This window comes from Rhodococcus sp. SJ-3, from assembly GCF_051918125.1.
Lineage (GTDB): Bacteria > Actinomycetota > Actinomycetes > Mycobacteriales > Mycobacteriaceae > Rhodococcus.
Window position 1 is genome coordinate 57,672 of sequence record NZ_JBQBGR010000002.1, and the last position, 54,719, is coordinate 112,390.

Here is a 54,719-nt window from a genome sequence, read left to right on the forward strand (position 1 = left end):
GACACCTCCGGGAGCACCGTCTCGGACACCACCGCAATGCCGAACTTCGGCTCTCACGAAGAACGCCGAGAATGGGCACTCGCCCGCCGCAAAGCCGGAGTCGACGTGCCGGTCATCGCTCAGGAAGTCGACCGTTCCATCGCCACCGTCTACCGCTGGCTCTCAGAAGCCCCGGAAGTCGAACACACCGCAGCATGACCTGAAAACCCAGCACAGCAGGCCATTCACCAAAAAAACACCTCAAAATCTCTTTTAAAGCACCACAACACCACCACAACAGGTGCAAATAAAGTGAGTATCAGGTGATTGGCAACCGCATCGTCACTCCCCCTCGGCGCATCGAACCCGGAATCGCCCCCGGTTCGGTGCGCCGAGTCATGTCTGCAAGGAGGTAACCGGGGGCGATCCGCCCCCGGACCCCCCTCCGGTCGGCACCGGCATCAACGCAGACCCCGGTCCAGGATCTTTTCGCATTCGGATGTGGGCCTCCCTGGCCTCGGGGCCGGTAAACGTATGCTCCCGCGGCCGACGGACGGTGCCCCCTCACCCTGGCCAGGAGCGTGCCCCGGCCCGTCTGCCGACAGCGGCGGTCTACCGATCCCAGGGGCTCCGCCCCCGGACCCCCGACCTCACTCCCAAGGTCCCCGCTTCCCGCGTGCCCCTCGCCCGGACGCCGTACACGGCCCTACCGGACCCGCCGACCACCACGCAAGGGACAACCCACCCTTGCCCGGCGGCCCCCGCGCCCGGTTCACCAGGCCACGCCGACCGACCGAGGAACCCGCTCCCACCTCAACCCCACACCACCCCCCGACGCACCACAAAACCCCCGGTCAAAGCCTTAATGCACTGTGACCACCATCACCAAAAAGAACCAAAAAAGCACCTAATTAACATCGAAAAAGCACCAAAACAGATGTAAAATTGAGTCATGAGCAACGCAGAGATCACCGCCAAACTCCGCAACGTCGCCCGCGACGTCGACGACCTGCTCGCCAACATCTCGACCGGAAAAGACATCGCGGTCGTCCTCGCCGAATCCCACGAGGCCAAGAATGCCGCCCGCGCCGCAGGCATGACCGAAGACGAAATCAGCGCCGCATTCCAGTCCGGCCTGAGCTGACACCCCCCCACCAAGGAGCCACACGCGATGAACAACACCACCCGTCAGACGATCGGCCTCACCCAGCCGTACTGCGACTACAACGGCTGCATCGCCGAGCCGACCCACACCGACGGCGAATTCGTCATGTGCCCCCGCCATGAAGAAACCGCCTACTCGACAAGCACCTACTGGCGACCCATCACCCGCATGGCCGCGCAAACCGGCGACCTCTGGCCGTACTACATCGCCGAGTACTGACCACACCCCAAGCCCAGGTGGGGAGCCTCACCACAGGCTCCCCACCCCCCCACCACCGACCGATAGGAAACACCCGAATGCTCGCCATCACCCATGCCCCCGCCGACGGAACCACCATCGACGGCACCAGCAAAGGCGACGGCACCGCCGCCATCCTCAAAGCAGCAGGCTGGAAATGGGGCCGCAGCATCACCGCGTGGTACCTACCGTTCAGCCGCGACCGCGCACCCCAGCTTGCCCGCATCGACCGCACCGTCGACGCGCTGCGCGCCGCCGGATACGACGTCGAAACCGACATCGACACCACATTCCGCGACGCCGCCGACGCACACCGCGACCGAGACGCCCGACTCACCGACCGCGCCGACGCCCTCGCCACCAAAGCCGACCGCAAAGCCGGTGCCGCCAACGCCGCCTACGCCCGCCACGACCGCGCCTGTGACTCCCTGCCCCCCGGAGGCGAACCCGTGAAAATCGGACATCACAGCGAAACCAGACATCGCCGAGCACTCGACCGCGCCCACATCACAGCCCGCGCAGCCCGCGACGCCGACGCCCTCGCTGCCGAAACCACTCGCCGCGCCGCAGCCGCTGCCCGCAGCACCGAGCACCGCTACAACCCCGCAGTAATCCACCGCCGCCTCGAACGACAATCCGCCGAACTGCGCAGCATCGACCGCCAACTCACCACATACGAACAGACCCACCACAGCGACACCGACAACCCCGCTCGAGCCCGCCACATCGAACAACTCCAACTCAACAAAGCCGAGCTCGAATCCGACATCGAATACTGGACCGCAGTCCGCGCCGAACAAGACGCCCAAGACGGCCCCAAGCTCTACAGCCGCACCGACCTACGCCCCGGCTACTACATCTGCTGCCACAACTCCTGGTACCGAGTCCGCCGAGTCAACGCAAAAACCGTCACCGTCGACACCGACCCCGGCTGGAACGACAAAATCCCCTACGACAAGATCACCGACGCCCGCGCCGAAGACGCCAAAACCACCATCCGACCAGGCCAATAACCCCACCCCCTCGGCGGCCGCGACCCGATCGCGGCCGCCGAGGGCTTCGCCGCGAGGACCCCATGACCACCGAATCCCTGTTCGCCGTATGCATCCTGCCCGGCTGCACACAACCAGTCGCCGACGAGCTCACCCCCTGCCAGACCTGCCGAACCCTCTTCGGCCCCATGCTGCAGGAAACCGACCGCCCCCGAACCCTCACCCACGCCGACATCGAAGCCCGAGACAACCACGTCCGCGCCATCTACCGCGCCCGCCGCCTGCACACCCCCGCCACCCAGACCACCGACACCGAACCCACCACCACCCGCCGCGCCAACCAATGGTGTTGGATATGTGAACAGCGCCGCATCTGCACCCAGACCCCGCAAAGGTGGGAATGGCGCGACTGCCTCCAGATCACCTAACCCCCACCCAGCCTCACGCCGGCGGTGGCCAACGGCCAGGGCATCGAGCCTCACGCCGGCGGTGGCCAACGGCCAGGGCATCGAGCCCTGGCCGTCGGCATTCCATCTGGTCACCAACACCTAAACCGCACCGAAACAACATGAAATAAGCACCAAATCCGCTAAACGCACGAAAACAGCACCTGATACGAACCAGAAGTGATGTATTCTTGCACCAAGAAAGGACAGCTATGAGCTCACAGATCATCCTGCTCACCAACGAAAAAGGCGGCGTAGGCAAAACCACCACCGTGCTGAACCTCGGTGAAGCCCTCGCCCGAGCCGGAAAAACCGTGCTCCTGGTCGACCTGGACCCCTCCGGCAACCTCACCCTCACCGTCACCAAGACGCAACCCGGTCGCCGGGACGACGCGACGGTGACCGTCGACCACATCATCGAGCTGCACGCCGATCGACGCCAGTCTGCCTCCGACGCCGTCATCAAGGACATCCGCGGCGGAATGGACTTGATCGCCGCACCCAAGAACCCCGCCGACCTGATCAGCGCGGAAAAGAACATCTCGAACGATCCCCTCGAAGGCCCGCACATCCTGCGCGAAGCGCTCGAATCGATCCGTGAGCGTTACGACTACATTCTCGTCGACTGCTCCCCCACCCGAAACGCCCTCGAACTGTGCGCGCTCGTAGCAGCCGATCAGCTCGTTGTGATCAACGAACCCACACAGTTCAGCGTCGACGCGATGCAGAGAGTCACCGCATACGCGCAGCGCATCAAAAAACGCAGCAACTCCGGTCTGTGGGTGCGCGGAGCGATCTTCAACATGTACAAGACCAATACCAAGCTTGCCCAGAAGTGGACCACCGACCTCGCCGAGGCCGGCATCCCCATCCTGGCCACCATCGGCTACCGAGAAGCAATCAAAGCAGCCATCGAAGCGGGAATTGCCCTGGCCGAGACCAAAGACGGCTGGCGTCACGCACTGGTCTACGACGAGCTCGCCGCCACCATCACGCAAAGGAAGAAGTCATGAGCGAGATCCGCAGCATGTTCGACGCCGACGAACCCGACGAGGACACCACCGCTGCCGCCCGGACGCCCAAGAAGCTCGTACAGCAGCCCAGCCTGGTTCGACGCACCTTCACTCTCGCCGAATCCGTCATCGATGCAGCGACCAATGCCCAGAAAACCCTGCGAGGCGCCTACCCCGGATCGCACCGCAGCATCAACAGCTACATCGAAGAAGCCATCGCCGAATACACCGCCAACCTCGAACGCGAGTACAACGACGGCCAACCCTTCCCCGATGTCGAGAAGATCCGCCGCCGCAAGGCCCAGGACTCCGACGACTGACCGGTCAACGCCACCACCGTTGAAGGCCCCGACTTGTTCGGGGCCTTCGGTCTATGCAGGCCCGCCCGACCTCAGACGCCGGACCACTGATCCCCAGGGGCTCCACCCCAGGACCCCCGACCTCACTCCCAAGGTTCCGGCTTCCCGCGTGCCCCTCACCCGGACGCCGCACACGGCCCTACCGGACCCGCCGACCACCACGCAAGGGACAACCCACCCTTGCCCGGCGGCCGCCGCGCCCGGTTCACCAGGCCACGCCGACCGACCGAGGAACCCGCTCCCGCCACACCCCCACACCACCGCCGAGAAACAACAAAACCCCAGTTCAAAGCCCTAAAGCGCTGTAACCACCATCGCTAAAAACACCAAAAAAATATCTATTTAACATCGAAAAAACATCAAAATAGATGTGAACTTGAGGCATGCACAGTGATGCGCATCAACCATCGGGCCTTACACTCGACGTCTACCGCACCTCCAAGTACGGCGACTGCACCAATGGGGGAGTCAGCGCCACGCACGGCGACCTACTTCTGGTCGGCATCCTCGACGAACGCCGCACCTTCACCGCCACGGCGGACGTCCTGCCCGCCGAATACACCCCCGCACGGCACCCGTCGCCACTTCCTCGACGGAGAAGGCCCGACCCGCCCCCACGGTCGCGCTACAGATCCGCGCCCGCAGCTTCTTCGCGAACGAGAACTACGCCGCACTGGTCCCGGTCGAATGGGACGACGAGACCAACTGCTACCGCCGCACACACTCGTGGGTGATGTTCGGCGGCAACTACGTCGACACCTCCAACACTCGACTCCCCGAGCTCGCCGCCCACTTTCTCCACTATCGGGCCAGCGTCCTTCCCATCCACGACCGCGTAGAACGCTGAACCCCCCGGCCCCGCCCCTAGGCGGGGCCGGAGTTCATTCAGGCGAAAGTCCCCACGTCAACTGCCGAACGGGGTGAAGCAAGTCACCAAAAAATATCCAATAAGGCATCAAAAAAACATCGAAAAAGCACCAAAACAGATGTAAACTTGGTGACATGAACAAGAACGGAACGGTCCCGCAGTTCGGCACCGTCAACCCCGCCGCCCTGCTCACCGACGCCAACATCCGCCACAACCTGCACCTGACCGACGACTTCCGCGAATCCATCGCCGAACAAGGGGTCCTGACTCCCATCACCGTCTGCCGCACCGCCACCGGAGCGCTGCGCGTACTTACCGGGCACCGCCGCACCGCCGCCGCCCTCGACGCCGGACTGACCCAGATCCCCGCCATGATCGTCGGCGGCGAACAGGACGGCACCGAGGCCACCGTTGACCGCCTGGTGACCCAATGGAGCGAGAACGAACACCGCGCCGCCATCACCACCGGCGAGCGCCTGGCACTGTTCGAGACCCTGGCCGACCACGGACTCGACTCCGCAAAGATCACCCGCCGCACCAAGGCCCGCCGCGCAGAGGTCGACGCCGCCCTGACCCTGCGAGGCACCGAGCAGCGCGACGCCGTACAGCGTGGAGAGCTGACCATCGAGCAGGCCGCAGCCATCGCCGAGTTCAGCGACGACCCCGCCGCTGTCGGCCGCATCGAATGGGCCATCCGAAGCAGGCGACTCGACCACGCACTCGCTGCCGAACGCCTGCGCCGGACCGAACGCACCGAAGCCCTCGCCCGCGCCGCCACAGCCCTCGCCGAGACCGGCATCGACGCCGTCGCAATGGGATCGATGCACGAATGGATCGACGAGGCCAACAGCGCCACGATCGAGCGCGTCACCGACGTCGACGGCAACACCCCCACAATCGAAGAAGTCGCCGCCGCAGGACACCTCGGCCTCTACGTCGACAGTCGGAGCGCCTGCTACCACCGGGAGACCGGCGAGGAAGTCGACGAGGACGATCTCGTGGACGAGCTCCCCGCCGAGGATCAACGCGAAGAATGGATGATCCCCCGCGAACAGGTCATCGAGACCGAGGAAACCATCCACTACTGGCATGTCATCCGCTGCGCAGACTCCCCGTGGCACACCTACTGGGGTAACCGCACCGCTATCCCCGCCGCCGGTGAAGTCGACGCCGAGACCCGCGCCACCCAGCGCCGCGAGGTGATCGAGAACAACCGAGCATGGCGCGCTGCGACCGAAGTCCGCCGGACCTGGCTCGCCCAGCAGAGCACCCGTAAGACCGCCCCCAAGGGCACCGCCGCGTTCGTGGCCACGGCACTGGTGAAATGGCCGCAGATCCCCTCCGCATATCACGCCCGCGCACTGACCGAACAGATGATTCCCGCTGCGGACGCCCTCGCCAAACTCGCCACCGCGCCCGACGCCCGCGCCCTGGTCCTGCTCCGCGCCCGACTCCTGATCGCCCTCGAATCCCAGGTCAACGCCGACCACTGGCGCACGCCCACCGACTTCGCGCAGTTCTACCTGCGCGCCGTCGCAGACCAGGGCTACACACTCTCCGACATCGAACGCCGCGCCGCTGGACTCAAGCCGTTGGCCGACGAGCAGTAGACCACCGTCCCGGCGGGCCGCTCCGTGCCGCCCGCCGGGACCCCCGGCCCGGGCAGTAGCCGCCGACCGGGGCATCGAGCCCAGGCCAGCGGCCCCTCCCGCACCACCGCACGAATCCTACAAGCATCAAAAACAGATCAAAAAAACACCTGAAAAGATGATAAATACGCACCTGAAAGACTTCACAAAAGATGATAATTAGACGACAATGGATCGAGACCTGGCCAAAACCCATCCCGCAGAAGGAGAACCGACATGATCGTCTGGACCGCCGCACTGACCGCGCCCGCCTTCACACATTCCGACTCCGGCTGCGCGTTCTCACATGCCGCCGCTGCCTCCGCCGCCGCAGAAGCAGCGCGCACGCTCGCGCTCGCCTACGCTGCGCCCGCCGGTAGCGAAGTCACCATCACCATCGACGGCCGCCCCGCAGCCCACGCCACCCTCGCCGCTGCGCCCACCGGTCACCCCGACCCCACACCCGTCCTCGACGCCGCCGACGCACTCGACAAGCGGATCAGCGCATGACCGCCACCCATCTCGACGAACCCAGCACTTACAGCAGCGCCGACGAATTCGCCCCCGAGAACGGCGACACCGAAACCCTGCTGCTGTGCGCGGTGCTGTTCGCCGGCCACAACACCGCCGCCGACGTCGTGGACCTGCTCGAAACCACCGACTTCCACCAGTCGCTCCACGCCGACCTGTTCGACGCGATCGCAGCTCTCGTCACGGCAGACCAGCCTCACAACCCCGCCATGGTCCTGACCCACCTCGAGCGCCACGGAAAACTCGCCGGACACCATGGACGTCGCCTCGCCTACGCACTGACCACCGCCACCACAGCAGGAGCCGACCCCACCGCAGCCCTCTACTACGCCCACGCCATCGTCAGCGCCGCCTACCGCCGCAGCTTCCGCACCGCCGGAGCCATCATCACCTCCGCCGCCGAAACCCTGCCCGAGCACGAGTTGTTCGAGCACCTGCTCACCATCGGCTACGCGCAACGCGCCGCAACCCGCCGACTCGACCGCGTTCGAGCCCGCATCGGCGCCGCACCGACCGTCGGAACCGCCGAGTAGACATAGGGGAGGGGGAGGGGACTCCGGAGCCGAGCCTGCCTCACGACCCGACCGTCCGACCACCACAGGAGGCCACCATGACCGGCAGCACCGACGACACCCACCCTCGACCTTCACTCCGAGAACGGCTCGAGCCATTCGGTGAGGACGCAGCGCGAGAGATCGTCGCACAACATGTCCGCGCCGCCTGCGCAATGGCAGGGGACTTCGGAGGCGAAGATCCCCGCACGATCATCGACCGACTCGAGGCCGGCCAGACCCGCGAGGACATCCTCAACGCCTACCGCCGCACAGACCGAGGCGAGGAGTGACCACAGCATCACCCTCGGTCGAGGGCTACATCCACGGAACGGACACGCGAGTCAACCTGCTCGGCATCACCGACGCGCAAGAACTCGCCGAAGTCGAGAAGCAACTGTTCACCCAGGCGATATGGCAGTTCGCCACCGTCCCGTCCCCGGAAGAGTTCACCGGAGACTTCCTGCGGGAGATACACCGTCGAGGATTCGACGGACTGTACTCGTGGGCTGGTCAATACAAGACCGTGCCCACCAGCCAGGGAAACCTGCCGATCACCCACTCAAGCCCCGAAGACACCGCCGCCGACGTCAACGACCTATTCGCCGACCTCGCCGCCGAGAACAACCTTGCCGGACTCGACCACGGCCCGTTCGTCACCCGACTGGCCGACTACTGGGCGCGGATGACAGAGATCCACCCCTTCGCCGACGGAAATTCACGATCGCAGTACGAGCTGTTCCGGCGTATCGCAGAAAACGCCGGATGGGAAATCGACACTGCGCGTATCGACTTGGCCGCCCTGGCCGCATCCCGTTACGTCACCGCCGAAAGCGGAGACCCCCGACTGCTCGCCGATGTACTTGCCCCGGCCGTCGTGCCTGCGGACGGGTACACACCGACCCCACTCAAGCCCGGCCGCCCTGTTCTGTCCCTGACCAGCCATCTGGCGATCATGCGGGACTACGACCGCGACCGCAGTGGCCCCTACACCGCACCAGAGACTTTCAGAGAGGTACCCCGGATGAGAGAACGACCACTACGCGGAGTCCAGCTCGACAACGCGCACGCCCTGGTGCGCCTCGGATTGACCCTCGCAGAACGAACCAACTACGGCGACGCCCACGACGCCGCCGTGCACCGCATCCTCGAGGGCACCTCCACCTTCGCCGCAGAACGCGCCGCCGCCGGCCTACCCGAGCCGAACGACCGCTACAAGGACCTGTTCGACCCACTCGCAGGCAAGACCACCATGCGTTACGACACCGGAGCCGTGGTCAACGCATTCGACGAACGCGACCCCGCCCGCCTGCACGAGCTCGTCACCTGGGAGCTGGCGCTGCGAACCGCCGACTACCTCGCCCACCGCGAGATCCTCGGCGACGGAAGCGAACTGCACGCCAGCGTCGTGCACCGTGAACTGCACACCGACTTCATGCCGATCATCAGCGACACCGCCGCCTACACCGAACCGAAGATCCCGGCGGCCGACGCACAGACGATCGCCGACCCGCGCCAGCTCGGCCGCCACATCGCCGCCATCCAGGAAGAAACCGAAGGCATCCAATCCGTCGCCGTACTACTCGTCGCAGACCAGCTCGCCCACCGCATCCCCGACCGCACGATCGACTGGCGCGTGATCGACCCCGAAGCACTCCGCGCCGCCACCCACGCCGCGAACTTCCACGACAACCCACCCGATGACGCCGACCCGGACCTCGCACTCGAAGACGCCATGCGGACCGTCGGCCGCGAAGCGTTCGCCGCCGAACTCGAGCGCGCCGTCACCACCGAACTCCCGACCGTCGTCCCCGGCCCCGGAGATCTCGACCCGAACCTCCGGTATGAGCGGCACTGGGAGGAGTTGGCCGAATACCGCAGCCCCAAACTCCAGGAGGGCACTCTCGACCAGGACGACCTACTCGCGCCGGTCACCGCCCCCAACCTTGCTCCAGACGGGCCGGAGCGATGGACCCCTGCAGACTTCAGCCCCGAACCCGAGCACGACCAGATCACCACCCACAACAACTGGTCAGGTCAGGACGAACTCGAACAACACCAGGAAACACTGCACCGCGACACCGGCATTCGGAACGAACGCGCGGCCTCGGTCGAGTCCCAATCACCCTCGGCCGCACCGACGCAACTGCACCGACCCGCCCAACCAGACGGGCGACCGCCGTCAACCCACGACCACCACGGTCCGGCCCAAGAACGACACTTCGGCCACGAACTCTGACCCGACCGAAAGGATCGACGATGCTCGAACGCTTCCGACCGCGCCGCCGCCTCAACCGGAACAAGTCGGATCCCGCAGCCGCCGGGGCGGCCTGGTCCGAGGCTGACGCCCGCTATTCCGAGGAAGTCACCGCCGCCTGGCAGGCTCTCGACGACGAGGCCAAGAAAGACCTCCTCGCCGCAGCCAAAGAACTCAAACACGCTTACGAGCAATACGGAATCACCACCGTGTTCCATTGCTACCGCAGCGGACCGCCCAGGAGCGGACCTCTGCGGACGGCTGCTGACATCCGCGCCGAAGCCGAAAGTATCCGCGCCTCTGTGACCAGTGCAAGTCCCGACATCTGAATCCCACCCAGGACGATCGAACTCCTGCTGGCCAGCCGACGTGGAAGGCCTCATTACCAGGAACCTCAACGAGGCTGGGTCGCCGAGTCCGTCACCCTCGAAGAGGGCGGAACCTTGGTGTGGGACGCCGGAGTCGAGCGCCTGACCTTCGTCGCCCGGGCGGCATCGACGGGATGTACGTCCAGGTGCTCACCGGCCCCGCCCTGACCGCAGAAGGGGACTGGCCGATCAGCCTCGAATGTCCCCGCGAGACCGCCCGAACCATCTGGCAACTGGTCGGCCTGTTCACCATCTGAGAAAGGTTCGGACCGGGGCGCAGCAACCGCCCAGTTCGAACCCCCAGCCTATTGCCAGACGACGCACCAGCTCACACCGGAGTTGCTGGGAGGACACAACCCAGAAGCAGCGGCTCCGCAGCACGGACCTCCACACCACGAACATGGTTGCATCGCCCCCACCGTGACACCGCGATCGCCCAGAACATGTCGGGCCGCTGTGGTTAGCTACGAATCAGAGCCGCGTTGCACGGCTTGACTCCGACGCCACCCGACAGGTGCCCACATCATCACGGCGGTGGCGATCGAGGACAAGGTCCCCCGGATCTGCAACACCAACTCACCCGTCACGACCAGCGGCGATGGATGTGGGACGTCGCCCTGCTACGTGAACGGAGCACACGCGCATGACCAAAAACTCCGCCCGGAAGAAAGCCGCCCGCGCATACCAACAGCAGCATCCCGGAGCCTCGCTAACGGAAGCGCTGCGCGCCGTCACCACCGGCAAAAAGAAGGAATCCCGGATGAACACGACCCCCACCAGCACGCAGCCGGTGCCCCGCCCGTCCACCAACGGTATCGACCCACAGACCAGGTCCGCGGCGATCACCGCCCTGACTGCGATCGCACGCAGTACCCACCCCGGCGGTTCCCAAGTGGACTTCGCCGATGCGATGGCCGACATCGTCACCACCGTCGCCGCCAACGTCGGCTCACTCGAGCAGCTGCTTCTTGGCCGGCCCACATCCTGGGAAGCGGACCTCGTCGCCCGGCTCGTCGAAGGAACCGCACCGGAGGACGAACTCCCGTTCCGGCGCACCGATCCTATCGAACTGTTGCTCAATATCGACGACTACTGGCTCGCCTCCGGCCTCGACGACGTGTACACCGAGGACCGCGACGAAATCGACCGGGACCGTGCCGGCCATGCGGAAGGCAGCAGCGAGGACGAGGCGCTCGACGACGAAGTCGTAGCCATCGACGATCTGGAAGAAGAAGATCGCGCCGCGTACATCGCTGCCTGGACTGAACAGGCACGCATCGCAGCCGTAGAACTCGGCGTCACCACGCCGGTGACCGTGACTGTCCTGACCTGGGCGACGGAGAAGGGGTACCCCGTCGACAGACCCGGCCTCGAAGAGAGCATCGAGCGACTCGCTGCACAGCGGACGCTGCATCCGACCAACCCTGAACTCACGGACCTGGTCGGAACCATGAGTGCCCCGTCTGAAGATCTCGCTGCACGTATCCGAGCAGCCGGACGCAGCTACCGCGCCCGCGTGGCGGCCGCCGAGTCGTAGCCTCCCCACAGTTGGCGCACCCAGTCGGAGCAGTGGTCGACCGACCAGATCAAGGACACCTGATCGTCTATGACGCTCGACGCGCAGATCCCGCATGAGGCCGGCTTCCAACACATCCCTACGGGGGTTCTTCGGTGAATGTGTACAGCCCACCCGTCGCGCCGCCGAACAGTATGCGATCGACAAGCTGGTAGGGCTGGGAGAGGACCGTTCGAGACCGAGCAGGGCGGTGCGGTTCGTGGGCTACACCGCGGCCTGTGCCCGCGGTGCGGATCTATCCGGTCGGCACGGCCTCGTTCACTTCCTGAGGTGCACAGGACGGATGAGTCCAACGTGATCGGATACCGAACTGAACGGAAAAATAAGGAATCCAGAACTTTTGGTGTTCATCGGGTCACTGTTGGCGCTCGTTGTGAATGGCCAGCAGAACAAACTTGTCTCGCATGACGCGGAATGCGCCCTCGACGTCGTCGGCGATGAGCAGTTCTCGTTCGTGAGCGTGCAGGACCGCGATGGCTGCAACAAGATCGTCGTCGCTCATGGCTTCCGCTGCGGCTGCGACGATGCTGTCTTCGAGGTTCACGCGCCGACAGTAACCACAGGACCGAGCCGCACGGAGTGGGCGACGGCCGCCGGCGAGCTGGGAGCGTCCGCCACAAGGATCGGTTTCTAGGCCTCGACCTGGCCGTGGTCGTCATCTCGTGGCCACTGGACTCCCTGCCATGCCGGGCCGACATGTGGTGGCCGGTAGATGGTGGCCGAGCACCGTCTGCACTGGAAGGTCCGGTGTCCGTGACTTCCCGCCGAGGTCGTCGAGGTCGCGCACGTACAGGGGGCCCATCCGACCAAGATCAAGTTTGGTCCGAGTCTATGCCCGTTCGGGCAGGCATCAGGGGCCGGTTCCCGGTGGAGCGCCATCGTTTCATTTTCGCACACACATTCGATATCGTGATCCTGCGGTAGCTGCGGCGGAGCCCCGGACACGGGTGCTCGGGAAGCGTCGCAGCTGCCGCGATTTCCTGGGTGGGTGGCCCGCCGAAACGAAGGGAGAGTCCACTCATGCTCAGGGATTCAACTTCGGTCGCCCAACGTGGGGAAACATCCCTTACCGAGAGTGCGTGAGGTTGCAGTGAGGCGTGGGGATCGTGTTCGCATCCGTCCGGCCGGTGCGTCGGTGTTCTCGATTGTCGACGTGGACGATGAGGGCCGGTGTGTCCTCGAGTCGGTCGATGGAATCCCGGCCGGGTATCGGTTTCCGATGCGGGAAGAAGACCTGATTCCGGAATAGCACGTCGCAGAGTGCACTCCTTCGCGTGCGTTCCGCTCCGCCGTCGGCGAACCAGCAATTCAGAGCGCGCCGGCTCTCGATAGGTAACGATCGGATATTGTCAGGCCGACAACCCGGCTGAGAGCGTGGTTCTTGCCGCAGCAATCTCGCTGTAGTGGGGGCCCGAATTCCCCAGTCGAGGTGCCCTGCCGACCCCCCCGCGGCAGGGCGCTTTCATACCTTTCCGCTCGTCGAGGGCGGCGGTTGATCTATCTACTATCTCAGTGGATACTAGAGAGTGCCCACGGCACAGCGTTCGTGGGAAGTGGACCCGGGAGCTCACTGGACGGTGAGTCGCCCGGGTTTTGCGCATTCAGAAGCCGGATCACAACACCCGGATCACGACACGGTGTGGACCTCGAGTGTGTCGGCGACAGCTTTACGGTGGTGTCCACCTTTGCCCCATGCCCAGGCGAGCACGTCGGGCACCCACAGCATCGGTTCGCTGGTAGGGGAGGTATGCCGATACGCGAAGCCGGATCCCGGTGAGGTGGCCAACGCTGTTCGGATCACTTCGCGATCGCGACGGTCCTGATCGCAGGATTCGAGCCAGAGCTGGCGGACGTGGAGGGTGTCGAGGTCGGTGGCCATCGCCGCCAAGGCCCGGTCGCGGGCGTGGCGTTCGGACCGGCCGCCGAGGTCGACAACATACAGATGTGCCTGCAGGTCCAGCGCCACCACTCCACGAATGATCTGGGACGCGCGACGACTGTCATGGGACATGTGGATCCGCGCCGATCGCGGAGCGCGCAGCGACTTGAGCGTCTTGCGGGCCGAGTCCAGGTCCGACGGCGCGATGGTGACCGCACAGACCAGATAGTCGCCGCGGCGCGACTCGTCGGCGAACGCGTGCATCAGCTCGTCCAGCTCCCTCGGTGTTCGATGATCAGGAAGCTAAACGATGCCACGACCCGGTCTTCTCGCCGAAGCCGGTCTGCAGTCGAGCCGAGGCGCACACGAGCGGATGGGCGGGTCGCGGCGCCGCGAGCGCCGGACGGTTGGCGTAGCGGCAGCATCTCGAGAAGTGCTTGAACAAACTCAGAGATCGAACAGCGAGAACTGGTCCTTCTGTGCTCGAGACTCGGTGTCGGCGAGATACCGGTCGGCCATCGCTCGGGCGACGATTTCGTCGCAGCCGAGTTCGGCGGCGACCTCACTCCAGTCATGTCCGTTGCGCTGGAGTTGCCACGCCAGCTGGTGCAATTGTTCGTCCATGTCCATCAGCGCCGCTCCCGCGGTCGTGTCGGACGGGCCTCGTCCGACGATGCAGGTTCGCCTGAACGATAACCGGGGCGATACCACCATGTGGGAGACACGCCGCCCCCCGCACCGCACCGGCCACGAAACGCGAGAGAAGAGGTAAACCCGCCCCCAGAGGGACGGGCAGTGTGCCTTTCATGATGCCACCCTCGCACAGCAGGCAGGGATCAGAGCCTCTCGCTGCCCCTCGGGCACCGGCCGGTCGGACCGGTCCCCGAGGGGCAGCGCCGGTCAGGGACCGGTGGGCAGTGTGCGGCGGGATCGGGCGGCAGCGACCACACGGCCGGCGACCCGATCGGCGTCGCGGCCGACACCCCGCAGCGACGCCGACGACAGGCTGCGTTGCCATTCGAGGCCGACATACCCGAGACCGGCGTGGGTGGTCGAGATGCCCTGCCGGTGGAGAGGCCGGTCAGTGCCGTCGAGGCCGGTCAGATACGGCAGGTGCGGGCGGTAACCGGTGGCCAACAGCACCGTGTCAGCGGTGGTGGTGGTGCCGTCGGGCCAGGTGACACGGTCGCCGTCGAGACCGGTGAACAACGGTCGCGGCTGCGGGTTGCCGCTCGCCAGGGCGCGGCGGTAACGGCCGGTGTCGAGAACCTGCTGGGTCGGCGGGGTGCGCAGCAGTGGCCCGAGAGGAGCGCGATCGAACCCGGTGACCGTCAACCAATAATGCACATCACGTCCGAAAGGTCGCTGCGGCATGAACTTCGGAGGTCGGCGGCTGGCGAGGGTGACGGAGGCGACCTCGGTGAGTTCGGTGGCGATCTGCACAGCGGAGTTACCGGCACCGACCACGATGATGTTCTGACCGGCCAGCGCAGCAGGCTCGCGGTAGTCGCTGGTGTGCAGCACCGTGCCGCCGAACGTCTCCAGGCCCGGCAGCGGCGGGATATTCGGGGACCCGAAGTAGCCGGTGGCCGCGATCAGGACCGGCGCGGTGACACTGCTCCCGGCGGCGGTCTGGGCGGTGTAGACGCCCGTGTCGTAGGTGACGGTCTCGACGCGGGAGCCGGTCACGATGTCGACGTCGAGTCCGGCGGCGTAGCGACGCAGATAGTCGACCACCTCGTCGCGCCGCGGATAGCGCTGCGGGTCGCCTGGAAACGCCAGGCCCGGTAGTGCGCTGTATTTCGCCGGGGAAAACAGGGTGAGGCTGTCGTAGTAGTGCGGCCAGGCCCCGACGGGCTCGTCGCCGGCTTCGAGCAGTCCGGTGCGCAGGCCTCGGGTGGATAGGGCGTGGGCGGCGGCGAGGCCGGACTGGCCACCACCGATGACGAGGGCGTCGTAGTCGGTCATGAGGTTCCTTCAGTGGACGGAGGGGCGGTCAGGCGCGGCACGGACGCGACCGCGAGGAGCGCGGCGATCACGGCGACGACTGCGAGGACGAGGTAAGCGGTGGCGTAGCTGCCGGTCGCCGACGCCAGGGCGGTTCCCGCCCACGGCGCCAACGCCATCACCACCACGATCGGGGCGGACATCAGCCCCCCGAGCCGGCCGTAGTGGGTCGAGCCCCACCGGTCGGTGATGGCGGTGGCCTGGATCAAGGTGAACAATCCGCGCACCAGTCCCGCGCCGATCGCCGCGCCGATCAACGCCGCGGCTGTGGTCACCGCCCCGAGCAGTGCGGTGGTTGCCGCGGTCCCGGCGAGGATCACCACGATGCGGCTGCGGACGCTGGTGCGGGCGACCAGGGTCAGGTAGCCGAGACGGCCGAGGACCTGTCCGGCGCCGCCGAGCCCGAGCGTCCACGCCGCCACCGACGGGGAGAAGCCCTGTTCGAGCAGCAACGGCACCAGGTTGAAGACCCCGGCGAAGGCAGTGAACGCGCCCAGAGCCAACGCGGCCACCAGTGCGAGGAACGCGGGGCTGCGGGCGATCTCCCGGTGCCCCAGGGCTGCGCCGTTCGCCGGCGGCGTCGCGGCGGGCCAGGATCCGCGCAGTCCCCACCAGTGCCCGGGGATGGTGATCGCGGCGAGGATCGCCGCGAGAATCAGGTAGGTGGTGCGCCAGTCCGACTGCTGATCCACGACCGAGGTCAACGGGGCGAAGATGGTGCTGGCCAACCCCGCGGCGAGGGTCAGGATCATCAGGGCGTGGACGGAGCGTTCGCCGTACCAGCGGGTCAGCGCTGCGAACGCCGGTGGGTAGAGCACCGCGCCCATCGCGGTGCCGGCCAGCAGCCATCCGGCGTAGAACACCGGCAGCGTGGGGGCGAGCGCGATCAGGACCAGCGCGGGGACGGCGAGGACCGAGCCGGCGGTCATGATCGTGCGCGGTCCGACCCGGTCGAGGATGCGCCCGACCGGGATACCCGCGAGCGCGGTGGCGAGCTGCCCGAGCGAGAACGCCGCGGTGATCGACGTGGGCGACCAGCCGGTCTCGGCGGAGATCGAGACCGACAGGACCGGGAACGCGTAGTACAGGATGCCCCAGCTGGTGATCTCGGTCAGGCACAGCACCGCCAGCACCCGCCGCAGCCCGGCCCCGGTGAGGGCGCCGGGCTGCGGGCGGGTCGAGGTGTCGGTCACCGGTGTTATCCGCCGGTGCGGGCGTTCAGGGTGACCAACTGCGGCTCTGCGGGGCCGCAGCACCCACCCGCCGCGGCCTCGGTGGCGGTGTCGGCGGCGGGGTCGTCGAACACTCCGGCGCCGCCGCACACCCCGGTCTCGGGCAGGGTCAGCTCGACGCGGGTGGCGGCATCGTGGTCACCGGCCAGGGCGGCGGCGATGCTGCGGACCTGCTCGTAGCCGGTCATCGCCAGGAACGTCGGGGCCCGGCCGTAGCTCTTCATCCCGGCCACATAGAAGCCCGGTTCGGGGTGGGTGAGCTCGGCGGCCCCGTGCGGGTAGACGGTCCCGCACGAGTGCACGTTCGGGTCGATCAACGGGGCGAGCGCGGTCGGGGCCTGCAGCACCGGGTCGAGGTCGAGACGGATTTCCGAGAGCCACGACAGGTCCGGCCGGAAGCCGGTGGAGGCGATGATCTCGTCGACTGCCTCGATGCGGGCGCCGGTATCGGACACCAGGGCGATCTGACCGTCGGTGGTGGGTTCGACGGCGGCGGTGCGGAATCCGGTGACCACGGTGAGCAGCCCGTCGTCGACGGCCTTTTTGGCGCGCAGTCCCAGGGCGCCGCGGGCGGGCAGTTGGTCGTCCTGGCCGCCGCCGAACGCGGCGCCGATCTCGCCGCGGCGGACCGCCCAGGTCAGGCGGGTGCCGGGGGCGGTGCGGGCGAGCTCGGCCAGCGCCACGATGGCGTTGAGTGCCGAGTGGCCGCTACCGGCGATGACGGTGTGGCGGCCGGCGTAGCGGGTGCGCACCGCATCGTCACCCAGGTCGGGGACGCGGTAGGTGATCGTCTCGGCTGCGGCGCGTTCCCCGAGGGCGGGCAGTCCTTCGCCGCCGAGCGGGTTGGGGGTACTCCAGGTGCCGGAGGCATCGAGGACGGCGCGGGCGAGCAGGCGGGTTTCGGTGCCGTCGCGGTGGCGGATGTGCACCGACAGGGGTTCGGTGTCGCGGCCGGCGTCGACGATGCGGTCGCGGCCGCGGCGGGCGATGCCGACGACCTCGTGATCGAGGCGGACTGCGTCACCGAGAGCATCCGCCAGCGGGCTCAGGTACTGCCCGGTCCAGTCTTGGCCGGTGGGGTAGGCGTCGTCGTCGGGGGCGGTCCAGCCGGTGGTGTCGAGGAGGCGGCGGGCGGCGGGGTCGATCAGTTCGGCCCAGCGGGAGAAGGTGCGGACGCTGTGCCATTGCGTGATGGCGGCTCCGGCGGCGTCGCCGCGTTCGAGCACCAGCGGTTCGAGGCCGCGTTCGCGCAGGTGGGCGGCGGCGGCCAGGCCGATCGGTCCGGCTCCGACGACGACGACGGGCAACTCGCTGACGGGCAACTCGCTCATGACAGGTCCTTTCATCGATGGGTATCGATCTAAGCTGCTGTCAGAGTATCGATGGTCGTCGATGTATGCAACCATCGATGTCGATCGATATAGTGAGGGTATGACAGCACTCGGCCTACCGCTCACGGCGCCCCCCGGCGCGGAGGTGGACCTCGACGCCCTGAGCCCGCAGGACGCGGCCACCTACGCCGGATGGTTCGCCTGCCTGGCCGAACCCACCCGGGTGCGGCTGCTGCACCACGTCGCCGCCCATCCGTCCGGCATCACCGTCGGCGAGCTCGCCGACAAGCTCGGGATCGGCCAGCCCACCATCTCCCATCACGTCCGCAAACTCGCCGACGTCGGCTTCGTCACCACCGGCAAACACGGCACCAGCACCGTGGTGCGGGTCAACCCGAGTTGCTGCAGCGATCTGCCCAGTGCCGCCGATGCGGTCATGGGGGTGCTCACCGCCCGCCCGTGCTGCCCCGAGGACGTCCCGGCCGACGTGGCCGTGCGCCCACTTGCAGGCGGTGACTGGGAGGCGGTGCGCCGCATCTACGCCGAGGGCATCGCCACCGGTGCCGCGACGTTCACCACCGAGGTCCCCAGCCGCGACCATCTCGAGAGCCAGTGGTTGCCCGAGCATCGCTGGGTCGCCGAGATCGACGGTCAGGTCGTCGGCTGGGCGGCGTTGAGCCCGGTGTCGCACCGCGAGTGCTATCGCGGGGTGGCCGAGAATTCGGTGTATGTCGGCGACGGGATGCGCGGGCGCGGCGTCGGCAAGGCCCTGCTGCGCGCCCAGGTCATCGCCGCCGATCAGGCCGGATTGTGGACGCTGCAGACCTCGATTTTCCCGGAGAACCGGGCCAGCCTGGCGCTGCACCATTCGGCGGGTTTCCGCACCGTGGGGGTGCGCGAACGCATCGGCCGGCTCGACGGCATCTGGCGCGACACGGTGCTGCTCGAACGCCGCTCCGAGACCGTTCCCGCCACCGAAAATCAATGAGAGCGACTCGGGTGGAGATGGACATCGAACTGCTGTACTTCGACGGCTGCCCGAACTGGGAGGAGGCCCGAGACCGCCTCGCCGAGGCCCTGGCCGCGACCGGCAACGCCGGTACCCCGATCCGGCTGCGCCGTATCGAGACCCCGGAGGCCGCCGAGCGCGTCGCCTTCCCCGGATCCCCGACGATCCGCATCGACGGGATCGACCCGTTCGCTCCCACCGAGGGCGTCGGGTTGACCTGCCGCGTCTACCGCACCGCCGACGGGCTCGAGGATGTCCCGAGCACCGCCGATCTGATCCTCGCGTTGCGGCAGGCCGAACACCGGTAGGGATCCGGCATCGGCTTGACCTTCGAGTCGACTCGAGGGTTCACCGTCGCGGAGTGAGCATGCTCCTCCGGGGTCAGTTCAGCGGATAGAGCATCTGGGCGGTCGCGGCGTAGGCGGTGTCGAAGTCGACGGCGAGCACTGCCTCGACCGGCCCGACCACCGCGCGTGGCTCCCAGCTCTGGCCGGTGCGGCTACGCCACGCGGTGCCAGCGGTGTCGATGCCCCACAACGAGCCATCCGGCGCCGCGGACAGCAACGCCAGCGGTGGGGCGTCCGGCACCACGGCGAAGGTGAGCCCGCCGTCGATACTGTGCTGCAACCCGGCGGTAGTCGTCGCCCACACCCCGGCCTCGGTGACGGCGAGCGCGGCCGCAGCCACCGGAGCGCCCGCGGTCCAGCTGCTGCCACCGTCGGTGGAGATCAGCAATCCGGTCACGCCGTCGAAGCCGACCAGCAACTCACCGTCGGTGGCCAAGGCGTGAAAATCCACCTCGCCGCTCAAGGATTTGGGTATCCAGGTGTGGCCGCCATCAGTGCTGTCGATCAGCCCCAACGGATTCGGCGCCGAACTCGACGCCCCCGGATGCCCGGAGGCGAACAGACGGTCGGTGCCCGGCGCCCCGGTCAGTCCCATGAAGTCGTCGTCGGAGACGCCGACGCGGGTGGTGCGCCCGCTGTCGGCGATCTCGACGAGGCCGGTGTGGGTGCCGGCCAGCACCACCCCGTTCGCATCGAGGTGCAGACCGTGCAGATGGTCGAGTGCCGGTTCCAATGCTGTGCCGGGCACCTCCGATGCCACGGCGGACGAAGTCGAACCCGCTGATACTGCGGGTTGCTCGCCGCTCGCACAACCGGCAAGCACAATCACAGCAGCAACAGGCACCAGGACACGCGCCCACCGGCGCAGGGGAAAACTCCACATGAGAAGCAGAAACTCGTTTCGGATCGATCGGGTGCCGGCTCAGGTGCGAGCCAGGTGGGTGGGGTCGAGGTCGAGGCGACGCAACAGCTGGGCGTTGAGCGCCACGACGATGGTCGAGACGGACATGAGGATCGCGGCGACCGCGGGCGAGATCGCGACCCCGGCGAAGGCGAGCACGCCGGCCGCCAGGGGCACGGCGATGATGTTGTAGCCGGTGGCCCACACCAGGTTCTGCCACATCTTCCGGTAGCTGGCATGCGACAGTTCGATGATCGACAGCACCGCCCGCGGATCGTTGGCTGCGAGCACGACCCCGGCGGACTCGATGGCCACGTCGGTGCCGGCACCGATCGCCACACCGACATCGGCGCGAGCCAACGCCGGCGCGTCGTTGACCCCGTCGCCGACCATCGCCACCGTGTGACCGCGGTTCTGCAGTTCGGTGACCTTGGCGTCCTTGTGTTCGGGCAGGACTTCGGCGAACACTTCGTCGATCCCGAGGTCGGCGGCCACGGCGTCGGCGACCTGCCGCGCGTCCCCGGTGATCATCGCAACCTTCACCTTGCGGGCGTGCAGCGCATCGATGGCCTGACGGGATTCTTCGCGCACGGCATCTTCGAGCGCGACGGCACCGAGCACCCGGTCCCCGTGGGCCAGATGCAGTACCGAGGCCCCGCGCCGGACCCATCCGGCAGTGACCGCGGTGATGTCCTCGGGCACCGACAGGTGCCGGTCGGCCAGCATGGCCGGTCCGCCGACCGTCACCTCGGTGTCGTCGACGAGCGCGCGGACCCCGCGGCCGGGCAAGGACCGAAAGTCGGTGGCGGTGACCTGCGCGGCGGCCGGGACCCGAGTTTCCGCAGCGGCGACGATGGCTCGGGCAACGGGGTGCTCGCTGTCGGCCTCGACCGCCGCAGCGAGCGCCAACAGGTCTTCTTCGGAGGTGCCGGCCGTGGCGACCACACCGGTGACCTGATGCCGACCCTGGGTCAAGGTGCCGGTCTTGTCGAACAGCACCACATCGACGGTGCGCATGCGTTCGAGCGAGAGCCGGTCCTTGACCAGCACCCCCGATTTGGCGGCGCGTTCGGTGGAAATCGCGATCACCAAAGGGATCGCCAATCCGAGAGCGTGGGGGCAGGCGATGACGAGCACGGTGACGGTGCGCACCACCGCTTCGTCGACGTTACCGACGAGCAGCGTCCAGACCGCGAAGGTGAGGACGCCGGCGATGGTGGCGAAGTAGAACAGGAACGCCGCGGCCTTGTCCGCCAGCGCCTGGGCACGGGACGAGGAGGCCTGCGCGTCGGCGACCATCCGCTGGATGCCGGCCAGGGCGGTGTTCTCGCCGACCGCGGTGATGCGCACCCGCAGGGCGCTGTCGGTCGCGACGGTGCCGGCGACCACCGTGTCACCCACTTCGCGGGTGACCGCCTTGGATTCGCCGGTGATCATCGATTCGTCGACCTCGGCGCGGCCGTCGGTGACGGTGCCGTCGGCGGGCACCCGGGCTCCGGCGCGCACGAGCACCAGATCCCCGAGCGCCAGTTCCGACAAGGGCACGTCGGTGGTGCCGGTCTCGGTGATTTTCTCGGCGGTGTCCGGCAGCATCGCGGCGAGCGCGTCGAGGGCGCCGGAGGCCGAGCCGAGGGCACGCATCTCGAGCCAATGCCCGAGCAGCATGATCACGATCAGCAGGGCCAGTTCCCACCAGAAGTCCAGGTTGAACCCGCCGAGACCCAAAGTGGTGACCCACGAGGCGAGGAACGCGACGCTGATCGCCATGGCGATCAGCAGCATCATCCCGGGCCGGCGTGAGCGGAGTTCGGCCCAGCCGCCGGTGAGGAACGGCATGCCGCCGTAAACGAAGATCACCGTGCCCAGCACCGGGGGAATCCATATGGCCCCAGGGAAATTCGGCATGGTGTAGCCGAGCAGGTCGGCGACCATGTGACTGAAGAACACCACCGGTATCGACAGCACCAGCGACACCCAGAACCGGCGGCGGAACATTTCTCCGTGTGCCCCGTGCCCGGCATGCCGATCGTGACCATCGTGCCCGGTGTGCTCACCCGGCCCGGCGTGAGCATCATGCTCGTCGGGGGGCGGGCTCTGGACCTCGGCGCCGTGAACGTGTCCGGCGGGCGCCGGGTCCGGGTGGGGGTGTCCGTGCTGCGGGTGCGACATCGCAAAGCCTCCTGGGGTGGCGGGCCGAGTGGAAACCGGGTGGTACCGGTTACAGGGTGGTCAGCAACTGGCGCATGGTCTCGATCTCCCGCTGCTGGGTCTCGACGATGGTGCGGGCCATCTCGACGGCGTCGGGGTACTGCCCGTCTCGGATCACGGCTTCGGCCATGTCGATCGCCCCTTCGTGGTGGGTGATCATGTGGGTCAGGAACAGACGGGTGGCCTCGGTGCCCTGCGCGTCGGACAGAGCCTGCATATCCTGCGCGCTCATCATGCCGCCCATGCCGCCCATGCCACCCATACCGGGCATGTCGTCCGAATCGGGCATGCCGCGGCCCATACCGGGCATAGAGGTCATGGGCATGGAGGTCATTCCGGGCATGTTGTGCCCCGGCCCGGGCATGCCACCCGGCATCTGCGGTTCGCCCCACTGTTCGAGCCAGGAGTTCATCTCATCGATCTCCGGGCCTTGGGCGGCCTTGATCTGTTCGGCCAGGGCGGTCACCTCCTCGGGGATACCTTCTTTGGCGAGGAGCATGTCGCTCATCTCGATCGCCTGGGCATGGTGCGGGATCATCATGCGCGCGAACATCACATCGGATTGATTGTGCGGTGCCGTGTCGTCGGCGGCGGAGGTGGTGGCCGAGGTGGTGGCGCTCGATGTGGCGGCGGTGGTGCCGGTGTCGGAGTCGCTGCACGCGGCTGCGGTGAACACCACCGCGAGCGCCATGGCGCCGACGGCGAGAGTCTTCTTGTTCATGAGTGGATCCTTTCCTCGAACGGTCAGAGCCCAGGTGAACCAACGACGGGGTATCCCCGCAGCCGGCGCACCCCGGACTAGGCCAGGTAGGACACGGTGGTCATCATTCCGGCTTCCTGGTGATACGCGTTGTGGCAGTGCAGCGCCCACTGGCCCGGGTTGTCGGTGTCGAATTCGATCTCCACGGTGCGCATCGGCCCGATCGTGACGGTGTCCTTGCGCAGGCCGGTGTCGGTGAGCGCGAAGGTGTGGCCGTGCAGGTGCATCGGGTGGAACATGTCCGACATGTTCCGCATCCGCATGCGCACCCGCTGCCCTTCGGCCACGTTCAGCGGCGGGATGTCGGGGTGGGCGCGGCCGTTGAGGGTCCACCGGTACGGCGACATGGTCCCTCCCATGTCCACGCTGTGATACACATCGTGTTCCTTCTCAGCCAGGCGCACATAGTCCCGGGGCGCGAGGTCGGTGCCGAGCAGCACCTGCCGGTCCAGCTCGCCCGGGCGGGTCTGTGCGGGCAGCGCGCCGGTGGCGGTGCGCACCAGCGCCTGCCCGTGCCCGGTCTTGCCTTCGGCCTGCGCGAACAGGGGGAAGACGCCGTCGCCGAGGGTGACGAGCACATCGACACGCTCACCCATGCCGAGCAGCAGCGCATCGGTGTCGTGCGGCACGACGGGGAAGCCGTCGGTGTGGGTCACGGTCATCCGGTGCCCACCGAGCGCGACGCGGAACGCGGTGTCCGCGCCGGCGTTGATGAACCGGATCCGTGCCCGCTGCCCGGGTGTCGCGGTCAAGACCATCGGATCCTCCGGGACCCGTCCGCCGACCAGGAAAAGCGGATAGCTCACGTCCCCGGCGCCGCCGAGCAGCGGGGAGAGCATCGTCTCCGCCCCCATATCCATCCCGCCCATACCGCCCATGGCGCCGTGGTCCATCCCGCCCATCGAGGCGTCGCCACTCTCGCCGGTGGCGCCGATGCCGAGGTCGCGGGCCACATCGTCGGGGGTGCGGCCGGTGCCGTCGAGCCAGTCGTCGAGCACCACGATCCACTCGTGGTCATAGTCGCCGGGCTCATTCGGATCGTCGATGATCAGGGCGCCGTAGAGGCCGCGATCGAGCTGCAATCCCGAATGCGAGTGGTAGAAGTACGTGCCCGGATCCGGGACGGTGAACTCGTAGGCGAACCGCGCCCCGGCGGCGATCGGGTCCTGGGTCAGCCCGGGCACTCCGTCCATGTCGTTGCTCAACGCCAGCCCATGCCAATGCACACTCGTCTGCGCCGGCAGCTGGTTGTCCACGTCCACCCGCAGCAGATCCCCGGCGCGGGCACGCACCAGCGGACCAGGAAGAGTGTCGTCGTATCCCCAGGTCGAGACGATGCGCCCGCCGAGGTCCACCTCGACCGGACGCGGCGTCAACCGCGCCGAGACCATCTGCTGACCCGGGCGACGGCGTTGTTGCTCGAGACGGCGCACCGCAGTCGACGAGGGCTGCACGGGGGCGCCGGTCGGTGAGCCCGACCCGGAACAGGCCATCAGGACTCCGGCTCCGGCAAGTATTGATCCGAGAAGGAAGGATCGACGGCCGAGTTCAGTCATGAACCTGCCCCCGCCGGTGCTCGACCGACGTGGTGTCGCCGGGGTGCATCAGCAGCCGGCGACGGGCCACGAATTCCTCGGAGTCGATGTCACCGCGGGCGAACCGCGCCTCGAGCAGCCGCAGCGGATCGGACTCCGGGCTGGTGCGGCCAGGCCCGTTTGCGCGGTCGGTGCGGAACATCATGGCCACCAGATAGATCACCACCGCCCAGAATGCGAACATGCACACGGCCATGACGATCCATCCGGTCCAGGTCAGCTCACCTGCCCAGCCCATCATGGTCGCCTCCTTTCTCCGGTTCGTGCCTTCAGCCTGGTGTGCCTACCCCTGGATTCCTGTGGAGGTCGTATGAAGATTTGCTCAAGAAGCCCCACGGCATCGTCGACAGTGGTGCCCGCTGGTGAAGATGGACACCATGGACTCCTCCGCTCGCACTCCCACCGCGACCAGCGATCCTGCGGCGCCGCCGCGCCCGTCGACCGGGTTGCGGGCGATGGTCGTCGAGGACGAGGCACCGTTGGCGAACCTGATCGGCTCGTATCTCGAACGCGACGGGTTCGAGACCGCGATTACCGGTGACGGCGCCGACGCCGTCACCCTCGCCCGGCAGGTCGACCCCGATGTCGTGGTCCTCGATCTGGGGCTGCCTCATCTGGACGGGGTTGAGGTGTGCCGGCAACTGCGGACCTTCTCCGACGCTTATGTCGTGATGCTCACCGCCCGCACCGAAGAAATCGATACCCTCATCGGGTTGTCCGTGGGCGCGGATGACTACATGAGCAAACCGTTCAGCCCCCGCGAATTGATGGCCCGCATCCAGGCCATGCTGCGCCGTCCCCGCACCGGTATCGCCGCACCGGCCGAGGCCGCCCCCGGCCTGATCCGCAGCGTCGGGGACCTGGTCATCGATGTGGACGGACGGGAAGTCACCGTCGCCGGGCTGCCGGTGTCCTTGACCCGCACCGAATTCGACGTCCTGGCCGCCCTGGCCCGCGATCCCGGTGTTGTGCTGACCCGTGCCCAGTTGATCGAGGCGGTGTGGGGGCCGAGCTGGACCGGCGACGACCACCTGGTCGACGTGCACATCGGTCATCTGCGCCGCAAACTCGGCGACGATGTCGTCCGCGGCCGCTACGTGCGCACCGTCCGCGGTGTGGGCTACCGGATGGGCACCGGAGCATGAATCCCCAGAGCCCCGCTCCACGAGGGTCGGTACGGCGGGCACTGGCCGGGTCGAGTTTCGGCACCCGGCTGTTCCTCGCCTTGACCGTGGTGGTGGTCGGCTGCGCCGTCAGCGCCTGGCTCGTCGCTTCCGCCCTCGCGCCCGGCATCTTCCATGATCACCTCGGTCAGGCCGGCATCGACCACAACTCGAGTCAGGCCGCCCATGTTGAAGAGGCGTTCGCCTGGGCGATCGTCCTGGCGTGGGGTCTGGCGGTCGCGGTCGCGGTGCTGCTGGCGTTGGCGGTGAGCTGGTATATCACCCGCCGTGTTCAACGCTCGTTGACCGCGGTGACCACCTCGACCGCCCGGATCGCCGGCGGCCGGTACGACACTCGCGTGTCCAGCCCCGGTCTCGGCCGCGAATTCGACGACCTTGCCCTGACCGTCAACGAACTCGCCCGCCGCCTCGAGGCCACCGAGGCCACCCGCCGCCGGATGCTCGCCGATCTCGGCCACGAGATGCGCACCCCGATCGCTACCCTCGACTCCTACCTCGAAGCCCTCGACGACGGCGTCCGCACCCTCGACGACGACACCCGACAGATCCTCCGCGCCGCCACCCACCGGCTGGGTCGTCTCGCCCAGGACATCACCGCGGTCTCGCGCGCCGAAGAACACCTCACCCGCATCCGGCCGGTGCCCACCACCACCGGCGCCCTGGTCACCGCCGCGGTCGATGCGGTGCGCGAACGGTACGAGAGCAAAGGCGTCGCACTGCACAGCCGGATCACCGACTCGATGGTCGTGTCGGTCGATCCCGACCGGCTCGGGCAGGTCCTGGGCAACCTGCTCGACAATGCCCTGCGCCACACCGCTTGTGGCGGCACGGTCACGGTCACCAGCAGACGAGCGAACCGCGATCGGGTGGAGATCACGGTGGCCGACACCGGTGAGGGCATTGCTCCTGAGCACCTCGACCACCTCTTCGATCGCTTCTACCGCGCCGATACTGCCCGTGATCGCCGACACGGCGGCAGCGGTATCGGCCTGACCATCACCCGTGCCCTCGTCGAAGCCCACCACGGGCGCATCCGAGCACACAGTGACGGGCCGGGCCGTGGGGCACGCTTTACGATCGAACTGCCCGTCATTGCAGTCTGACCTCGGAGCCTGCTTCGGTGTTGCCGTATCCGGCACATCTCAATCCGTGGACTCACGACCTCCGAGTGCGGGCCCTCGACTGGGGGACTGAACGCCTCCGCCATGTTTGTTGTCGTCGGCGCCGACGGACCACCTCTGTCAGGCGTGGGCGCCGTCGGGAACGAGCTCGGCGATCAGCGCCTCGACCTTGGCTTTGATCTCGTCGCGGATCGGACGCACCGCCTCGACCCCTTGCCCGGCCGGATCCTCGAGCACCCAATCCCGATACGACTTGCCCGGAAACACCGGGCACGTGTCGCCGCACCCCATGGTGATCACCACATCGGAGGCCTGCACCGCATCGACGGTGAGGATCTTCGGGTTCTGCGCGGAGATGTCGACACCCACCTCGGCCATCGCCTCGACGGCGGCCGGGTTGACCTGCTCGGCCGGAGCGGAGCCCGCGGAACGGACCTCGACCCGGTCGCCGGCCAGCGCGGTGAGGAATCCCGCGGCCATCTGGGAACGGCCGGCGTTGTGCACACACACGAACAACACCGAGGGTGTGCGGTTGGTCGAGGAAGCAGTGGTCATGAAAACAGACGTCCTTTCGAAGGGAACTCAGGCAGAGACGGGGTCGAGTTCGGCGAGCAGCACCCGCACGCGAGTGTCGATATCGTCGCGGACGGCGCGTACCGTCTCGAGCGACTCGTCGTTCGGATCGAGCAACGACCAGTCGAGGTAGCGCTTACCCGGATACACCGCGCACGCGTCGCCGCACCCCATGGTGATCACCACATCGGCGGCTGCCACCACATCGTCGGTCAGGGGTTTGGGATATTCGCCGCCGAGATTGAGCCCGATCTCGGCCATCGCCTCGACCACGACAGGATGAATCGTCGCCGCAGGAGCCGATCCGGCGGAGCGCACGTGCACCCGCCCCGCGCCGTGATGAGCCAGCAGTGCCGCGGCCATCTGCGAGCGTCCGCTGTTGCGCACGCACACGAACAGCACCTCCGGCACATCCTTCGGCACGGCCCCTTCGGCCTGCGCCAAAGCAGTGAGGCGTTCGCCCGCGAAGCGGGTGGCCAGCGAGGGCAGGTGAGTGTGGATCTTGGCGGTGCGCCGCAGCGCCGCATACGACTCGAACACCATCCGCTCGACGGTCTGCGCCGAGAACACCCCAGCGTACTTCTCGGCGAGATGCTCGGCGCTGCGGTGCAGCACCGCCTGAGGCATCAGTAGTTCCGGCTGAGCAGCGTGCTCGGACATCGACATCTCCTGACGTGATCGATCCTTACGACACAGCGGGGGCAGACGAACCGGTGAAACGCTTCCGCAGAGCGAGCGAGACGTAGATCAGGGCAACGAGGACAGGTACCTCGATCAGCGGACCGACCACCCCGGCCAACGCCTGACCGGAGGTGACACCGAAAGTGCCGATCGCGACGGCGATGGCGAGCTCGAAGTTGTTTCCGGCGGCGGTGAACGCCAGTGTGGTGGTGCGCTCGTAACCGAGCCCGACCGCCGCACCGAACAGGAATCCGCCGCCCCACATGAGGATGAAGTACGCGAGCAGCGGCAACGCAATGCGTACGACGTCCCACGGCTGTGAGGTGATCTGCTCACCCTGCAGGGCGAACAGGATCACGATGGTGAACAGCAACCCGTAGAGCGCCCACGGTCCGATCTTCGGCAGGAACGTGTCCTCATACCACTGGCGGCCTTTGGCTTTTTCGCCGAAGTGGCGGGTCAAGAAGCCGGCGACCAGAGGGATGCCGAGGAAGATCAGCACCGATTTCGCGATCTGCCACGGTGAGACATCGAGGGTGGTCTGTTCGAGTCCGAGCCAGCCCGGCAGGATCGACAGGTAGAACCAGCCGAGGACGGCGAACATGATGACCTGGAAGACGGAGTTGATCGCGACCAGCACGGCGGCGGCTTCGCGGTCGCCGCACGCGAGGTCGTTCCAGATGATGACCATCGCGATGCAGCGGGCGAGGCCGACGATGATCAGGCCGGTGCGGTATTCGGGCAGGTCGGGCAGGAGCAGCCAGGCGAGGGTGAACATCAGAGCCGGGCCGAGCACCCAGTTGAGGATCAGCGACGAGATCAGCAGCTTGCGATCGCCGGTGACGGTGTCGAGGCGGTCGTAGCGCACCTTCGCGAGCACCGGGTACATCATGATCAACAGACCGAGCGCAATCGGCAGGGAGATGTTGTCGATCTCGATGATGCTCAGTGCGTCGCCGAGCCCGGGGATGAGGCGGCCGAGCAGCAGACCGGCGACCATGGCGATGCCGATCCACACGGCCAAGAACCGGTCGAGGACCGACATCTTGCCGGCGACAGACCGGTTGTCGGTCGTGGTGGTCACGAGAGAGTCTCCGCGAGTGCGGCGGTCGGGGTGCAAGCCGATGCGGGCAGGACCCCGGATTCGGTGGCGAGTACCGCGGACAGTTGTTCCAGGGCAGTAGGGAGCACCCGGTAGTACACCCAAGTGCCGCGGCGTTCGCAGTCGAGTAGACCGGCTTCGCGCAGCACCTTGAGGTGATGCGAGATGGTCGGCTGCGACAGGTCGAAGGCGGGGCTGATGTCGCACACACAGCTCTCGCCGCCCTGGTGGCTGGCGATCATGCTGAGCATGCGCAGGCGGACCGGATCTCCCAATGCCTTGAACATGCGGGCCAGGTCGGTGGCCCAATCCGAGGTGAGCGGCTCACGCGAGAGGGGCGGGCAGCACGGCTCGGCCCCGCTCGACATCTGATTCGACATGCGTCTATATTGACTCGTATCTATTCAAGCGTCAATCCGAGTTCGTCGGAAAGGATCACCCTCGTGCCCGCTGCTTCGGTGCTGTTCGTGTGTGTGAAGAACGGCGGCAAGTCCCAGATGGCTGCCGCCCTCACGCGCCAGGCCGCCGGCGACCGCGTCGCCGTTCATTCGGCCGGCACCGTACCCGGCTCGTCCCTCAATGCTCTGTCGATGCAGGTCCTCGAGGAGATCGGGGCACCCGTGGACGGTGAGTATCCCAAGCCGATCGATCCGCAGCTGCTCGGCGAGGTCGACCTGGTGGTCACCCTCGGCGGCGAAGCCCGCGTCGACGCGCCCACCGGGGTGGTCGTCGAGAACTGGGACACCGATGAGCCGTCCGAGCGTGGCATCGACGGCATCGAGCGGATGCGCCTGGTGCGCGATGACATCGCCGTCCGCGTCGAGGAGCTCGCTACCCGGCTGCTGTCCGACGCCGACGCCCGATAACCGAGTTCGTCCCGGAAACTCTGTTCGCCCTCGAGCACTGAAGGAATACCTGATACCTATGAGCACCATCGCAGTCTTCGAACCGGCCCTGTGCTGCAACACCGGCGTGTGCGGCGAGGACCTCGACCAGAACCTGGTCACCTTCACCGCCGACATGGCCGCGCTGACCGAGCAGGGCGCCACCATCACCCGCCACAACCTGGCCAACGACCCACTCTCGTTCGCCCACAACGAGACGGTCAAGAAATTCCTCGAACTCGCCGGATCGGATGGGCTGCCGCTCGTGCTCGTCGACGACGTCACCGTCGCTACCGGCCGCTACCCGACTCGCACCGAACTCGCCACCTGGGCCGGCCTCGAGGTGCCCGCCGCGCCGCCGTCCGGCGTGACCATGCTCGGGCTCGCCGACGACAACGACTCCTGCTGCACACCGGGCGAGTCCACCTGCTGCTGACCATAGGTCTGCACCTTTCCGTTGACCCGTTCTACGAGGAGTACCCGCTTTCATGACTGTCGCCGACCCGACGTTCCTGACCGACCCGCCCCGGTTCGTGTTCTTCACCGGTAAAGGCGGGGTCGGCAAGACCTCCATCGCGTGCGCGTCGGCAGTGCGCCTGGCCCGGGCAGGCAAGAAGGTGCTGCTCGTCTCGACCGACCCCGCCTCCAATGTCGGGCAGGTCTTCGGTCTGAGCATCGGCAACACGATCACCGAGGTCCCCGCGGCGGCGGGGCTCTGCGCGCTCGAGATCGACCCCGAGCAGGCCGCCGCCGCCTACCGCGAACGCATCGTCGGTCCCGTCCGCGGATTGTTGCCCGCAGCGGAGATCGCGTCGATCACCGAACAGTTGTCCGGCTCGTGCACCACCGAAGTCGCGTCGTTCGACGAATTCACTTCTCTGCTTACCGATCCCGACGGCCGGGTCGCCGGGTTCGATCACGTGCTGTTCGACACCGCCCCCACCGGCCATACCATCCGGCTGCTGCAACTGCCCGGTAACTGGACCGAATTCCTCGACCACGGCAAAGGCGACGCGTCCTGCCTCGGACCGCTGGCCGGGCTCGACAAGCAGAAAGCCATGTACGCCGGCGCGGTCGAGGCCTTGTCAGACCCCGGCCGCACCCGCCTGGTGCTCGTGGCACGCGCGAACCGCGCCGCTCTGGCCGAGATCGCCCGCACCCACAGCGAACTCGCCGCGATCGGCATGACGAGACAGCATGTGGTCGTCAACGGCGTGCTGCCCGACCCGGCCGACGACACCGACCCGCTGGCTACCGCCGTGTACCAGCGTGAACAGGCCGCACTGGCGGGTCGCGGCGCCGCGATCGCCGCGCTGCCCACCGATCTGGTGGAACTCAAGCCGGTCAACATGGTCGGCCTCGACGCCTTGAACACCCTGTTCGACACCACCACCACCACCGCAATGACCACCGGCACCGATCCGGGGCTTGCCGCCGTCGCCGACGCCCCGTTAGCGGATCTGGTCGATGCGATCGAGGTCGACGGGCCCGGACTGGTGATGTGCATGGGCAAAGGCGGGGTCGGCAAAACCACTGTTGCCGCCGCGATCGCGGTGGCCCTGGCCTGCCGTGGTCACGATGTGCATCTGACCACCACCGACCCCGCCGCGCATCTGACCGACACCCTTGCCGGGGAGCTCGATCACCTCGAGGTGTCCCGCATCGACCCTCATGAGGCGAGCGAGACCTACCGAGACCAGGTGCTGGCTACCAAGGGCGCCGGGCTCGATGAGGCCGGCCGCGCCACTCTCGCCGAGGACCTGCTCTCCCCGTGCACCGAGGAGGTCGCGGTGTTCCAGGCCTTTTCGAAGGTGATTCACGAATCACGTCGCAAGTTCGTCGTCGTCGATACCGCCCCCACAGGCCACACGTTATTGCTGCTCGATGCGACCGGGTCGTATCACCGGGAGATCGCCCGGCAGATGGGCAACGGCGGGCACTTCACCACACCGCTGATGCGGCTACAGGACCCGGCGCAGACCAAGATTGTGCTGGTCACTCTTGCCGAGACCACCCCGGTGCTCGAAGCCGCCGGTCTGCAGGATGATTTGCGCCGCGCCGGTATCGAGCCGTGGGCGTGGGTGGTCAACAATTCTCTGGCCGCCGCAGAACCGACCGCGCCGTTGTTGCGGCAGCGGGCGGTCGCCGAATTGGAGCAGATCGACACGGTTGGGGGTGAGCTCGCCGATCGGTGCGCGGTGATTCCGCTGGCCGTCAGCGAACCGGTCGGAATCGCAGCCCTGGAATCGCTCACCACCGCACAGTTGCAGCCCTCATCAGTGCGGTAGCCCTCTACAGGGCAGCCACTGGAAGTCTTCCGTGGAAGTCTCCGACCGGTCTCTCCGTGATCCTGACCTACCAGCCGTTCGATTCTCGGAATTCGATGCTGGGACAGATTGGGTCTGTCATGCATTCGGTGGGGCTGCGGAAGTCACCAGGAGAGTTCGTGGCAGCGGCCCTCGCCGTCGTGGGGTTCGACCTGCAAGGTGGCATGTTCGAGGTGGAAGCGTTCTGCCAACAGAGTTTGTGCTGCTGTGAGCACCGCAGTGGAGTCGGTGCCGGACTCGGTGACCAGATGCGCGGAGGCCACCTCCATTCCCGAGGTAAGCGTCCAGACATGCAGGTCGTGGGACTCGTGTACTCCGGGAAGAGCATCGAGTGCCGCGTTGACCTCGGTGATGTCGATACTCTTCGGTGCTTGCTGGAGCAGAATGCCGATTGCATGTCGGCCGAGGTTGTAGGCCCGCGGCAGGACAAAGAACCCGATAGCGACACCGATGATCGGATCGGCATACCGCCAGCCGAACACGAGGGTCACCACACCACTGACGAGCACGCCCACCGAGCCGAGCATGTCGGCAAGGACTTCCAGGTAAGCCCCGCGCACATTGAGGCTCTCCTTGGCCCCGTCGCGCAGCAGAAGAAACGAGATCACGTTCATGGTCAGGCCGACCACAGCGACGATGGTGACGGGAAGGCCGGGGACCTCGGGCGGCTCGGACAGCCGGTGGAGGGCCTCGTAGAGAATCCAGAGGGCGACGCCGAACAGTAGGAGCGCGTTGAGCAGGGCGGCGAACACCTCGGTGCGGTACAGGCCGAAGGTGCGGTTCGGTCGGCTGCGGGCGCGTTGCGCGACGGTGATGGCCGTAACTGCCATCAAGATGCCGAACACGTCGGTGAACACATGCGCGGAGTCGGACAGCAAAGCCAGCGACGAGGTGGATAACCCGACGACGAGTTGGATCACGAAGGTCGTCAGTCCGAGGGCCACGGCGATCCACAGTCGTCGGACGTGTCGACCGGAGGCGCTGGTGGCCTGGCCGGGGGAAATACCATGTCCGTGTCCGTGGCTCATCGCGGCACCTTTCCGTTGACGACATGAACAATATTGTCATATGCGCATCTATGCATGCAATGCACCTGAGGGGGGTGAGGATCAGCGATGAACTATCTTTCATAGTATTTCGGCGGCGAGGCACGCGCCTGCAGGTTCGGCCGGCGGGAACGGGCGAACAACGGACGAGTGAGGTTTTCCGTGGCAGGCACTAAGAGAGCTGTAGTCGGCGTGATGACCGGCTGGACAGTAGGGGCGGCGCTGGTAGCGACCGCCTTGGCGGCCGTATCGAGCAGTGAGGTTCTGCGGTTGCTCGGGCTGCCCGATCCCGGGGTGTTGACGAGGTACGGCCTTCCGGCCGCCACCGCGATAGGGGAAGTGGCGGCGGTGGTGATGATCGGGTCGCTGCTGGTTGCGGCGGTGCTGGTACCGCCGCAACGGTCCGGGGTGCTCGATGTCGACGGATACCGGGCGGTGCGCACTGCGGGAGCGGCTGCAGCGCTGTGGGCCGGATCCGCGGTGGCGCTCGTTCCTCTGACGTTGTCGGATACCTCGGGCCAGCCGCTGAGTACCGTGTTCGCCGATCCGCTCCCGTTCGTACAGGCGGTGGGGCAAATCGAGGTCGCCACCGCGTGGGTGTGGACCGCCGGTCTGGCCGCTGTCGTGGGGCTGGGATCTCGCCTCGTGCTGCAGCATCGGTGGACGCCGGTGCTGCTGGTGATGGCGGTGCTGAGCTTGATGCCCCGTGCGTTGACCGGACATTCCTCGGCAGGGGGATCGCATGACCTGGCCACTAACAGTCTGGTGTTGCATCTGGTGGCGGCCGGTCTCTGGGTCGGTGGATTGGCGGCGCTGGTGCTGCACGCTGTGCGCGGAGGTGGGCACCTGGATGTGGCCACGCGCCGGTTCTCCGCGATGGCGACGGTGGCCTTCGTGGTGATGGCCGCCTCGGGGACGGTCAACGCCCTGGTGCGAGTTCCGATCGGGCAACTGCTGTCCGGCCCGTACGGATTCGTGGTGATGGCCAAGGTGCTCGCATTCGCCGTGGTGGGGTGGCTGGGGTGGCGCCAGCGGACGGTGGCCGTCACTGCTCTGGCTGCCGACCCGTCGAATCGGGGCCCGTTCGTACGGTTGGCGTTGATCGAGTCGGCAGTGCTGGCCGTCACGGTCGGGCTCGGGGTGGCATTGGGTCGCACGCCGCCGCCGCAGGGTGAACGCGGCGCACCCAGCCTGGTCGAGGAAGTCCTGGGGTACGGCTTCGACGGGGCGCCGACGATGGCCCGTTTGGTGACCGAATGGCGGTTCGATCTACTGCTGGGATCCGCTGCGGTGGTGCTGGCGGCGGTCTACTTGTGGGGGGTGCGCCGACTGCGTGCCTCGGGAAAGCACTGGCCGGTGGGTCGGATCGTCTCCTGGCTGCTCGGCTGTGTCGTGCTGCTTGTGGCCACCTCGTCGGGCGTCGGGCGCTACGCTCCAGCGGCATTCAGTGTGCACCTCGCCGCGACGGCGGCGCTGGCGATCGTGGTACCGCTGTGCCTGGTACTGGGAGCTCCGCTCACCTTGGCGGCAGCGACGGTGCGGCCTTGCTCGGGCGGCGCAGTTCCGGGCGCCCGCGACTGGATGCGGGCGCTGTTCACCAGCACCGCTCTGCGGTGGATGACTCACCCGGCGGTCACGGTGACCGTGTTCCTGGGCACCTTCTATGTGCTGTATCTCGGGGGGATGTACGACGGACTTGCCGGGTCGCACACCGCGCATGTGTCGATCAATGTGTGGCTGCTGATGGTGGGAGGGGTGTTCTTCTGGAGCATCGTGGGCATCGATCCGGTGCCCCGCCCGCCGGCGCCGGTGGTGCGGGTGGCCGCGGCGGGAGCGGCGCTGGCCGGGTATGCGTTCTTCCTGGTGGCCGTGATCATGGCGGATTTCGTGGTTGCCGGCGAGTTCTACGATTCGCTGCGACTGGGGTGGTTCGACGACCTGGCGGCCGATCAGCGGCTCGGGGGCAACCTGGCGTGGGGTGTCGGTGAGTTGCCGCTGCTGCTGGCGACGGTGCTCGCGATCGTGCAGTGGGGCTCTGCCGATCAGCGGCGTGCACGTCGGCGTGACGAGCAGGTCGCTCACACCGGTGACGACGAACTCGCCTCCTACAACGCCATGCTGCACAGCTTGTCTGATCCGGAGAGCGCCGCCGACGGCCGCGGCCGGAATAGTTCCAGATCATGACCATCCACGGGGATTGCACACCGACCGGTTATTGAAACTATGCAACATAGTAGTACGGTGTCGATGTCCGTCACCGTTTCGTTATCACGCGAGCGGGTGCCTTCCTGAGGATGCATCTTGGCCCGACACCGTAGACCAGAACCCGAACTCGCTGATCCCCGCCACTTTCGCTGTGATACTCCGACCTGGCGTCGTCCCGAGCCGACCGAGACCGTCGACGCGGGCAGGACGATCGAGTCCGTTGCGCCGACACCGCCGGTCCTGGACTCGGACGCACGTCTCGATGCCGAGAACCGGGAGTCCCCCGAAGAGCAGGCGGAGACCGACGTGCCCGCCCCGCTCCGGAGCGCAGGCGCACATCGCCGGACGAGCGCAGGGGCCAGCGGACGTGTCCTGGCAGTGTCGGTGGCTGCCGGGGCATTGTTTGCGGCCACGACCTCGAGTGCCCACGCCGCGTCGGTCCATCCCGCGGCCGTCGAAGAATTCGAGACCGCACCGGAGCCGTCGACCCCGCCGGAATCGCTCTCGCAGGCGCCGCAGGTGCTGCAGGTGGCCCAGGTACCGACTCTGGCGGACTTCGCGGACCAACTCGACCGGGCTCGGCTGCGCGAAGAGCGCCGGCTCGCGCGAGAGGCCGAGGCACGGCGCCCGAAGACGCTGATGCCTGTCAGTGGCACGCTCACCTCGAGTGTCGGGCCGCGATGGGGAACCACCCACTACGGTCTCGACATCGCCAACACGATCGGCACCCCCATCGTCTCGGTGACCGACGGCACGGTACTCGAGGCCGGGCCGGCTTCCGGTTTCGGCCTGTGGGTGCGAGTTCTGCAGGACGACGGCACCATCGGGGTGTACGGGCACATCGACCAGGCCTTGGTCTCTGCGGGACAGCGTGTGCGTGCCGGTGAGCAGATCGCCACTGTCGGCAATCGAGGGCAGTCGACCGGACCGCATCTGCACTACGAGGTCTGGGAGCCGGACGGTCGTAAAGGTGATCCCATGGCATGGTTGAGCGCACGAGGAGTTCAGGTCGCGCCGGATGCGCGCGCATAGGTAGCGCATGGATAAGGGATGATCGGTGAATGTCTGCGAGGGGAGCCATGAATAGGTTGGGGGGCCTCGAGGCCGAGGTGATGAACGAACTGTGGTCGACCGAGGATCCGCAGTCGGTGCACGATCTCGTCGATCGGCTCAGCGAACGCAAAGAGTTCGCCTACACCACCATCTTGACCGTGGTCACCCACCTGTACGAGAAGGGGTGGGTGCAACGGGAAAAGCGTAGCCGCGCGTACTTCTATTCGCCCTCCCGCAGCCGGGAAGAGGCGACCTCCGAGGCGCTGCGTGCGCTGCTCGACAGCAGCGCCGACCCCAGCGCAGTGCTGCTGCATTTCGCCAAGACGGTCAGTGACCGCGAATACGATGCCCTGCGCCGCGGTAGGACGAACCGGACCGCCGACCAATGACATTGGCCCTGGTCCTGCTGCTGGGCGCTGCTCTGATCTCGATCGCCGCACCGCGGATGCTCGCCCGGCTTGCCGGCACCTCCCTGCCTCCGGGAGTCCTGCTGGCAGCCTGGCTCGGCAGCCTGGGCGGGGCGCTGTTCCTCGGGGCTTCGGCGGTGGTCACCTTGGCCTGGCCCGACCATGCGCCCGCTGAGGCCGCGGTCGAAGCCGTGGTGCGATGTTTTACCGCCATGTCCCATGCGGTGCAGCCGTGGATCACCGAAACCATGGCAGCAGTCGGGGCTCTGGGATTGCTCGCCGTGGTGGTCCGAGCCGTGATTCTGGGTCGGCGATACGCCCGGGAACAGGCCCGTCTGCGCACCTATCACCGGGATGTGGTCGCCATCGTCGCCCGTTCCCGCGACGACGATGTGATGTGGCTAGCGCACCCGATGCCGATGGCCTACAGCGTCGCCGGCCGGCCCGGGTTCGTCGTCGCCACGGACGGGTTGTCGGATTTTCTGACCACGGGTGAACGCGACGCGGTGCTCGCCCACGAACGGGCGCACCTGCGAGGCGGTCACCACCTCATCGTCACCACATGCGACATCCTCGCTGCGGTATTCCCGGTCGTCCCCTTGTTCGCGTCTGCCCCGTCCGCGGTCAAAACTCTGGTCGAACTCACCGCAGATCAGCACGCTGCCCACGCCACCAGCACAGCAACCGTGTGCTCGGCGCTGACCGTGGTGTCCGCATCGACACTGTCGCAGCCGGCCGGGACCCTGGGGCTGAGCAACGAGACGACGCTGCGGCTGCGCACCCTGAACCTCAGCTGGCGGACCCGATGGCCGCGGCTGTCGTACGCGACTGCCGCAGCGTTGTCGGTGACCATGCCCATGGCCACCGCGCTGGCCGGGCTGGCCGTGGTCTCTGCGTCGGTGTGCCTGGTAGCCACCACGGTCTGATCCACCCTAAAAACTATGCTGCGTAGTAATTAGGTACGCTCGTGACGTCTCATCGTTGTGCGCACGCGCAAAAACCGGATCGGACAGCACCTCATGACCGCTCTCGCCCCACCACCCTTACCTGCCGCCACCCGTCCGATGCCGGCGCGGCGCAGACCCAAGGGCGCCTTCCTCTACAAGATGATCACCACGACAGACCCGAAGGTTCTGGGTCTGATGTATCTGGTGACCTCGTTCGCGTTCTTCGGGGCCGGCGGACTGATGGCGCTGTTCATGCGCAGCGAGCTCGCCGTACCCGGTCTGCAGTTCCTGTCGAACGAGCAGTACAACCAGCTGTTCACCATGCACGGCACGATCATGTTGCTGATGTATGCCACCCCGGTGGTGTTCGGTTTCGCCAACTACATCCTGCCGCTGCAGATCGGGGCACCCGATGTCGCCTTTCCCCGCTTGAATGCCTTCAGCTACTGGCTGTATCTGTTCGGTTCCCTCATCGCCGTCAGCGGTTTCCTCACCCCGGGCGGGGCCGCCGACTTCGGGTGGACGGCCTACGCGCCGTTGAGCTCGGAACTGCATTCGCCGGGGATGGGCGCCAACCTGTGGGTCGTGGGTCTGGTCGTGTCCGGTCTGGGCACCATCTTGGGCGCGGTCAACTTCATCACCACCGTCGTGTGCATGCGTGCCCCGGGGATGACGATGTTCCGGATGTCGATCTTCACCTGGAACATCTTCATCACCTCGATCCTGATCCTGCTCGCCTTCCCGCTGCTGACCGCGGCGCTGATGGGCTTGCTGTACGACCGAATGCTCGGCGGGTACATCTTCGATCCCGCCACCGGCGGTGTGTTGCTCTGGCAGCACATGTTCTGGTTCTTCGGCCACCCCGAGGTCTACATCATCGCGCTGCCGTTCTTCGGTATCGTCTCCGAGATCTTCCCGGTGTTCTCCCGCAAACCGATCTTCGGCTACACCGGTCTGGTCTATGCCACCTTGGGCATTGCCGCGCTGTCGATCGCGGTGTGGGCGCACCACATGTACGCCACCGGCGCAGTACTGCTGCCGTTCTTCTCGTTCATGACCTTCCTGATCGCCATCCCCACCGGCGTGAAATTCTTCAACTGGATCGGCACCATGTGGCGAGGCCAGCTGACATTCGAGACGCCCATGCTGTTTTCCGTCGGGTTCTTGATCACCTTCCTGTTCGGCGGTCTGTCCGGCGTCATCCTCGCGAGCCCGCCGATGGACTTCCAGCTGCACGACTCATACTTCGTGGTGGCGCACTTCCACTACGTGGTGTTCGGCACCGTGGTGTTCGCGACCTACGCCGGCGTCTACTTCTGGTTCCCGAAGATGACGGGCCGGATGATGGACGAGCGCCTCGGCAAGTGGCACTTCTGGTTGACCTTCATCGGCTTCCACGCCACATTCCTGGTGCAGCACTGGCTCGGCAACGAGGGCATGCCCCGCCGGTACGCCGACTATCTGCCCACCGACGGGTTCACCACCTTGAACGTGATCTCGACCATCGGCTCCTTCGTCCTGGGCGCCTCGGTGTTGCCGTTCATGTGGAACGTCTTCAAGAGCTACCGCTACGGCCGGATCGTGACCGTCGACGACCCGTGGGGCTACGGCAACTCGCTCGAATGGGCCACCACCTGCCCGCCGCCGCGCCACAACTTCACCGAACTACCGCCGATCCGCTCCGAACGACCTGCGTTCGAGCTGCACTACCCGCACATGGTCAAACGCATGCGAGACGAGGCGCACGTGGGATTCAGCGGTGCCCCCAAGAGCACCACGATCGTCGATCGTGATCCCGCCGAGCTGCAGAGCTCCGGCGAGCCATCGACACACAGCGACACCTCGACACCTACCGACCCGAAAGAATAGTCGTTCGCCGTCTCGGCGCCGAAAGATCGGAAAACACTGTTGAAGACCAACATGCCGGTGGTGACTGTGCCGGCAACAGACCGGGCCACCGCGGCATTGGCCGACTGGGTCATCAGGGACCTGACCGCGTTGATGCTCGAGCATGCCGGACTTCCGGATCCTCAGCGGCTGCGTCGCCTGCCGACCGTCACAGCCGCCCACATCGGCAAGCCGAGCAAACTGCGTCGGCATGTGCGCGCGTTGGAACAGGTTCTGGGACAGGTGAACCGGCACCTCCATGCCAGCACGCCTCCCTGTGGGTACGGCGCCCAGGCGGCCCCTGCCGTGCCCGACGAGGTCTTCGATGTGGCGGCCGATGTGGCCGGGACCGTCGCCGACTACGGCAGCCCGGCTGCCGCTCTGGCCAATCGGGCGGTCCTGATCTCGGCTGCAGTGATCGGCGAGGGATGGGGGATGACCTCGGCAACCGAAAATTGGTCGGCTACCGCACAGTCGTATTGCGCATTCATCACGCAGCTGTGGTGCGACGAGCCGCAGGCGCAGGTGCTCGTCGATCCCGGATAGCGATCGAGGTCACTGCAGTGGGATACCCGGCCGGGCTGCGGGGCCCTGTCTCGGACGGATCGGGCTGGATCCGCCCGAGACAGGCCCGTACGGCGGCCGGAACCGCTCGTTGTAGGCGGACTTGAGCTGGCGCGGCCGGGCGCTGCCCGGACCATCCCTGAATCCGAGAGGAGTGTGAGGTGCGTCAGGGATATTTCGCCGTCCGGGTGAGATATCCATAGGGTTCGACTCTCGACCGGCCGCAGAACATCGACATGGTCACCGCGCATCTCACGGGCGGGCGACGCGGTCGGTGCGACGATGCGCAAAGGTCGAGGTCATGGCAGGGACAACAGAGCCGTGGCTGACCTTGTGCGGCCCGTGTCAGATCAGGGTCTGCCAGTACGACCAGAAGGCTTCGACGACGAAGGCGAGCACGGTCAACACCCACACCGTCGGTAGCACCGAATGGTGACGGTGCAGCAGCTGCCATGTCCGCGACGGCCGGGTCGTGTGCACCGCCTCGAGGTACAGCAGGCAGTACCACCAGGCGAGCGCAGTCACCAGCCACACCACCATGCAGTACGGACACAACGCCCCGATCCGGAAGAGACTCTGGAATGCCAGCCAGTGCACGAAGACGACCGCAGCACTCAGGCCGGTGAACAGGCCGTTCCAATACCATCGGGGCAAGCTGGCTCCGGCCAGGACTACGGCGGCAGTGGTGAGCACAACCGCGAAACCCATCAGCCCCAGCAGCGGATTGGGAAAGCCGAACAATTCCGCTTGCCACGAGGTCATGATCGACCCGCAACTGATGACCGGATTGATGCTGCACGAGGGCCGATACGTCGGATCGGCCAGCACAGCGAACTTCTCGATGGTGAGCACCAGCGAAGCGATCAGACCCGCAGTGCCGCAGACACCGAGAATCCAGCCCACCCCTTTGCGGCCGAGTGCCCGCCCCGACGTCTCGCCGGCGACCGTCGCCGAACCCGCCGGGACGCTCACTCTGCCAACGCCGTGTCGATCCTGGCCTTGAGCAGTTCGTAGCTGGGCATGGTCGGCAGCTCGACGTCATTGAGGAACAGCGTGGGCGTGCCCTGCACACCGAGGGCGAGACCGTCGTCGAAATCTTGGTCCACGCGCGCGCTGACAGCGGGATCGTTGACGTCACGCTCGAATGCGGCCATATCCAACCCCAGCTGTTCGGCAAAACCCCAGAACACTGCTGCCTGAGACTGGCTCGACTCGCCCCACTGCGCCTGCGTTTCATACATACGCTGGTACATCGGCTCGAGACGGCCCTGCCGAGCCGCGGCCTCGACGACCCGGGCCGCCAGATGGCTGTTGGTGTGGCTGGGAATGGGGAAATAGCGGATGCCGATGTCGATCCGTCCGGCGTACTCGCTGCGGATCCGCTCCATCACCGGGTACAACGCTCTGCAGGACTCGCACTCGAAATCGAGGAATTCGACCAGCTGAACCTTGTCGTCGGGGGCGGTGGACAAGGTGCGGATGTCCGTTGTCCACACCGGTGTCGCGGCAGCACCGGACGACTCCTGCCCGTCTTGTCCGTTCGATTCGGCGCGATTGGCGTAGAGCACCACCGCCAGCACCACCACGAACACGGCCACCAGTGCCGCGGAGACTTTCATATTGGGCGTCAGTTTCATGTTTCGTCCGTCTCGGGTACCGGGAGCGAGCCGGCAGTGTCACCGACCCACCGTAAAACTACGCTACATAGTAGATGGGCTAGGGTAGAGCCCGGTCAGCGCCCTTCGCGTTCTATCGACAGGCCACCGCCCCGGACGTCATACCGGTGCCAGGGAGGCCGAGAAAGTATGCACCCATGAAGAAACTCGTCACGATCTTCGCCGCCGCCGCAGCAGTGCTGCTCCTCGGCGTCACGCCCGCACAAGCGCACAGCACGTTGATCGGCTCCACCCCCGCAGCCGACGCCGCGGTGGCAGGTTCCCCAGAGGAAATCGAGCTGCAGTTCAACCAGACCATCAATACCGCGTTCGCCACGGTGACCCTCACCGACGGTGAAGGTACGCAACGCGGAAGCTCCGAGTCGATCGTCGACGGAGACCGGGTGCGGCTGTCGATCCCCGAGCCCCTGGCCGCAGGGGGCTACACCGTCGGTTACCGGGTCATCTCCGCCGACGGCCATCCCATCACCGGCTCCTACGCCTTCACCGTCACTGCAGCGGCCGGGCAGACCCCGGCCCCCGATGCTCCGACGGCCTCGTCTGATGCCACGTCGGCCGCAGCCGCACCCGAGACCCCCGAGGCGCAGGCCGAGTCCGCAGACGCGGAGTCCTCGAGCTCCTCGGTGCCACTCCTGCTGATCTTCGCCGCGCTGGGAGTGCTGGTCATCGCTGGCGGCACCTGGGCAGTGGTACGCGCCTCCCGCAAGAGCTGACACGCAGACCGGCGGAACGGGCTGTACACCGCCGGCCTTCTCGCTCCGTCCCGACCCACGTGCGCGACGCCTTGTAATTTCGGTTCCCCTGACTTTTAATTCAGGGGAACCTTAGGAGGCGGTGGATGACGCTGACGCACGACCTCGGGCGCACGCAGCGATGGCGCCGCTGGACACTTCTCGGACCGGCATTCGTCGCCTCCATCGCCTACGTCGACCCGGGCAACGTCGCCTCCAACGTCAGCGCCGGTGCCCAGTTCGGCTACCTGCTGGTGTGGGTGGTCGTGGCGGCCAATGTCATGGCCGCGTTGGTGCAATACCTGTCCGCCAAACTGGGTCTGGTCACCGGCAGGTCGTTGCCCGAGGCGCTGCGTGAACGCATGCCTCGGCCGGTGCGCTTGGCGTACTGGGGGCAGGCGGAGCTGGTCGCCATGGCCACCGACCTGGCCGAGGTCATCGGCGGCGCCATTGCCCTGAATCTGCTCTTCGATCTCCCGCTACTGGTCGGAGCGCTGATCACCGGGGCGGTCTCGCTAATCCTGCTGCTGGTACAGGACACACGCGGTCAGCGCGGATTCGAACGGGTGATCACCGGCCTGTTGGCGGTCATCGCAATCGGCTTCGTCACCAGCATCTTCGTCGCCCCACCCCCCGCCCACGCTGTCGTCGACGGACTCGTGCCACGCTTCGACGGCGCCGAATCGGTCCTGCTGGCCGCGGCCATGCTCGGTGCGACCGTGATGCCGCATGCGGTCTACCTGCACTCGGGCCTTGCCCGGGACCGTCATGGGCATCCCGAACCCGGTCCACGACGAACCCTGCTGCTGCGGGTCACGCGCTGGGATGTCGGATTGGCCATGGTGGTGGCGGGAACGGTGAATCTGGCCATGCTGCTCATGGCCGCGACGACGTTGCGCGGGCGAGAAGGGGTCGATTCGATCGACGGGGCGCACACGGCACTGGGTCAGGAACTCGGCCCGACCGTGGCGCTGCTGTTCGCCCTGGGGCTGTTGGCCTCCGGGTTCGCGTCGACCTCGGTGGGGGCCTATGCGGGGGCGTTGATCATGGACGGGCTGCTGCGCAGACGGATCCCGCTGCTGGCGCGTCGTCTGATCACCCTGGTGCCGGCGTTGGTGGTGGTCGCACTCGGGACGGACCCGACCCGGGCGCTGGTGCTCTCGCAGGTGGTGCTGTCGTTCGGTATTCCGTTCGCGTTGATTCCGTTGGTGCGTCTGACCAGTGATCGGGCGCTGATGGGTACCGCGGTCAACCATCGGCTCACCACCACGGTGGCCTGGATGATTGTCGGCACGATCACGGCGCTCAATCTGGTGTTGATCTACCTGACGGTGTGGCCGTGACGGCGTCGCTGCCGACGATCCGGATCAGGGCCGCGGCGGCGCCGACCGGTATTTCCGCTGGCCATCGACGAGGCGAATCTCATCGTTGATGCGTGTGCGCATCCGGCGCAGAGCCACCAACGACACGGCCATGCCGGTGAGTACGCCGACGATGAGCACCCATGTCAGCGACACGTCGAGCCCGAGAATGCGGACACCGGCCACGGCGGCAGCGGCGCAGCCGGCCACGAGGGCCAGGCGGGCCCCGGTGTAGAGGAACATCAGACGGGGCAGACGCATCGTCGACGACTGTTTCATGAGCACTCCTCGGAGCTGATCCGGGACGAGGCCGTCCGGGCTGATGGCGGGTTCACCGGTCACTTCATCGGTAGAGGTGCGGCGCCTCGGACCGTGAGCAGCTGCTGCATCGTCGTCGATTCGGCTTCCTGAGTATCCGCGATCTGTTGTGCGAGCGTGGTGACCACGTGTTCGGACGCGTTGACCGCGGCGTAGCGCGCCATCGGCAGGCCGCCTTGATGGTGCCGGAGCAGCAGTTGCAGGTACAGGGTGTCGAAGGCGGGACCGGTGGCGCGCCGGAGTGCGTCGAGTTCGGAGGTGGTGGCCATCCCGGGCATCGATGATCCGGACGTTCCCGCGTGCTCGGCCATGGTCGGCATCGTCCCGGGGCCGCCTTCGGTGCTGTCCATCCAGGTCATCGGTGTGCCGGGAGTCTGCAGCGGTCGGTCCCACATGGCCAACCAGCCCTGCATCGTGCCCCACTGGCTCTGCTGGGTGGTGATCACGTCGTAGGCGAGGGTGCGCACCGCCGGGTCGGTGGCATTGGTCAGGGCCATCGCCGACATTTCCACAGCCTGGCTGTGGTGCACCGACATGTCCTGGGCGAAACCCACGTCCACCGAATCCTGTGCGGGCGGCTCGGAATGACCGGATCCCAGTCCGCTGGCGCTGATGCCCAGATAGAGACCGACGACGAGCGCGAACACCGCCACCGCGAGCATGCGGCCGAGCCCGACCCGTCCACCGGGGGCAGGAGCGACAGGGACGGCGCTCTCGTCGGTCTCAGTCCTCGCGGTCTCAGTCCTCGCGGGCTCAGCCATTGCGGGGCTGCAGGTTCGAGCCCACCGCCGGTGCGGTGGGGGCAGGTTGCCCGCCGACTGCCATGGGGACGGCGTCCGGTCCCGGCGGGGAGGCATCGAACGGCGGCGGTGAGCTCGGATCGAAACTGCCCGGTGTGGTGGAACAGGTGGCACCTGCCTCCGGGTGGGTGTTGGGGTTTCGACGCAAGGCGGTGATGAACTGGTCGAGTCGATCGTCTTCGGAGTCGTCGAGCGCGAGGCGGTGACCCCACGACTGCACCGAGATCGCGGACGACAGACCGGGGTAGGGCGAGAGCAGGGTGTATGGCTGGCCCTCGACCAAGGCCTGCAACGTCGGCACCTCGTCTCCGGCGACCTGCTGCGGGTCGTACGTAATCCACACCGCGCCGTGTTCGAGCGAATGCACCGCGTTCTCGCTGCGGATCGGCTCGGGATAGATCGTGCCGGTACAGGTCGCCCAGTACTGATCGTGCGGGCCTCCCATCGGGGGGCTCTGGTCGTAGGCCACCCGCTGGGGTGCCTGCACGTGGGTTCCGGCCGGGTACTCGATCTTCTCCACCCCGTCGATCGCAGTGGACGGATCGGGATTGTCGGCACTGGGCACGTACTGCTGGGCCTCGGCGCGGTCGGCGACCTTCGGAGCGAGGGTGGACGCGATGACTCCGATCAGGGCCACGATCACCGCGGCAGCGCCGATCATCGGCCACGGCGCCCGGCGTGAATCGGTCAGTGTGAGCGGTCCCCTGCGTGTGTGGGACGCCGGGGACGTCGGTTTGTCTGAACTGTTCACCGCGAGAGCCTTCCTCGGCACCGATGGGGCACACCCCCATAAATACTATGAATCATAGTATTTATGGGGGTCATGCCGGGTCACCTCGTTACTGCCGAACCGGCGACGATCACACCCGCGACAGATCCGTCGCCGGGACACCTCGCTGCTGCAACCATTGGGTCGGATTGACCTTCGCACCGCCCGGATCGGTGGTCTCGAAGTGCAGGTGCGGTCCGGTGGACTGACCTCGATTGCCGACGGTGGCGATCTGCTGGCCGGCCTGCACGCGCTGTCCCACCTCGACCAGCGTTTCGTTGATGTGACCGTAGGTGCTGGTGGACCCGTCCTCGTGCCGGACCTGGACCCACAGGCCGAACCCGGACGCCGGACCGGAGTCGATCACGGTGCCCGATGCGGCAGCGTAGACCGGGGTACCGATGGTGTTGGCGATGTCCAGACCGGCGTGCGACGACCCCCACCGGGGGCCGAACGCGGAGGTCAACGTGCCCGAGACTGGGGCGACCGCGAGAGGCTGCGGCCTCGGCGCTGCCCAGGGTGCCTGGCTTGCCGGCGCCGCCGCGGCCGAGGGCGGGGCCGGAACAACCGGGGCAGGGGGTGCCACCGCGGGCACGTCCGGAATCGCGGCGAGCTGATCGAGCACTGCCTCGACCTCCGGAATCGCGGTAATCGCGGCGAGTTCGGGCGGCAACGGGGCCGGAACTGCGGTCTGCACGCCGTCGGATGTCGACGCGGCGGCGGTGCCGGGAGCGAGGAGCTGTGATCCCACGATCAGCAATGCGCCGGTGGCGACCGTCGAGGCGCAGGTCGCGGTGGCGGTGCGCTTCGCCGGGGCCCGATGTCGTCCCCCGCTGCCGAGTGAATCTCGCGCGAACTCCGGCGACATCTCGGGAAGGTCACGGTTTCGGTGCGGATTGGTGGCGTGGTGCCGTCCCACAGTAATGCTCCTGACAAGCGGTTTTGGTGTAGATCTGTCGTTGTCGTGACGGACAATGTAACGAAACGATATACGACTCGGCCTGGAAAAACTACCTAACTTAGTAGTTGGTGGGGGTTCTTCGGCGACCGGGCGCGCAGCAACACCGCCGCCGGCCGCCGCGGGCGTGAACGCTTCGAAAACCGACCCGAGCCCGGGTGCCGTCGCCCGAGCCCCTCGGGTGCTCACCGGCAGGACGCGAAGAGAGCAGAGACCTGAACATCGCGCTGCGGTCGGTGACGGCGGCTCGGTCGAGCAGCGCACGGACCCCTCTATCACCGCGACGGTTTACGGATGCTGTGCTCGACGGTGTCGGTCGGTGCGCGATGGCAGCGGTGGTGGTGACGCCGTCGATCATGGTCCCGTTACGACCGAGGTCAGCGACGGAAGAGTGAACGCACGCTTCGACGCTCGACTCGGGCCGGGACGGTGTCCTGACCGCAGGTGCAGCGATCGGCGGCGGGCACGGAACGCATGACGGCGTCGACATGCTGTCCGCATCCGCCCCATCCGGTCTTTCCGCAGTTCGTGCAGTCGACGGGGTAACACATGGGAGACATCCTCGATGAGGGTTCGTTACGGACCCACAAGGGTCAGAAGTGGGAGGCTGCGCGTTGTTCGGCAACCTTCGTATGGATCTCGGCCAGGTCGAGGGCCTCGATCCGGGTGATCAGGGCCCCGAGAGCCGGCGCCGGCAACGCGCAGGACTGTGAGTGGACGAGCCCACCCTCTCGGAAGGCCATGATCGTCGAAATCGAGTGTATGTTCGCCATGGCGGCGAGCTGCTGTTCGGCTTCGGTGTCGACCTTGGCATGCACGATCTCGAGGTGCGCCTGTGACGACTTGTCGAAGACCTGGGTGAAGGCGCGGCACGGGCAGCACCACGATGCCCGGAAGTCCACGAGCACGATGCCGTTGCCCACAATGGTGGATCCGAAGTCTGCCATCGTGAGGTTGTTCGTCGCGATGTTTTCCGCCCCTGTCGCGAGGCCGGAATGATCAGGCGGGGACGTGGGATTCGGCCCACATGTTGTAGCCGCCGAGCAGATCCGTGACGTTCTCGAAGCCCTGGGCGCGCAGTAGCGAAGCCGCGACGCTCGAACGCCATCCACCGGCACAGTGCACCACGATCGGTTTGCCGGCCGGAACCTGGTCCAGACGGGCCCGCAACTGCGCCAACGGGATCGGCACCGCGTCCGGGATGACCCCGAATTCGCGCTCACCGGGATTGCGGATGTCGACGAGGGCGACGGCATCGGCGGCGAGCAACCGGTCGAGCTCTTCAACCGTCGTCCTGGCTGCGGTCTCGACCAGATCGGCCAGCTCCGCAGGGAAGACCCCACCCCGATCGAGGTTCAGATAGCCTGCCGCGCCGTCGGATCCGATTCGAGCCAGACGCACCGCGGCGTCCTGCTCCTCACCGGGATAGGTGATCAGCACGATCTTCTCACCGACCTCGGCAACCATGCCACCGGTCTCTGCGAAGCGACCGTCGAACCCGACATTGACCGAATCGCGTAGATGTCCGGCAGCGAAATCGTCGACACTACGCGCATCGAGAACGCGCGTACCGGCGGCGAGCTCGGCCTTGACCTGTTCCGGGCTCAACTCGGGAATCGTGCGGTCCTGTACCAGAAGCGGATGCATCCGCTTGTTCATGGCCGCATCGACCGAGAAGTACGACGGGGCCGCCGGTTGACCCTCGGTGACCAGGGCAACGAAGGCGTCCTCGCTCATCGGCTGCACGGACGAGTTGGTGACGCGCTGTTCCCCGATGGTCGAGGTCAGTTCCGTCGACAAGTTCTTCCCGCACGACGAACCGGCACCGTGAGCGGGCATGACGACGACCTGATCGGGCAGCGTCAGCAGCTTCTCGTGCACGGTGTGATACATCGCTCGCGCCAGATCGCTGGTCGAGCCGTCTCCGAGGTTGACCAGGTCCGGACGGCCGACGTCGCCGATGAACAGCGAGTCGCCGGTGAGAACCGCGGTCGGGACGTCGCCGGGATGTTCGCGCACCAGCACCGAGATCGATTCCCAGGTGTGGCCCGGTGTGGACAGGATTTCGAGCTCCACCTCGCCGAGGGGCAGCTTCTCGCCCTCGCGTAGGCGGCGGATCGGGTAGTCGGTCTCGGCGGCCTCCCCGAATCCGATCCACGCGCCGGTGGCCTCGACCAGCTCGAGGTGTCCGGAGACGAAGTCGGCGTGGAAGTGGGTGTTGATCACCCCTTCGATGGTCAGTCCGTACTTCGCTGCATCGGAGAGGTATTCGGTGATGTCGCGGCGTGGGTCGACCACGATCGCCGTGCCGGTGCTCTCGTCGCCGATGAGGTAGGACGCGTGGGAGAGGCACTCGATGTAGTACTGCTCGAGAATCATGGCTTCCTCCGTTGCTGGGATCTGGGTGGTGTTCCGGGGATGTAGACATCGTGGCATATACCCCATGGGGTATGTCAAGTACCCCTGGGGGTATGAGAGGGAGTGTGTTTCGCGCATGTGATCGAGCGGGAAGTTGTCGAGGGAACATGCCGAAGCCGGGAGCGTCGGCGTCTGTGTCGAGCGCAAGGCCGGCGCACCGCGGTGACCCCGATGCTTCGACGCCGGCCACGAGTTCTGTGAGGTCGTCATCCAACTCGCCGCGGCATCACGTGTGCTGCATCGCGCCAGCTTCAAGGTCATCTCGGATCAGCTCCGCCGATGCGTCTTCGGCGGGCGGGACACCGCATGCGCTGGCCGTCTCGCTGAAGCGCACCCCGAGAAGTTGTTCCCACCTCGCCTGACGTTGGGTGACAGTGCTCCTTTTCTTATACCCCTAGGGGTATATGTACGATAGTCGACGATACCCCCGGGGGCACCTTCGTAAGCCGCCCCGATTTCCCCAATCGAAAGGCCACCCATGACCGAGTCTCCTGCCGTCACCGCCGATCCGAATTCCTTGCACGAGTCGATCGAGTCCGGCAAGAACGTGCGCATCATCGACGTCCGGACTCCGGGCGAATTCGAGTCCGTGCATATCCCCGGTGCCTACAACGTCCCCCTGGACCTGCTGCGCGAGCATCGCGACGAGTTCTGCGCCCATTTCGACGAGAACGTCGTGCTGGTCTGCCGCTCCGGACAGCGCGCCGGTCAGGCCGAACAGACCTTGCGCGACGCGGGATTGTTCAACCTCCACATCCTCGACGGCGGCATGCTCGCCTGGGAATCGGCCGGCCTTCCCCTCAATCGCGGTGCCGAACGCTGGGATCTCGAACGTCAGGTCCGGCTCGTCGCCGGCTCGCTCGTGCTGAGCTCGGTTCTCGGCAGCCTCGCCGTGCCGAAGCTCAAGTGGCTTGCCGCCGGAATCGGTGGCGGGCTGACCTTCGCTGCACTGTCGAACACCTGCGCGATGGGCATGCTGCTGTCCAAGCTGCCCTACAACCGCGGCGCCTCGTGCGGCGCCCAGAGCATCGTCGCACAGCTGGTCCAGCCGAACACCGAACGCGCCGGGAGGAACTGATCATGATCGCGTTGACCGTGGCGCTGGCAGTCCTGGTCGGTGTCACCCTCGGGTTGCTCGGTGGTGGGGGCTCGATCCTCACCGTCCCACTTCTGGCTTACGTCGCAGGCATGGACGCCAAAGAGGCGATTGCCACCTCGCTGCTGGTCGTGGGTGTCACCAGTGCGGTCGGCGCGATCTCCCACGCCCGAGCCGGCCGCGTGCAGTGGCGTACCGGACTTCTGTTCGGACTGGCCGGCATGGTCGGCGCCTACGGTGGTGGCCTGCTCTCACGCTTCATCCCCGGCACCGTCCTGCTGCTCGGCTTCGCCGTGATGATGATCGCCACCGCGAGCGCCATGCTCCGCGGCCGTAGGAACAAGGCAGCCGGCGACGACGGCGACCATGCGATGCCCGTCGGCAAGATCCTCCTCGACGGTGTGATCGTCGGCCTGGTCACCGGACTCGTCGGTGCCGGTGGGGGCTTCCTCGTCGTGCCCGCCCTGGCATTGCTCGGCGGGCTGCCCATGCCGATTGCCGTCGGCACGTCACTGATCGTGATCGCCATGAAGTCCTTCGCCGGCCTCGGCGGTTACCTGTCCACCGTGCAGATCGACTGGCGCCTGGCGGCGATGGTCACCGGCGCTGCCGTCGTGGGCAGCCTGATCGGCGGTCGTCTGACTCCGCTCGTCGATCCGGACACCCTGCGCAAGAGCTTCGGTTGGTTCGTGCTGATCATGTCTTCGGTCATCCTCGCGCAGGAGATCCACCCCGGGGTTGGGGTCGCCGCAGCAGCACTCACGGTGGTTGCCGCCGGCGTCACCTATGCCTGCAGCCGAAGGGGGCACTGCCCGCTGCAACGACTCGGAGGGCGCCGTCGCGCCTCCGTGGCGGCGGGCTGACAGGAAGAATCGGAAGCAATCGACCTACCCTCCGGGCACCGCAAGTCGCCCTCTTCGACAGACCCGATCCAAGGAATCACCATGCACGAACTCGACACGGTCGCTTTGATCCAGGCGGGGGAGTCCGGAGCGCCGGTGCAAGACGTCCGCGAAGACTACGAGAACATCCAAGGCCATGTTCCGGGCGCCCAGTTGATCTTCGCCGCCCGGGGATGCGGGCGAGGTTCAAGGTGAGGCAGTACATCGAGGTGCTTCACAACCGACAGCGGCTCCATCCACCCTCGGCTACCGCACTCCCGCAGAAGCCCGAGCCGACCACAACGCTCAGATGGCTACCGCGGCCTGAATCCACAAACAGATCGGCTACGAAACTTGACACGGACCCGTCGTCGGCGTGGCCTCGGCGGTGGGTGCGATACCGAGAATCCGGGCGTCAGATCGAGTGGCGACTGGCCGGCATGTTCGCCGGCAGCGCCGTGGGACGTCTGGTACCCGAACGCGCTTTGCTGATCGGATCCGTCGATCATCGAAGCCTCCGGCCTCGGCGACCGTAGCTACCTACCTGATCAGCGCTGGCGACGTCGGTGCAGTCGTCGTCACGCAACGCGATCTTGACCGTGTGCTGAAACTGGCGGCCGAACACGGGGTGCGCATCACCCATGTACTCGAAACACACATCCACAACGACTACGTCACCGGCGGTCTCGAACTGTCCCGCACCCTCGATGCCGAATACCCGCACACCGGGAATGGCACAATCGTGGTTGGTCGGGGCGACGGCGGTCGCACACCTCATACCCTGTCCGGATACCCCCGGGGGTACGCTGATGTGAAGACTAGGAAAGGACGTCCCCATGGTCGGCGACGAAGACAGCATCGCTTTGGTACTCAACCGGTTGCGCCGCGCCCAAGGCCAGCTCGCCGGAGTGATCTCGATGATCGAGCAGGGCCGCGACTGCAAGGACGTTGTCACCCAACTCGCCGCCGTGTCACGCGCACTGGACCGCGCCGGATTCAAGATCGTCGCGACCGGCCTGAAGGAATGCCTGACCGACACACCGCAGGACGGCAAGGAACCCATGACCGAGGCCGAACTCGAAAAACTCTTCCTCACCCTGGCCTGATCAGGGCCCTCCCACGAGAAAGGCAGAACATCCCATGGCACTCGCACTGTCGACCACTCTGCACACCTCGTTCAACGACGCCGTCGAGCGCACCCGCAAGGCCCTGTCCGAGCAGGGGTTCGGAGTGCTCACCGAGATCGACATGAAGGCCACCTTGAAGGCGAAACTCGGCGAGGACATGGAGGACTACGTCATCCTCGGCGCCTGCAATCCGCCGCTGGCGCATCGCGCAGTGACGGTCGATCGGCAGATCGGGCTCCTGCTCCCCTGCAACGTCGTGGTCCGCACCGACCCGAACGATCCGAATACGGTCGTGGTCGACGCAATGAGCCCGCAGATGATGGTGCAGGTCGCCGACCAGCCGGGACTCGCGGAGGTCGCCGACGACGCCACCACTGCGTTGCAGGCCGCCATCGACTCCCTCAGAGCGGGCACAGCAAAGAACTGATGCCCCTCGGAAATTCGGCGGCGGTTCTTCCTGATTACGGCCACGCTAGTTTCTCAAGGGTAGGGCACCGCTTTCGAAGGTACGGATCGATCGAAGACTGTCCGGGCCAAAACTGTCGGGAGGCCCACCGCCCGTGGTGCCGGCTTGCCACGCCAGCAATGATCACCTGCTTGGCATCTACGAGTCTCGTGTGGATAGTCGATGGCCTGTCTGCCCTTAACGTGACGCAATTGACTCCCGGATACCCGATGGACTTCGGGCGCCCGGTCAGTCCGCTCGCAAAGTCGTGCCATTAAGGCGGGAAGATCACAATGAGTTCTCGGTCGATGGTGTCGAAAATCGATAGGTTTTAAGGCCTCTCGGTGAGTTCAGCATCTACTGTATAGTTCAGTAGATGCTGACTACCGCTTCTCGTATGGATGTGATGAACCGGTTGGGGCGGGCGATGGCCGATCCAACGCGGTCGCGAATACTGCTGACCTTGCTGGAGCGGCCGGCCTTCCCGGCGGAGCTGGCCCGGGATTTGGAGTTGACCCGTTCGAACGTGTCGAACCATCTGGCGTGCCTGCGCGACTGCGGGATCGCCGTGGCCGTGCCCGAAGGCCGCCAGACTCGGTATGAGATCGCCGATCCGCACTTGGCGCGGTCGCTGTCCTCCTTGGTCGAGGTCACCCTCGCGGTCAATGAGAACGCCCCCTGCTTGGACCCGGCTTGCTCAGTGCCGGGCTGTGACGCCACGAAGGTGCAGGCGTGATCCTGTCCTCGGCCCTGCAGGCGATCGGTCTTTTCATCGCCACCAACATCGACGACATCATCGTCCTCTCGCTGTTCTTCGCCCGCGGCGCGGGCCAACGCGGAACCACCGCACGCATCCTGGTCGGCCAGTATCTGGGATTCGTCGGGATCCTCGGCGCCGCTGTGCTCGTCTCCCTGGGCG

Annotated in this window: 61 protein-coding genes and 1 pseudogene (2 of these 62 cut by a window edge); 38 read left to right on the forward strand and 24 right to left on the reverse strand. The window is 66.6% G+C overall.

Going from position 1 to position 54,719, the window contains the following annotated elements:
- The 15 genes from ACTDXD_RS27395 to ACTDXD_RS27465 form a co-directional block, all read left to right on the forward strand.
- Positions 1-198, forward strand: partial view of a DUF2637 domain-containing protein gene (locus tag ACTDXD_RS27395; RefSeq protein ID WP_440127873.1) — the 3' end only. 546 nt of this gene lie to the left of the window's left edge; only the last 198 of its 744 coding nucleotides appear in the window; its start codon lies beyond the left edge, outside the window; its stop codon occupies positions 196-198.
- Positions 199-931: 733 nt separating this feature from the next.
- A complete protein-coding gene (locus tag ACTDXD_RS27400; RefSeq protein ID WP_440127874.1) occupies positions 932-1,123 on the forward strand; it encodes a hypothetical protein in 192 nt (63 codons plus the stop codon).
- Between the two features lie 27 nt (positions 1,124-1,150).
- The gene (locus tag ACTDXD_RS27405) at positions 1,151-1,363 is read left to right on the forward strand and encodes a hypothetical protein (RefSeq protein WP_440127875.1); all 213 of its coding nucleotides are present in this window, start codon (positions 1,151-1,153) and stop codon (positions 1,361-1,363) included.
- Between the two features lie 77 nt (positions 1,364-1,440).
- The gene (locus ACTDXD_RS27410; protein ID WP_440127876.1) at positions 1,441-2,394 is read left to right on the forward strand and encodes a DUF3560 domain-containing protein; all 954 of its coding nucleotides are present in this window, start codon (positions 1,441-1,443) and stop codon (positions 2,392-2,394) included.
- A gap of 62 nt (positions 2,395-2,456) precedes the next feature.
- On the forward strand, positions 2,457-2,801 hold the full coding sequence (locus ACTDXD_RS27415) for a hypothetical protein (RefSeq protein ID WP_440127877.1): 345 nt from the start codon (positions 2,457-2,459) through the stop codon (positions 2,799-2,801).
- A 230-nt stretch (positions 2,802-3,031) separates the two neighbouring features.
- Entirely contained in the window at positions 3,032-3,832 is an 801-nt protein-coding gene (locus ACTDXD_RS27420) for a ParA family protein (RefSeq protein WP_440127878.1), read from the forward strand.
- On the forward strand, positions 3,829-4,152 hold the full coding sequence (locus ACTDXD_RS27425) for a hypothetical protein (protein WP_440127879.1): 324 nt from the start codon (positions 3,829-3,831) through the stop codon (positions 4,150-4,152). Before ACTDXD_RS27420 ends, ACTDXD_RS27425 begins: the two co-directional genes overlap by 4 nt.
- Positions 4,153-5,193: 1,041 nt before the next feature.
- Positions 5,194-6,669: a ParB/RepB/Spo0J family partition protein gene (locus tag ACTDXD_RS27430; protein WP_440127880.1), complete on the forward strand. Its 1,476-nt coding sequence runs from the start codon at positions 5,194-5,196 to the stop codon at positions 6,667-6,669.
- A 255-nt stretch (positions 6,670-6,924) separates the two neighbouring features.
- Positions 6,925-7,197, forward strand: a complete 273-nt coding sequence (locus tag ACTDXD_RS27435) for a hypothetical protein (RefSeq protein ID WP_440127881.1) — start codon at positions 6,925-6,927, stop codon at positions 7,195-7,197.
- Positions 7,194-7,751, forward strand: coding sequence for a DnaB-like helicase N-terminal domain-containing protein (locus tag ACTDXD_RS27440; RefSeq protein ID WP_440127882.1), 558 nt, complete (start codon positions 7,194-7,196; stop codon positions 7,749-7,751). Before ACTDXD_RS27435 ends, ACTDXD_RS27440 begins: the two co-directional genes overlap by 4 nt.
- A 77-nt stretch (positions 7,752-7,828) precedes the next feature.
- Positions 7,829-8,062 (forward strand): hypothetical protein, encoded by a 234-nt coding sequence (locus tag ACTDXD_RS27445; RefSeq protein ID WP_440127883.1) that lies wholly within the window; start codon positions 7,829-7,831, stop codon positions 8,060-8,062.
- A complete protein-coding gene (locus ACTDXD_RS27450) occupies positions 8,059-10,008 on the forward strand; it encodes a Fic/DOC family protein (protein ID WP_440127884.1) in 1,950 nt (649 codons plus the stop codon). The genes ACTDXD_RS27445 and ACTDXD_RS27450 overlap by 4 nt, the downstream gene beginning before the upstream one ends.
- 20 nt (positions 10,009-10,028) lie before the next feature.
- A complete protein-coding gene (locus ACTDXD_RS27455) occupies positions 10,029-10,355 on the forward strand; it encodes a hypothetical protein (RefSeq protein ID WP_440127885.1) in 327 nt (108 codons plus the stop codon).
- 119 nt (positions 10,356-10,474) lie between these two features.
- Positions 10,475-10,651 carry a hypothetical protein gene (locus ACTDXD_RS27460; protein WP_440127886.1) on the forward strand — a complete coding sequence of 59 codons (177 nt, stop codon included), beginning with the start codon at positions 10,475-10,477 and terminating at the stop codon, positions 10,649-10,651.
- A 386-nt stretch (positions 10,652-11,037) separates the two neighbouring features.
- The gene (locus ACTDXD_RS27465) at positions 11,038-11,931 is read left to right on the forward strand and encodes a hypothetical protein (protein ID WP_440127887.1); all 894 of its coding nucleotides are present in this window, start codon (positions 11,038-11,040) and stop codon (positions 11,929-11,931) included.
- Between the two features lie 394 nt (positions 11,932-12,325).
- On the opposite strand, the gene ACTDXD_RS27470 is transcribed toward ACTDXD_RS27465, so the two are convergent.
- The 6 genes from ACTDXD_RS27470 to ACTDXD_RS27495 all read right to left on the reverse strand — a co-directional run bounded on the left by ACTDXD_RS27470 (position 12,326) and on the right by ACTDXD_RS27495 (position 18,419).
- Positions 12,326-12,514, reverse strand: a complete 189-nt coding sequence (locus ACTDXD_RS27470) for a hypothetical protein (RefSeq protein WP_440127888.1) — start codon at positions 12,512-12,514, stop codon at positions 12,326-12,328.
- Between the two features lie 1,083 nt (positions 12,515-13,597).
- Positions 13,598-14,113, reverse strand: coding sequence for a hypothetical protein (locus tag ACTDXD_RS27475; protein ID WP_378563835.1), 516 nt, complete (start codon positions 14,111-14,113; stop codon positions 13,598-13,600).
- A 183-nt stretch (positions 14,114-14,296) separates the two neighbouring features.
- Entirely contained in the window at positions 14,297-14,479 is a 183-nt protein-coding gene (locus ACTDXD_RS27480) for a hypothetical protein (protein WP_378563838.1), read from the reverse strand.
- Between the two features lie 270 nt (positions 14,480-14,749).
- The gene (locus ACTDXD_RS27485; RefSeq protein WP_440127889.1) at positions 14,750-15,817 is read right to left on the reverse strand and encodes a flavin-containing monooxygenase; all 1,068 of its coding nucleotides are present in this window, start codon (positions 15,815-15,817) and stop codon (positions 14,750-14,752) included.
- Positions 15,814-17,049: an MFS transporter gene (locus ACTDXD_RS27490; RefSeq protein WP_440127890.1), complete on the reverse strand. Its 1,236-nt coding sequence runs from the start codon at positions 17,047-17,049 to the stop codon at positions 15,814-15,816. The genes ACTDXD_RS27485 and ACTDXD_RS27490 overlap by 4 nt, the downstream gene beginning before the upstream one ends.
- Positions 17,050-17,054: 5 nt before the next feature.
- Positions 17,055-18,419 carry an FAD-dependent oxidoreductase gene (locus ACTDXD_RS27495; RefSeq protein ID WP_440127891.1) on the reverse strand — a complete coding sequence of 455 codons (1,365 nt, stop codon included), beginning with the start codon at positions 18,417-18,419 and terminating at the stop codon, positions 17,055-17,057.
- 100 nt (positions 18,420-18,519) lie between these two features.
- On the opposite strand from ACTDXD_RS27495, the gene ACTDXD_RS27500 reads away from it, so the two are divergent.
- Positions 18,520-19,407, forward strand: a complete 888-nt coding sequence (locus tag ACTDXD_RS27500) for a helix-turn-helix domain-containing GNAT family N-acetyltransferase (protein ID WP_193904054.1) — start codon at positions 18,520-18,522, stop codon at positions 19,405-19,407.
- Positions 19,404-19,736 carry a DF family (seleno)protein gene (locus ACTDXD_RS27505; protein WP_229582201.1) on the forward strand — a complete coding sequence of 111 codons (333 nt, stop codon included), beginning with the start codon at positions 19,404-19,406 and terminating at the stop codon, positions 19,734-19,736. The genes ACTDXD_RS27500 and ACTDXD_RS27505 overlap by 4 nt, the downstream gene beginning before the upstream one ends.
- A gap of 73 nt (positions 19,737-19,809) precedes the next feature.
- Here the strand turns inward: ACTDXD_RS27505 and ACTDXD_RS27510 are convergent, their stop codons facing one another.
- From ACTDXD_RS27510 to ACTDXD_RS27530, 5 genes are all read right to left on the reverse strand, one after another.
- On the reverse strand, positions 19,810-20,658 hold the full coding sequence (locus ACTDXD_RS27510) for a F510_1955 family glycosylhydrolase (RefSeq protein ID WP_193904055.1): 849 nt from the start codon (positions 20,656-20,658) through the stop codon (positions 19,810-19,812).
- 39 nt (positions 20,659-20,697) lie between these two features.
- Positions 20,698-22,845: a copper-translocating P-type ATPase gene (locus tag ACTDXD_RS27515; RefSeq protein ID WP_193904056.1), complete on the reverse strand. Its 2,148-nt coding sequence runs from the start codon at positions 22,843-22,845 to the stop codon at positions 20,698-20,700.
- Positions 22,846-22,894: 49 nt separating this feature from the next.
- Positions 22,895-23,605, reverse strand: a complete 711-nt coding sequence (locus ACTDXD_RS27520; protein ID WP_064063738.1) for a DUF305 domain-containing protein — start codon at positions 23,603-23,605, stop codon at positions 22,895-22,897.
- Positions 23,606-23,682: 77 nt separating this feature from the next.
- Complete coding sequence (locus tag ACTDXD_RS27525) at positions 23,683-25,200, reverse strand: multicopper oxidase family protein (protein ID WP_064063739.1); 1,518 nt, start codon at positions 25,198-25,200, stop codon at positions 23,683-23,685.
- Positions 25,193-25,480, reverse strand: coding sequence for an SHOCT domain-containing protein (locus tag ACTDXD_RS27530; protein WP_064063740.1), 288 nt, complete (start codon positions 25,478-25,480; stop codon positions 25,193-25,195). The genes ACTDXD_RS27525 and ACTDXD_RS27530 overlap by 8 nt, the downstream gene beginning before the upstream one ends.
- A 127-nt stretch (positions 25,481-25,607) precedes the next feature.
- Here ACTDXD_RS27530 and ACTDXD_RS27535 point away from each other — a divergent pair, with 127 nt between their 5' ends.
- Together ACTDXD_RS27535 and ACTDXD_RS27540 are read left to right on the forward strand one after the other, a co-directional pair.
- Complete coding sequence (locus ACTDXD_RS27535; RefSeq protein WP_084421683.1) at positions 25,608-26,384, forward strand: response regulator transcription factor; 777 nt, start codon at positions 25,608-25,610, stop codon at positions 26,382-26,384.
- Positions 26,381-27,526 carry a sensor histidine kinase gene (locus ACTDXD_RS27540; protein WP_064063741.1) on the forward strand — a complete coding sequence of 382 codons (1,146 nt, stop codon included), beginning with the start codon at positions 26,381-26,383 and terminating at the stop codon, positions 27,524-27,526. The genes ACTDXD_RS27535 and ACTDXD_RS27540 overlap by 4 nt, the downstream gene beginning before the upstream one ends.
- Before the next feature lie 138 nt (positions 27,527-27,664).
- Here the strand turns inward: ACTDXD_RS27540 and ACTDXD_RS27545 are convergent, their stop codons facing one another.
- The 4 genes from ACTDXD_RS27545 to ACTDXD_RS27560 are packed head-to-tail and all read right to left on the reverse strand — an operon-like array spanning position 27,665 to position 30,280.
- Positions 27,665-28,099, reverse strand: coding sequence for an arsenate reductase ArsC (locus ACTDXD_RS27545; RefSeq protein WP_440127892.1), 435 nt, complete (start codon positions 28,097-28,099; stop codon positions 27,665-27,667).
- A gap of 27 nt (positions 28,100-28,126) precedes the next feature.
- Positions 28,127-28,777, reverse strand: coding sequence for an arsenate reductase/protein-tyrosine-phosphatase family protein (locus ACTDXD_RS27550; protein ID WP_440127893.1), 651 nt, complete (start codon positions 28,775-28,777; stop codon positions 28,127-28,129).
- A 25-nt stretch (positions 28,778-28,802) separates the two neighbouring features.
- Positions 28,803-29,843 (reverse strand): ACR3 family arsenite efflux transporter, encoded by a 1,041-nt coding sequence (gene arsB / locus ACTDXD_RS27555; protein WP_440127921.1) that lies wholly within the window; start codon positions 29,841-29,843, stop codon positions 28,803-28,805.
- Positions 29,844-29,878: 35 nt separating this feature from the next.
- Complete coding sequence (locus ACTDXD_RS27560; RefSeq protein ID WP_054719241.1) at positions 29,879-30,280, reverse strand: ArsR/SmtB family transcription factor; 402 nt, start codon at positions 30,278-30,280, stop codon at positions 29,879-29,881.
- Between the two features lie 63 nt (positions 30,281-30,343).
- Here ACTDXD_RS27560 and ACTDXD_RS27565 point away from each other — a divergent pair, with 63 nt between their 5' ends.
- Genes ACTDXD_RS27565 through arsA form a run of 3 tightly spaced genes read left to right on the forward strand, consistent with a single transcriptional unit; the run spans position 30,344 to position 33,072 of the window.
- Entirely contained in the window at positions 30,344-30,766 is a 423-nt protein-coding gene (locus ACTDXD_RS27565) for an arsenate-mycothiol transferase ArsC (RefSeq protein ID WP_440127894.1), read from the forward strand.
- 58 nt (positions 30,767-30,824) lie between these two features.
- Positions 30,825-31,220, forward strand: coding sequence for an arsenite efflux transporter metallochaperone ArsD (arsD, locus tag ACTDXD_RS27570; RefSeq protein ID WP_440127895.1), 396 nt, complete (start codon positions 30,825-30,827; stop codon positions 31,218-31,220).
- A gap of 52 nt (positions 31,221-31,272) precedes the next feature.
- The gene (gene arsA / locus ACTDXD_RS27575; protein ID WP_440127896.1) at positions 31,273-33,072 is read left to right on the forward strand and encodes an arsenical pump-driving ATPase; all 1,800 of its coding nucleotides are present in this window, start codon (positions 31,273-31,275) and stop codon (positions 33,070-33,072) included.
- A gap of 143 nt (positions 33,073-33,215) precedes the next feature.
- Here the strand turns inward: arsA and ACTDXD_RS27580 are convergent, their stop codons facing one another.
- Entirely contained in the window at positions 33,216-34,139 is a 924-nt protein-coding gene (locus tag ACTDXD_RS27580) for a cation diffusion facilitator family transporter (RefSeq protein ID WP_378563602.1), read from the reverse strand.
- Between the two features lie 213 nt (positions 34,140-34,352).
- Here ACTDXD_RS27580 and ACTDXD_RS27585 point away from each other — a divergent pair, with 213 nt between their 5' ends.
- The 6 genes from ACTDXD_RS27585 (at position 34,353) to ACTDXD_RS27610 (ending at position 41,202) form a co-directional block, all read left to right on the forward strand.
- Positions 34,353-36,341 carry a cytochrome c oxidase assembly protein gene (locus ACTDXD_RS27585; protein WP_378563605.1) on the forward strand — a complete coding sequence of 663 codons (1,989 nt, stop codon included), beginning with the start codon at positions 34,353-34,355 and terminating at the stop codon, positions 36,339-36,341.
- A 117-nt stretch (positions 36,342-36,458) separates the two neighbouring features.
- Positions 36,459-37,394 (forward strand): M23 family metallopeptidase, encoded by a 936-nt coding sequence (locus ACTDXD_RS27590; protein WP_440127897.1) that lies wholly within the window; start codon positions 36,459-36,461, stop codon positions 37,392-37,394.
- Between the two features lie 47 nt (positions 37,395-37,441).
- On the forward strand, positions 37,442-37,804 hold the full coding sequence (locus ACTDXD_RS27595; RefSeq protein ID WP_378563611.1) for a BlaI/MecI/CopY family transcriptional regulator: 363 nt from the start codon (positions 37,442-37,444) through the stop codon (positions 37,802-37,804).
- A complete protein-coding gene (locus ACTDXD_RS27600) occupies positions 37,801-38,748 on the forward strand; it encodes a M56 family metallopeptidase (protein ID WP_440127898.1) in 948 nt (315 codons plus the stop codon). The genes ACTDXD_RS27595 and ACTDXD_RS27600 overlap by 4 nt, the downstream gene beginning before the upstream one ends.
- A gap of 93 nt (positions 38,749-38,841) precedes the next feature.
- Positions 38,842-40,638, forward strand: a complete 1,797-nt coding sequence (gene ctaD / locus ACTDXD_RS27605; protein ID WP_440127899.1) for an aa3-type cytochrome oxidase subunit I — start codon at positions 38,842-38,844, stop codon at positions 40,636-40,638.
- 51 nt (positions 40,639-40,689) lie between these two features.
- Positions 40,690-41,202, forward strand: coding sequence for a hypothetical protein (locus ACTDXD_RS27610; RefSeq protein WP_378564054.1), 513 nt, complete (start codon positions 40,690-40,692; stop codon positions 41,200-41,202).
- Positions 41,203-41,565: 363 nt separating this feature from the next.
- Here ACTDXD_RS27610 and ACTDXD_RS27615 read toward each other — a convergent pair whose 3' ends face one another.
- Together ACTDXD_RS27615 and ACTDXD_RS27620 are read right to left on the reverse strand one after the other, a co-directional pair.
- Positions 41,566-42,192, reverse strand: coding sequence for a vitamin K epoxide reductase family protein (locus ACTDXD_RS27615; RefSeq protein WP_440127900.1), 627 nt, complete (start codon positions 42,190-42,192; stop codon positions 41,566-41,568).
- Positions 42,189-42,857 carry a DsbA family protein gene (locus ACTDXD_RS27620; RefSeq protein ID WP_440127901.1) on the reverse strand — a complete coding sequence of 223 codons (669 nt, stop codon included), beginning with the start codon at positions 42,855-42,857 and terminating at the stop codon, positions 42,189-42,191. The genes ACTDXD_RS27615 and ACTDXD_RS27620 overlap by 4 nt, the downstream gene beginning before the upstream one ends.
- Positions 42,858-43,033: 176 nt before the next feature.
- Between ACTDXD_RS27620 and ACTDXD_RS27625 the strand changes: the two genes are divergently transcribed.
- Both ACTDXD_RS27625 and ACTDXD_RS27630 read left to right on the forward strand, forming a co-directional pair.
- Complete coding sequence (locus ACTDXD_RS27625; protein ID WP_440127902.1) at positions 43,034-43,609, forward strand: copper resistance CopC family protein; 576 nt, start codon at positions 43,034-43,036, stop codon at positions 43,607-43,609.
- Between the two features lie 125 nt (positions 43,610-43,734).
- The gene (locus ACTDXD_RS27630; protein ID WP_440127903.1) at positions 43,735-44,970 is read left to right on the forward strand and encodes an Nramp family divalent metal transporter; all 1,236 of its coding nucleotides are present in this window, start codon (positions 43,735-43,737) and stop codon (positions 44,968-44,970) included.
- A gap of 24 nt (positions 44,971-44,994) precedes the next feature.
- Here ACTDXD_RS27630 and ACTDXD_RS27635 read toward each other — a convergent pair whose 3' ends face one another.
- The 6 genes from ACTDXD_RS27635 to ACTDXD_RS27660 form a co-directional block, all read right to left on the reverse strand.
- A complete protein-coding gene (locus tag ACTDXD_RS27635; RefSeq protein WP_440127904.1) occupies positions 44,995-45,267 on the reverse strand; it encodes a DUF4229 domain-containing protein in 273 nt (90 codons plus the stop codon).
- A gap of 59 nt (positions 45,268-45,326) precedes the next feature.
- Positions 45,327-46,067, reverse strand: a complete 741-nt coding sequence (locus ACTDXD_RS27640; RefSeq protein WP_440127905.1) for a DUF305 domain-containing protein — start codon at positions 46,065-46,067, stop codon at positions 45,327-45,329.
- Positions 46,060-46,767, reverse strand: coding sequence for a DUF3105 domain-containing protein (locus ACTDXD_RS27645; protein WP_440127922.1), 708 nt, complete (start codon positions 46,765-46,767; stop codon positions 46,060-46,062). Before ACTDXD_RS27645 ends, ACTDXD_RS27640 begins: the two co-directional genes overlap by 8 nt.
- A gap of 199 nt (positions 46,768-46,966) precedes the next feature.
- Positions 46,967-47,794 carry a M23 family metallopeptidase gene (locus tag ACTDXD_RS27650; RefSeq protein ID WP_440127906.1) on the reverse strand — a complete coding sequence of 276 codons (828 nt, stop codon included), beginning with the start codon at positions 47,792-47,794 and terminating at the stop codon, positions 46,967-46,969.
- Positions 47,795-48,426: 632 nt separating this feature from the next.
- Positions 48,427-48,801, reverse strand: coding sequence for a thioredoxin family protein (locus tag ACTDXD_RS27655; RefSeq protein WP_440127923.1), 375 nt, complete (start codon positions 48,799-48,801; stop codon positions 48,427-48,429).
- 31 nt (positions 48,802-48,832) lie between these two features.
- Positions 48,833-50,212 (reverse strand): MBL fold metallo-hydrolase, encoded by a 1,380-nt coding sequence (locus ACTDXD_RS27660; RefSeq protein ID WP_440127907.1) that lies wholly within the window; start codon positions 50,210-50,212, stop codon positions 48,833-48,835.
- A 517-nt stretch (positions 50,213-50,729) separates the two neighbouring features.
- On the opposite strand from ACTDXD_RS27660, the gene ACTDXD_RS27665 reads away from it, so the two are divergent.
- The 8 genes and pseudogenes from ACTDXD_RS27665 to ACTDXD_RS27700 all read left to right on the forward strand — a co-directional run.
- Positions 50,730-51,329 (forward strand): rhodanese-like domain-containing protein, encoded by a 600-nt coding sequence (locus ACTDXD_RS27665; protein ID WP_440127908.1) that lies wholly within the window; start codon positions 50,730-50,732, stop codon positions 51,327-51,329.
- Between the two features lie 2 nt (positions 51,330-51,331).
- A complete protein-coding gene (locus ACTDXD_RS27670; RefSeq protein ID WP_440127909.1) occupies positions 51,332-52,210 on the forward strand; it encodes a sulfite exporter TauE/SafE family protein in 879 nt (292 codons plus the stop codon).
- 81 nt (positions 52,211-52,291) lie between these two features.
- The gene (locus ACTDXD_RS27675; protein WP_440127910.1) at positions 52,292-52,444 is read left to right on the forward strand and encodes a hypothetical protein; all 153 of its coding nucleotides are present in this window, start codon (positions 52,292-52,294) and stop codon (positions 52,442-52,444) included.
- 288 nt (positions 52,445-52,732) lie between these two features.
- Positions 52,733-52,946 (forward strand): annotated as a pseudogene (locus tag ACTDXD_RS27680) (MBL fold metallo-hydrolase); the annotation flags it as partial.
- A 118-nt stretch (positions 52,947-53,064) separates the two neighbouring features.
- Complete coding sequence (locus tag ACTDXD_RS27685) at positions 53,065-53,334, forward strand: metal-sensitive transcriptional regulator (protein ID WP_378563647.1); 270 nt, start codon at positions 53,065-53,067, stop codon at positions 53,332-53,334.
- Positions 53,335-53,368: 34 nt separating this feature from the next.
- A complete protein-coding gene (locus ACTDXD_RS27690; RefSeq protein WP_440127911.1) occupies positions 53,369-53,782 on the forward strand; it encodes a DUF302 domain-containing protein in 414 nt (137 codons plus the stop codon).
- Positions 53,783-54,176: 394 nt separating this feature from the next.
- Positions 54,177-54,536, forward strand: coding sequence for a Cd(II)/Pb(II)-sensing metalloregulatory transcriptional regulator CmtR (gene cmtR / locus ACTDXD_RS27695; RefSeq protein WP_440127912.1), 360 nt, complete (start codon positions 54,177-54,179; stop codon positions 54,534-54,536).
- On the forward strand, positions 54,533-54,719 hold the beginning of the coding sequence (locus ACTDXD_RS27700) for a cadmium resistance transporter (protein WP_440127913.1). Its footprint extends 413 nt past the window's final position; only the first 187 of its 600 coding nucleotides appear in the window; it begins with the start codon at positions 54,533-54,535; its stop codon lies beyond the right edge, outside the window. The genes cmtR and ACTDXD_RS27700 overlap by 4 nt, the downstream gene beginning before the upstream one ends.

What these genes read in the sequence shown, in the direction of transcription:
- ACTDXD_RS27520 (WP_064063738.1), bottom strand. Translation starts at nt 23,605, where the DNA reads ATGAACAAGAAGACTCTCGCCGTCGGCGCCATGGCGCTCGCGGTGGTG.
- ACTDXD_RS27690 (WP_440127911.1), top strand. Translation starts at nt 53,369, where the DNA reads ATGGCACTCGCACTGTCGACCACTCTGCACACCTCGTTCAACGACGCC.
- ACTDXD_RS27640 (WP_440127905.1), bottom strand. Translation starts at nt 46,067, where the DNA reads ATGGCTGAGCCCGCGAGGACTGAGACCGCGAGGACTGAGACCGACGAG.
- ACTDXD_RS27645 (WP_440127922.1), bottom strand. Translation starts at nt 46,767, where the DNA reads ATGATCGGCGCTGCCGCGGTGATCGTGGCCCTGATCGGAGTCATCGCG.
- ACTDXD_RS27580 (WP_378563602.1), bottom strand. Translation starts at nt 34,139, where the DNA reads ATGAGCCACGGACACGGACATGGTATTTCCCCCGGCCAGGCCACCAGC.
- ACTDXD_RS27405 (WP_440127875.1), top strand. Translation starts at nt 1,151, where the DNA reads ATGAACAACACCACCCGTCAGACGATCGGCCTCACCCAGCCGTACTGC.
- ACTDXD_RS27610 (WP_378564054.1), top strand. Translation starts at nt 40,690, where the DNA reads ATGCCGGTGGTGACTGTGCCGGCAACAGACCGGGCCACCGCGGCATTG.
- arsA (WP_440127896.1), top strand. Translation starts at nt 31,273, where the DNA reads ATGACTGTCGCCGACCCGACGTTCCTGACCGACCCGCCCCGGTTCGTG.
- cmtR (WP_440127912.1), top strand. Translation starts at nt 54,177, where the DNA reads ATGCTGACTACCGCTTCTCGTATGGATGTGATGAACCGGTTGGGGCGG.
- ACTDXD_RS27530 (WP_064063740.1), bottom strand. Translation starts at nt 25,480, where the DNA reads ATGATGGGCTGGGCAGGTGAGCTGACCTGGACCGGATGGATCGTCATG.
- ACTDXD_RS27435 (WP_440127881.1), top strand. Translation starts at nt 6,925, where the DNA reads ATGATCGTCTGGACCGCCGCACTGACCGCGCCCGCCTTCACACATTCC.
- ACTDXD_RS27675 (WP_440127910.1), top strand. Translation starts at nt 52,292, where the DNA reads ATGCACGAACTCGACACGGTCGCTTTGATCCAGGCGGGGGAGTCCGGA.
- arsB (WP_440127921.1), bottom strand. Translation starts at nt 29,843, where the DNA reads ATGTCGGTCCTCGACCGGTTCTTGGCCGTGTGGATCGGCATCGCCATG.
- ACTDXD_RS27495 (WP_440127891.1), bottom strand. Translation starts at nt 18,419, where the DNA reads ATGAGCGAGTTGCCCGTCAGCGAGTTGCCCGTCGTCGTCGTCGGAGCC.
- ACTDXD_RS27540 (WP_064063741.1), top strand. Translation starts at nt 26,381, where the DNA reads ATGAATCCCCAGAGCCCCGCTCCACGAGGGTCGGTACGGCGGGCACTG.
- ACTDXD_RS27525 (WP_064063739.1), bottom strand. Translation starts at nt 25,200, where the DNA reads ATGACTGAACTCGGCCGTCGATCCTTCCTTCTCGGATCAATACTTGCC.
- ACTDXD_RS27535 (WP_084421683.1), top strand. Translation starts at nt 25,608, where the DNA reads ATGGACACCATGGACTCCTCCGCTCGCACTCCCACCGCGACCAGCGAT.
- ctaD (WP_440127899.1), top strand. Translation starts at nt 38,842, where the DNA reads ATGACCGCTCTCGCCCCACCACCCTTACCTGCCGCCACCCGTCCGATG.
- ACTDXD_RS27430 (WP_440127880.1), top strand. Translation starts at nt 5,194, where the DNA reads ATGAACAAGAACGGAACGGTCCCGCAGTTCGGCACCGTCAACCCCGCC.
- ACTDXD_RS27630 (WP_440127903.1), top strand. Translation starts at nt 43,735, where the DNA reads ATGACGCTGACGCACGACCTCGGGCGCACGCAGCGATGGCGCCGCTGG.
- ACTDXD_RS27585 (WP_378563605.1), top strand. Translation starts at nt 34,353, where the DNA reads ATGACCGGCTGGACAGTAGGGGCGGCGCTGGTAGCGACCGCCTTGGCG.
- ACTDXD_RS27635 (WP_440127904.1), bottom strand. Translation starts at nt 45,267, where the DNA reads ATGAAACAGTCGTCGACGATGCGTCTGCCCCGTCTGATGTTCCTCTAC.
- ACTDXD_RS27625 (WP_440127902.1), top strand. Translation starts at nt 43,034, where the DNA reads ATGAAGAAACTCGTCACGATCTTCGCCGCCGCCGCAGCAGTGCTGCTC.
- ACTDXD_RS27685 (WP_378563647.1), top strand. Translation starts at nt 53,065, where the DNA reads ATGGTCGGCGACGAAGACAGCATCGCTTTGGTACTCAACCGGTTGCGC.
- ACTDXD_RS27660 (WP_440127907.1), bottom strand. Translation starts at nt 50,212, where the DNA reads ATGATTCTCGAGCAGTACTACATCGAGTGCCTCTCCCACGCGTCCTAC.
- ACTDXD_RS27550 (WP_440127893.1), bottom strand. Translation starts at nt 28,777, where the DNA reads ATGTCCGAGCACGCTGCTCAGCCGGAACTACTGATGCCTCAGGCGGTG.
- ACTDXD_RS27400 (WP_440127874.1), top strand. Translation starts at nt 932, where the DNA reads ATGAGCAACGCAGAGATCACCGCCAAACTCCGCAACGTCGCCCGCGAC.
- ACTDXD_RS27510 (WP_193904055.1), bottom strand. Translation starts at nt 20,658, where the DNA reads ATGTGGAGTTTTCCCCTGCGCCGGTGGGCGCGTGTCCTGGTGCCTGTT.
- ACTDXD_RS27455 (WP_440127885.1), top strand. Translation starts at nt 10,029, where the DNA reads ATGCTCGAACGCTTCCGACCGCGCCGCCGCCTCAACCGGAACAAGTCG.
- ACTDXD_RS27440 (WP_440127882.1), top strand. Translation starts at nt 7,194, where the DNA reads ATGACCGCCACCCATCTCGACGAACCCAGCACTTACAGCAGCGCCGAC.
- ACTDXD_RS27515 (WP_193904056.1), bottom strand. Translation starts at nt 22,845, where the DNA reads ATGTCGCACCCGCAGCACGGACACCCCCACCCGGACCCGGCGCCCGCC.
- ACTDXD_RS27545 (WP_440127892.1), bottom strand. Translation starts at nt 28,099, where the DNA reads ATGACCACTGCTTCCTCGACCAACCGCACACCCTCGGTGTTGTTCGTG.
- ACTDXD_RS27500 (WP_193904054.1), top strand. Translation starts at nt 18,520, where the DNA reads ATGACAGCACTCGGCCTACCGCTCACGGCGCCCCCCGGCGCGGAGGTG.
- ACTDXD_RS27670 (WP_440127909.1), top strand. Translation starts at nt 51,332, where the DNA reads ATGATCGCGTTGACCGTGGCGCTGGCAGTCCTGGTCGGTGTCACCCTC.
- ACTDXD_RS27665 (WP_440127908.1), top strand. Translation starts at nt 50,730, where the DNA reads ATGACCGAGTCTCCTGCCGTCACCGCCGATCCGAATTCCTTGCACGAG.
- ACTDXD_RS27420 (WP_440127878.1), top strand. Translation starts at nt 3,032, where the DNA reads ATGAGCTCACAGATCATCCTGCTCACCAACGAAAAAGGCGGCGTAGGC.
- ACTDXD_RS27445 (WP_440127883.1), top strand. Translation starts at nt 7,829, where the DNA reads ATGACCGGCAGCACCGACGACACCCACCCTCGACCTTCACTCCGAGAA.
- ACTDXD_RS27505 (WP_229582201.1), top strand. Translation starts at nt 19,404, where the DNA reads ATGAGAGCGACTCGGGTGGAGATGGACATCGAACTGCTGTACTTCGAC.
- ACTDXD_RS27595 (WP_378563611.1), top strand. Translation starts at nt 37,442, where the DNA reads ATGAATAGGTTGGGGGGCCTCGAGGCCGAGGTGATGAACGAACTGTGG.
- arsD (WP_440127895.1), top strand. Translation starts at nt 30,825, where the DNA reads ATGAGCACCATCGCAGTCTTCGAACCGGCCCTGTGCTGCAACACCGGC.
- ACTDXD_RS27465 (WP_440127887.1), top strand. Translation starts at nt 11,038, where the DNA reads ATGACCAAAAACTCCGCCCGGAAGAAAGCCGCCCGCGCATACCAACAG.
- ACTDXD_RS27425 (WP_440127879.1), top strand. Translation starts at nt 3,829, where the DNA reads ATGAGCGAGATCCGCAGCATGTTCGACGCCGACGAACCCGACGAGGAC.
- ACTDXD_RS27415 (WP_440127877.1), top strand. Translation starts at nt 2,457, where the DNA reads ATGACCACCGAATCCCTGTTCGCCGTATGCATCCTGCCCGGCTGCACA.
- ACTDXD_RS27480 (WP_378563838.1), bottom strand. Translation starts at nt 14,479, where the DNA reads ATGGACATGGACGAACAATTGCACCAGCTGGCGTGGCAACTCCAGCGC.
- ACTDXD_RS27620 (WP_440127901.1), bottom strand. Translation starts at nt 42,857, where the DNA reads ATGAAACTGACGCCCAATATGAAAGTCTCCGCGGCACTGGTGGCCGTG.
- ACTDXD_RS27560 (WP_054719241.1), bottom strand. Translation starts at nt 30,280, where the DNA reads ATGTCGAATCAGATGTCGAGCGGGGCCGAGCCGTGCTGCCCGCCCCTC.
- ACTDXD_RS27600 (WP_440127898.1), top strand. Translation starts at nt 37,801, where the DNA reads ATGACATTGGCCCTGGTCCTGCTGCTGGGCGCTGCTCTGATCTCGATC.
- ACTDXD_RS27475 (WP_378563835.1), bottom strand. Translation starts at nt 14,113, where the DNA reads ATGCACGCGTTCGCCGACGAGTCGCGCCGCGGCGACTATCTGGTCTGT.
- ACTDXD_RS27410 (WP_440127876.1), top strand. Translation starts at nt 1,441, where the DNA reads ATGCTCGCCATCACCCATGCCCCCGCCGACGGAACCACCATCGACGGC.
- ACTDXD_RS27485 (WP_440127889.1), bottom strand. Translation starts at nt 15,817, where the DNA reads ATGACCGACTACGACGCCCTCGTCATCGGTGGTGGCCAGTCCGGCCTC.